This is a genomic window from Streptomyces sp. NPDC058457, assembly GCF_042720695.1.
In the GTDB taxonomy this organism is placed as follows: Bacteria; Actinomycetota; Actinomycetes; order Streptomycetales; family Streptomycetaceae; genus Streptomyces.
Genome location: NZ_JBHXLU010000050.1, coordinates 1 through 56,920 on the forward strand (window position 1 = coordinate 1; position 56,920 = coordinate 56,920).

Here is a 56,920-nt window from a genome sequence, read left to right on the forward strand (position 1 = left end):
GCGTTGACTTTTGGCACGCTGTTGAGTTCTCAAGGAACGGTCGCTTCCTTTGTACTCACCCTCTCGGGCTTTCCTCCGGGCTTCCCTTCGGTGTTTCCAACCTTACCAGATCCGTTTTCCGTTCCGTTTCCGGTCGGAATTCATTTCCGGTGGCCGTTGGAGGGCCTTTGCCTTTTCGATTGCCTTTCGGCTCTCTTTCGGCGATTCCGACTTTATCAGAAGTTCTTGGCCGGTCTGACCGGCCACTCATTTCTGAGTAAATCGGAGGGTGGCTTCGATGTTCGGAGAGAACTCTCCGTTATGAAGCAGATCGATTCTAACGATCAGCCCTGAACCTGTCCAGTTCTAGGCAACTGTTTGAATCTACCTCCCCATCCAACCCGTGTCAACGGGTCTTCCGGGACGAGGAGGACACTAGCAGCTCACGGGAGGTCTCCGCACATCAGGCGGCCGTTGGGACGAACGCGCTGCGCTCGGTCTCCTCGAGGTCACCCGTCTCGCCGGCGCGAGCGGCACGGCCCCCCACGACAAAGACGTAGGCCAGGAAGGCCAGCTCAGCCACTACTCCGATGCCTATGCGCGCCCAGGTCGGCAGGCCGGACGGGGTGACGAAGCCTTCGATGGCGCCGGAGACGAACAGGACCAGGGCCAGGCCTATCGCCATGCCCACGGCGGCGCGGCCCTCTTCGGCCAGGGCCGTACGGCGACTGCGCGGGCCGGGGTCTATGAGAGTCCAGCCGAGGCGGAGTCCGGTTCCCGCGGCCACGAAGACCGCGGTGAGTTCCAGCAGCCCGTGCGGGAGGACCAGACCCAGGAAGGTGTCGAGGCGGCCGGCCGAGGACATCAGGCCGAAGCCGACGCCCAGGTTGAGCATGTTCTCGAAGAGGATCCAGAGGACCGGAAGACCGAGAAAGACACCCAGGACCAGGCACATCGCGGCGGCCCTGGCGTTGTTCGTCCACACCTGGGCCGCGAAGGAAGCCGCGGGATGGCTGGAGTAGTACGTCTCGTACTCGCCGCCGGGGCGGGTCAGCTCGCGGAGCTGGCTGGGGGCCGCGATGGTCGACTGTACGTCCGGGTGCGTGCCGATCCACCAGCCCAGAAGGATCGCGACGGCAGTGGAGACGAGCGCGGTCGGGACCCACCAGTGGCGGGAGCGGTAGACGGCGGCCGGGAATGCCTGTCCGAGGAAGCGGGCGACGTCGCGCCAGGAAGCGCGGCGGGTGCCTGTCACCGCGCTGCGCGCGCGTGCCACGAGTTGGCTGAGGCGTCCGGTCAGCTGTGGATCGGGAGCGCTGGACTGGATCAGGGAGAGATGGGTCGCGGTGCGCTGGTAGAGCGTGACGAGTTCGTCGGCCTCGGCTCCGTTGAGGCGCCGCTGGCGGCGGAGGAGCGCGTCGAGACGGTCCCACTCGGCTCGGTGTGCGGAGACGAAGACGTCGAGGTCCATCGGGTCTGCCTGCTCCTCGGCTGGTCGTCGACTGCCTGTCGTAGCAATGTCGCAGCCGTCAGCTTGTCGTACTGCGGCGCGATGCGTCCTCAGCTTGGCAGACTTGTGCTGTACAGGGCAGACCAGGGGAAGGCGGCGGGCGTGAGTGAGCTGGTGACGGGCGAGGCGGTGGCGCTCGAACTGCGTCCTGCGAGGCTGCCCAGCAGGGCGCTGGCCGTCCTGCTCGACCTGATCGTGGCCTTCACCGTGTACATCGCCATTTCGATAGGGCTGGCGGCGGCCACGGCCTCGCTCGACGACGCCGCGCAGATCGCCCTGGCGATCGCGGCGTTCCTGCTGGTGCTGGTCGGTGCGCCGATCGCGGTGGAGACGCTGAGCCACGGTCGGTCGCTCGGGAAGATGGCGTGCGGACTGCGGGTCGTACGGGATGACGGCGGGCCCATCAGGTTCCGGCATGCGCTGGTGCGGGGCGCTCTCGGCGTGGTCGAGATTCTGGTGACGTTCGGGGTCGTCGCCTGTATCGCCTCTCTGGTCTCGGCACGTGGGCGGCGGCTGGGGGATGTGTTCGCGGGGACCCTGGTCGTGCGGGAGCGGGTGCCCGTCGGGCAGGCCCGTTTCGTTCCGCCGCCTCCGCCCTGGCTGGCGGGACGGTTCGCCGGGCTGGACCTGTCGGCCGTTCCGGACGGGCTGTGGCTCGCGGTCCGGCAGTACCTGACGCGGATGCAGCAGCTCGATCCGCAGGTCTCGTGGGCGATGGCCGTTCAGCTTGCGGGCGATCTCGCGACCCGGACGGGGACTCCGGCGCCCCCGGACATTCCACCGGCCGCCTATCTGGCGGCGGTGGTGCAGGAGCGGCAGGCCCGCGAAGCCCGGCGGGCCTTCGCCGACCATGCTCCTCCGTCTTCCGCTGCCTCCGACGCGTACGCGCCTTCGGTACCCAGTACGCCTCCTGGCCCCGGCTCTGTGCCTACCCCCGGCCCGGTGCCTACCCCTGTCCCCCCACCGCCGGCGGCCCCCGTTGCTCTTCCTGCGGCGGCGGCCGAGCGGCCCGCCACCGGGTTCGTGCCGCCGGCGTAGGCGTGGTTCGGCCCGTCGGCCCGTTGTTCAGTCGTCGGGGTCCTTGAAGACCGACGGCGGTGACTGCAGGTCCTCCAGCTCGATTCCGGGGGCTGCCAGGACTACGTCGCCGGCGAGGTGCACGGAGTGCTGTTCGCCCGTGTCCAGGGCTGTGACCTGGTATTCGTCCACGGTCAGAGGGCCGTTGTCAGTGGCGTGTGTTTCTCTTTTCAGCAGGGCCCAGGACTGGTCCACAGTGCGGGGGGCGAGGACCGGGTCCGTGAAGGCCACCAGGCGTACGCGGGTCGCGGCGGCGGAGGGGGTGAGGCGCAGCAGACGGGCGGTGGCGACCAGGAACGCGGGGGACGTGCCGGTGAAGGCGTGGGCGCGCACATTGCCTTCGGTGGCATGGGTGCCGGTGGGGTCCGTGCGGACCCAGGTGACGCCGTCCAGGGCGGCGCCTCGTACCTGCCAGCCCCCGGCGTGGAGTTCGAGGCGGATGGGGCGGCCGAGGTCGTCGAGGGTGAGATCGACCGAGCCGCCGTGGTCACCGGAGGGGGTGGTCACTTGGGAGACATAACGCCAGCCGGAGGGGCCGGGGGCGCACTGGAAGTGTTCTTCGCCGAGGGGGGTGTGATCGTGCGGATCGTGGAGCGAATAGCGGCCGCGGGGCATGGGGGTCCTGGGGCTTGACGGGGGTGTGGGTCCGGCGCTCGGACCCGCGGTACGGCCGCGCGGGCGGTCGAAGGGCCAAAGGGGCAGGCCCCCGGCACGGGGGTGCGGGGGCCTGCCTCGGCGGACCGGAGGACCTGCCCACCGGGAGAGCGCGTCAGTGCACGGGTGCGCTTCCCGGTGGGCAGGACCCGGGCTCAGTAGCGGTAGTGGTCCGACTTGTACGGACCCTCGACCTCCACGCCGATGTACGCGGCCTGCTCGGGGCGCAGCGTCGTCAGCTTCACGCCGAGCGCGTCCAGGTGCAGGCGGGCGACCTTCTCGTCGAGGTGCTTGGGCAGCGTGTAGACGCCGACCGGGTACTCGTCGGGCTTGGTGAACAGCTCGATCTGGGCCAGGGTCTGGTCCGCGAAGGAGTTGGACATCACGAACGAGGGGTGGCCGGTGGCGTTGCCCAGGTTCAGCAGGCGGCCCTCGGAGAGGACGATGAGCACCTTGCCGTCGGGGAAGGTCCAGGTGTGGACCTGCGGCTTGACCTCGTCCTTGACGATGCCGGGGACCTTGGCGAGGCCGGCCATGTCGATCTCGTTGTCGAAGTGGCCGATGTTGCCGACGATGGCCTGGTGCTTCATCTTGGCCATGTCCGAGGCCATGATGATGTCCTTGTTGCCCGTCGTGGTGACGAAAATGTCGGCCTTGTCGATGACCTCGTCGAGGGTCGTGACCTGGTAGCCGTCCATCGCGGCCTGGAGGGCGCAGATCGGGTCGATCTCGGTGACGATCACGCGGGCGCCCTGTCCGCGCAGGGACTCCGCGCAGCCCTTGCCCACGTCGCCGTAGCCGCAGACGACCGCGGTCTTGCCGCCGATCAGGACGTCGGTGGCGCGGTTGATGCCGTCGATCAGCGAGTGGCGGCAGCCGTACTTGTTGTCGAACTTCGACTTCGTGACGGCGTCGTTGACGTTGATCGCCGGGAACAGGAGGACGCCGTCGCGCTGCATCTCGTACAGGCGGTGGACGCCGGTCGTGGTCTCCTCGGTCACGCCGCGGATCTCGGAGGCCAGCTGGGTCCACTTCTGCGAGCCGTCCGTGATGGTGCGGTGCAGGAGTTCGAGGATGACGCGGTGCTCGTCGGACTCGGCGGTCTCGAGGCCGGGGACCTTGCCGTCCTTCTCGTACTCGACGCCCTTGTGGACGAGGAGGGTGGCGTCACCGCCGTCGTCGAGAATCATGTTGGGGCCGCCGGTGGGGCTGTCCGGCCAGGTCAGCGCCTGCTCCGTGCACCACCAGTACTCCTCCAGGGTCTCGCCCTTCCAGGCGAAGACCGGGACGCCCTGCGGGTTGTCGGGCGTGCCGTTCGGGCCGACGGCGATGGCGGCGGCCGCGTGGTCCTGGGTGGAGAAGATGTTGCAGGACGCCCAGCGGACCTGCGCGCCCAGGGCGACCAGGGTCTCGATCAGGACGGCGGTCTGCACGGTCATGTGCAGGGAGCCGGTCACGCGGGCCCCGGCCAGCGGCTGGGTCTCGGCGTACTCCTTGCGGATCGCCATCAGGCCGGGCATCTCGTGCTCGGCGAGGGTGATCTCCTTGCGGCCGAAATCGGCCAGGGAGAGGTCGGCGACCTTGAAGTCCTGTCGGTTGTCGACAGTCGTCATTGCGAGCTGCTCCTCGGGTTGGGTCGAGGGTGGGTACGGCTGGTCTGCGCGGCGGCGGACACATGGGTGCCCGAGAAGAGGACACAGGCATGCCCACGTACGCGCAGCGCAGTCCGTCGGAGGCCCTCTCTCCCTCGGACGGTCCGTAGGGGACCGCCCGACCGCCATCAGCAGCGACGTCTGGCTCCGTCCCAAGCTACACCGGAGGAGCGGGCCGTCCCCAGTCCGCCTCCGAACAGATCACGCCGTTCGAGGAGGGTGAGCGTGTCGGCGAAGGTGTCGGCGGGGGTGCGGTGGGGTGGTCGCCGGGGGTGCCGGGGCGGGTGGATCGGGGGTTCCGGTCGGTTGCGCGGGGGTGTCCGGGGGCGGCGCCGCTTCGTGTGACGAAGGTGTCGGGAGATCGGCCTGATCGATCCGGTCGGCCCTGCGCGCACAGGGGGCGCAGGGCCGAGCTGCGGATGACGACGGGCCCGCTCCCGGCGAGCCGAGGGAGCGGGCCCGTGCTGTCGGGCGGAGGGGGGATCAGTGGTCGGCGGGGTGGGGGTTCGGACCGCCCGGGGTAGCTTCCGGGTTGGGCCCCTTGGCGGCCTCTGCCTCGCTGTAGATGTCGGGTTCCAGATAGATCACGCGGGCGATGGGGACCGCGGTGCGGATGCGGGCCTCGGCGGCGTTGATGGCCTTGGCGACCTCGGCGGCCGTGTCGTCGTGCTGGACGGCGATCTTGGCGGCGACGAGGAGCTCCTCGGGGCCGAGGTGGAGCGTGCGCATGTGGATGATGCCGGTGACCGTGTCGCCGTCGACGATCGCGGCCTCGATCTTCTTGACCTCCTCGACGCCCGCGGCCTCGCCGAGCAGGAGGGACTTGGTCTCGGCGGCCAGGACGAGGGCGATCAGGACGAGCAGGACGCCGATGCAGACCGTGCCGATGCCGTCCCAGACGCCGTCGCCGGTGAGCAGGGCGAGGCCGACGCCGAGGAGGGCGAGGACGAGGCCGATGAGTGCGCCGAAGTCCTCAAGGAGGACGACCGGCAGCTCGGGGGCCTTGGCCCGGCGGATGAACTGCGACCAGGACAGCTTGCCGCGCAGTTCGTTGGACTCCTTGATGGCCGTCCTGAAGGAGAAGCCCTCGGCGATGATCGCGAAGAGGAGAACGCCCACCGGCCAGTACCAGTGCTCCACTTGGTGGGGGTGGTTGATCTTCTCATAGCCCTCGTAGATGGCGAACATGCCACCGACCGAGAAGAGCACGATGGAGACGAGGAAGGCGTAGATGTACCGCTCGCGGCCGTAGCCGAAGGGGTGTTGCGGGGTCGCCTCGCGCTGGGCCTTCTTGCCGCCGATGAGCAGCAGGAACTGGTTGCCGGAGTCGGCGAGCGAGTGGACGCCCTCGGCGAGCATCGACGAGGAGCCGCTGAAGGCGAACGCCACGAACTTCGATACCGCGATCGCGAGGTTGGCACCGAGTGCCGCCACGATCGCCCTGGTGCCGCCTGACGCGCTCATGTGTTCGCGTTGTCCCTTCTCGTTCTCGTCTTCGCCGGTACTCGTCTTTGCCCGTGCTTTGCCGGTGGGCCATTCTTGCAGCCCTGTCCGGGAGCGGCGCGTCAGGTATCCACACTCCCGGTACGACAATCAGACCCCGCGCGTGGACCTGGTGAGAAGCACGGTCATCTCAGACGATCACCGTGGCACGGAAGACCGTGCCCGCGCCCGACACCTCCGCCTTCTCACTCGCCGGGACGAACACCGACCGGCCGGGGGCCAGGTCGTACTCGCCGACGCGGACCGTGCCGGCCGTGCAGAGCAGGATCTGCGGGGTCGGCAGGGTGAGGTCGTGGGCGGTGGTCCCCTCGGGAAGGACGTACCGGGAGAGGCGGAACTCGTCGATCGGTGTCTCGTAGACCTCCTCGCCGTCCGGGGCGGCTTCGGGGCGCAGCACGCCCGCGTCACCCGCCTCGAAGCGGACGACGCGCAGGAGTTCGGGGACGTCGACGTGCTTGGGGGTCAGACCGCAGCGCAGGACGTTGTCGGAGTTGGCCATGATCTCGACGCCGAGGCCGTTGAGGTAGGCGTGCGGGATGCCGGCGCCGAGGAAGAGGGCTTCGCCGGGCTGCAGGCGCACGTGGTTGAGGAGCATGGCCGCGATCACGCCGGGGTCGCCGGGGTAGTGGTGGGCGATGTCGGCGTAGGGCAGGTAGTCGCCGCCGAGGCGGGTGCAGGCGGCCGTGGCCTCGGCGACCGTGTGGGCCATCTCCTCGCGGTCGGCGCTGAGGATCGCGGTGAGGACCTCGCGCAGGGCGGCGTCCTCGGGGTGTGCGCGCAGCAGGTCGACGTACGGCTTGAGGGAGTTCACGCCGAGGCCGTCGAGGAGTTCGGCCGTCTGCTCCGGGGCACGGAAGCCGCACAGGCCGTCGAACTCGGTGAGAGCGCAGATCAGTTCGGGCTTGTGGTTGGCGTCCTTGTAGTTGCGGTGCGGGGCGTCGATCGGGATGCCGCGCTGCTCCTCGTCCTCGTAACCCTCCCTGGCCTGTTCCAGGTTGGGGTGCACCTGGAGGGAGAGCGGGGCGCCGGCGGCGAGGATCTTGAGCAGGAAGGGCAGGCGGGGGCCGAACCTGGCCACGGCCGCCTCGCCCAGTTCGGCCTTCGGGTCCGCGTCGATGACCTCGACGAGCGTGCCGCGCGCGGTGCGCGAGGGGGCGCCCGGGTGTGCGCCCATCCACATCTCCGCCTGCGGCTCACCGCTCGGCTCGACCCCGAGCAGCTTCGGGATGGCGGTCGGGGAACCCCAGGCGTAGGGGCGGATGGTGTTGTCGAGGAGATCCATGACTTCTCTCTGCCGGTTCTCTGCGGGCTAGGGCGAACAAGGTCGTGCAGGGGCACAGGGCGGCGGGCCCCCACCGGGCGGCGGTGTTCACCTCGTGTTCCCCTACCGGTTCGCCTTCGGTACGGCCCTCAGGTCGTCCTTCGGGCGGCGGGGCCGGTGTCGGTGTCCACCTCAGGCCCCCGAAGCGAGCGCCAGGTAAACGGCGGCGAAATCCGTGACGGCGATCAGTTCCGCCAGGGTCTCCAGCGCGTCGCCGGCCTCGGGCTCCAGCTCGCTGATCGGGGTGTCGTGGCCGAGGGCGAGGTCGCGGGCGGCGGGTGCGGCGGTGAGGCCGCCGATGGGGCGGTCGCGGAGCAGCACCACGCGCGCGTGCAGCGCGGGCGCCTCGTCCACCCGGTCGCGGAAGAAGTCGTCGGGGTCCGCGTTGGCGGCGAGCGGCCCGGCGAGCAGGGCGGTGTGGGCCGCCAGGGCCTCGGGCAGTTCGGCGACCAGGGCGGGGCGGCCGGCCAGTTCGGCGAGGGCGGCGGCGAAGCGGCGGCCGGCCGGGCCTGCCGAGTCGCCCTCCGTCCAGACCACGGGGAGCGCGTCGGCGAGTTCCGAGGCGAGGGTCTTGGCCGGGTTGCTGTAGGTCACGATGGCCGGGCCGCAGCGCTCGGCGATGCGGTCGAGGCGGTCGGCGACCTTCTCCAGGTCATCAGGCGGGGCGATGACCAGACCGATCCGGTCGAGGAGGGCGAGCAGCGGGGTGAGCAGCGCCCACAGGACGCCCGGGGAGGAGCCGGCGAGCGGCTCACCGTGGTCGTACGGGGCCGTCGCCATCGGCATGAACAGGCCGTGGGCGCCGGCCACCGCCTCGGCGAGCGGGGTGCCGGCGGGGGCCACGGCGGCGACCGAGCAGCCGCGCCGGTAGGCCTGGTCGGCGAGGAGGGAGAGGCTGGGTTCGGTGCCGTCCGGGGTGGCGATGAGCAGGAGGTCGACGGAGCCGGCCCAGCCGGGGAGCTCCCAGCGCAGGGCGCCGGCGGCCGGGGCGACGCCGGTGGGGGCCAGGCGGGTGACGGGGCTGCCGGGGCCGGCCAGCGAGCCGAGGAGGTCGGCGGCGTGGGTGGCGGCGACGCCGGGGCCGGCGATCAGTACGGCACGCGGGCGGCCGTCCGGCTTCAGCTCCCGGACGCCGGCCTCGGTGGCGTGCCGGGCGGCCGTACGGACGCGGGCGCCGGCCTCGGCTGCGCCGCGCAGCAGACCTCGGCGGTCGGCCTCGGCGAGGCCCTCCGGGGTGTCGAGCAGCGATTCGTCGAGCATGGAGCGGCCTCCCGGTGCCGGGGTCCTGGTGTTCTGGTGTTCTGCGATTGTCGGGCCTGCTGCTTACGCCGGGCGGCGGGCCTCGTCGACGAGGAGGACGGGGATGTCGTCGCGGACGGGGTACGCCAGGCCGCAGTCCTGACCGGTGCAGATCAGCTCGGCGTCCTGCTCCTTGAGGGTGGCGTGGCAGGCCGGGCAGGCGAGGATCTCCAGGAGGCCGGCTTCGAGCGGCATGGGGTTTCCCTTCGGGGGTGGATGTTCGCGTGCGGTCAGGTTACCGCCGGTGGGGTGGGTTGGGCTGGCCGCCGGTGACAGGTGACCGCCCGCCGGAGTGACCGCCCAGGGGGCTCCGCCCCCTGGACCCCCGAGACCTTCGCCCACCCACCACCCGACTCGGTGGGTCGAAAGGCGAGGGCGGGGCGAGGTGACTCGGCCGGCTGAGAAACGCCCGGGGTACGGGGTGACTCGATCGGTTGAAAAGCGAGGACGGGGGGCGACTCGGTCGGTTGAAAAGCGAGGAGGCGGCGGGCGGCTCGACCGGCCGAGAAGCACCCTGCGTACGGAGCGATTCGGCCGGTTGAAAAGCGAGGACAATGCGGGCGACTCGGTCGGCTGAGAGGTGCCCGGGGTGCGAGGCGACTCGGCCGACCGACAGGTGCCCGGGGTGCGGGGTGACTCGGTCGGCTGAGAGGTGCCGGGCGTGCGGGGCGAGGCGGCTTGTCGGTGGGTGACGCGGTCGGGGAGCTGGGGTCACGCCCTGATGATCGCCAGTACCTCGTCCCGGATCTTCGTCATCGTCGCCTCGTCCCTTGCCTCCGCGTTCAGGCGGAGCAGCGGCTCCGTGTTGGAGGGGCGGACGTTGAACCACCAGTCGGCGGCGGTGACGGTGAGGCCGTCGAGGTCGTCCAGGGTGACGTCGTCGCGGTCGCCGTAGGCCGCGCGGATCTCCGCGAGGCTGGCCTGCTGGTCGGCGACCGTGGAGTTGATCTCACCGGAGCCGGTGTAGCGGTCGTACTGGGCGACGAGGGAGGACAGCGGGCCGGACTGGCCGCCGAGGGCGGCGAGGACGTGCAGGGCCGCCAGCATGCCCGTGTCGGCGTTCCAGAAGTCCTTGAAGTAGTAGTGGGCCGAGTGCTCGCCGCCGAAGATCGCGCCTGACCTCGCCATCTCGGCCTTGATGAAGGAGTGGCCGACACGCGTGCGGACGGGGGTGCCGCCGTTCTCCCGGACCACTTCGGGGACGGTCCAGGACGTGATCAGGTTGTGGATGACCGTGCCCTTGCCGCCGTTCTTCGCCAGCTCGCGTGCGGCCACCAGGGCAGTGATCGCCGACGGGGAGACCGGCTCGCCGCGCTCGTCCACGACGAAACAGCGGTCCGCGTCGCCGTCGAAGGCCAGGCCGAGGTCGGCGGACTCGGCGCGCACGCGCTCCTGGAGGTCCACGATGTTGGCGGGATCGAGGGGGTTGGCCTCGTGGTTCGGGAAGGTGCCGTCCAGCTCGAAGTACATCGGGACCAGGGTCAGCGGCAGGCCCTCGAAGACCGTCGGGACCGTGTGCCCGCCCATCCCGTTGCCCGCGTCGACCACGACCTTCAGCGGACGGATGGAGGTCAGGTCCACGAGCGAGCACAGGTAGGCCGCGTAATCCGACAACGTCTCCCGGGTGGTGATCGTTCCCGGCGAGGCGGCCGGCTCGGGGGCGCCCTCCTGCAACCAGCGTTCGGCCAGCTCCCGGATCTCCGTCAGGCCCGTGTCCTGCCCCACCGGCGCGGCTCCCGCGCGGCACATCTTGATGCCGTTGTACTGCGCCGGGTTGTGCGAGGCCGTGAACATCGCGCCGGGCAGGCCGAGGGCGCCCGAGGCGTAGTACAGCTGGTCGGTCGAGCACAGGCCGATCTCGGTGACATCGACGCCCCGGGCCGCCGCACCGCGCGCGAAGGCGCGGGACAGACCGGGCGAGGAGGGCCGCATGTCGTGGCCGACGACGATCGCGGCGGCACCGGTCACCTGGACGAACGCGGCGCCGAACAGCTCGGCGAGCGCCTCGTCCCACTGGTCCGGAACCACCCCGCGCACGTCGTACGCCTTCACGATCTGCGACAGATCAGCAACAGCCACTGGCCAACCCTCCTGAAATCCTCTCGGTCGCCCCAAACTACCTGTTCCGGGTGAGAGGCCGACGCGGGATCCCCCAGCGGATACCCGGCGGACGCCTGGCTGTGATCTGCGGCGATCCGGTCGCGCTCGGTCGGAGTGGGTCGGAGTGGATCGGAGTGGATCGGAGTCGGTCACGGTTGGCTGTAGGCGACCATTGGTCGCCGCGCCACGGGCGAGCGCCGCCGTCAAGCACCGGGGCGGGTCCTGAAGGCGAGCGCCGCGGTGGGTCCTCAGGGCGAGCACAGTTCTGCGGGGAGACCGTCTTGACGAGCGCGCCGCCGGAGCTGTTGGCGGTCGCCGGGAGTTGCGGGGAGAGGCCCGGCTCGTGGGCGACGCTCACCTGGAGGGCTCCGAAGCGCGGGCCGGCCGAGGTGTCGGAGCCGGAGACGGCGACCCCGAACCAGCCGGGGGCCGGCGGCGGGAAGGCGCGCCCCGTTCTGGACTCCGACGCGAAGTGGCCGATCGTCGCGGGCTGTCCGGAGATGTTCATGACGCGGGCGAGGGCGAGGACGGACGTCACGGCGAGGATCGCGAACCGCAACTCCCGTACGGCGGTCGCCCATTCAGCGAGCGCCACGCGCGCGTGCACGCGCAGGACGGCCACCGTGGCGATGCCGGCCAACGGGACCAGCGTGCCGCCCCTGGAGACGATCGGCCAGGTGAAGAGACTTACGCCGACCGGCGCCAGCGGCGCCACCAGGGCGAGGAGCAAGGGCTGGCGGCCGATGGCGGAGGCGGCCGAGTCCGGCGGCAGGCCGGTGATCTGAGCGAGCGTCACCACCGGGGTGCCCATCGCGCCGAAGCAGAAGGCGATCACGACGGCCTGGATGCGCCGATCGTCGGAAAGTCGCCCGAACGAGCGACACAGGACGGCGTGCACCACGGAATGCGCTCGTATGGAAAACAGTGGAATGCAACGACGCGCGGGGGAAGGCCCGGGGAGACGTCAGTTGTCCGGTGATCGCAGCACCCGCAGATGGCCGCGTCGCGCGACCTCCATCGGGTCCGCGCCGCGGCCGCCGCCGCCCGCTCCGGCCGCCCGCTCCTGGGGACGGGCCGCCTCGCGCACCGCGTTCGCAAGGGCTTCCAGGTCGTCCCCGCTCGGACGCGCGGGAGCGGAGCCGTCGAGGAGCCGGACGACCTCCCAGCCGCGCGGGGCGGTGAGGCGCTCGGAATGCTCGGCGCACAGGTCGTAACAGTGGGGTTCGGCGTAGGTGGCGAGCGGGCCGAGGACCGCGGTCGAGTCGGCGTAGACGTACGTCAGCGTCGCGACGGCGGGTCGGCCGCAGGCGGTTCGCGAACAGCGACGTACAGGGCTCACGACGTTGGACGGTACCGCACTCTTGAGCGGGCCGCGACGACTCTCCCCCAGGTCACTCCACCGTGTCGTACTGTGAAACGCCCCACACACCCCTCCGGACACGCCCCGCTGACCTGCACGGAAGGGGTCGTCCGGGGTCATGGCCGCCACCGCATCCGGTCACGAGTCGGTACAAACACCGTCAACTGCCTTGAGCTCGCCGGTCTGGTGGAGATACGGAAACGAGCCCAACCTTGGCCGGAATGGTCATCCTGCGACATGCCGTCCCGGACGGTGTCGGTACGTGGAGCGGCACGGCCGGAGCCCGCGAGGACTACGCTTCACCAGTGATGGACAACCGTGTACCGCCCCGTGCCGCCGACCCCGGGCCTCGTCGTCGCGATCGCCACGGCCGGGGCATGCGCGGGCCGATCGCGCCACCTCAGGTGCCGCTGGCCGCGAGCCGCGCCGACGTGTTCGCGGACCTGGTGCAGGACTCCGTGGAGCGCCTGGAGCGGCGCTGGCCGCAGCTCGCCGACATCGATTTCCTGGTCCTCGAGGTGCCCCGGCTCCAGGACCGGCACGGTGACAGCTGGGACGACGAGGCGGTGCCGCTGGGCGGCGTCATTCCCGCGCGCGAGGGACGCCGGGCGCGAGTGGTCGTCTACCGGCGGCCGGTCGAGATCCGCACCAAGGGGCGCGACGAGCGGGCCGCGCTGGTGCACGAGGTCGTCGTGGAGCAGGTCGCCGAGCTGCTCGGCCTCACCCCGGAGACGGTCGATCCCCGGTACGGCGAGGACTGAGCCCCCGGCGACCCCGCGCCTCTCGTCGCGCGGCTACTTCTGCAGCACCGACACGTCCTGGTCCGCCTCCGGTACGGCCACCGTGCCGCGGTCGTCCGGGAGGGTCTGGATCGTGAAGCCCGGGACGCCCTCCTCGGTGGCCGCCAGGGTGCGGGCGCCGTAGACCGGGCCGCCGGAGACCGTCTCCACGGTCAGGGCGTAGGTGCCCTTCAGACCGGACGGGACCGGGGCGTCGACGTTCTGGGTGGTGCCGGACTTGATGGTGAACGTCTTGGACACCGCCGTGCCGCCGCCGCTGCCCGCCGACGCCGTGACCTTGACCTGGGCGGTCGCGGTGGGCGCGGTCAGGGAGAGGGTGGTGCCCTTGCCGCTGTTGTCGGCGGACGTCGCGCGCGTGCCGACCGGCGCGGTCGCCGGGATGTAAGCGGTCTCCTGGTTGCCGCCCTTGCCGCGGGTGACGCGCAGGGCGGCCACGACCGGGACGGACTGGTCGGCGGGCGTGAGGATCAGCGAGCCCGCCTCGCCGCGCGTGACGTCGCCGAGGTCGGTCGCGGTGGTCATGCCCGACTTCACGTGCAGCGTCTCGTTGCCGGCCGGGGTGATCGTGCCGTCCGGGGAGGCGAGGCGCACCTTCAGGTCCGCGTCGCTGTCGCCGGTGGTGAAGGCGATCAGCCGGACGTCGGTGGCGTCCTTGGGGATGCCGGGCAGCACCAGGCTGCCGGACGGGTCGGTGGAGGCGGCCAGCCAGTCGCCGCCCGACTTGTCGTCCAGTGCCTGCACACTCGCGCCGACCCGGCCGCTGCGCACGTTCACGTGCACGGTCAGGTCGGTCTGCCGCTCGTCGGTGAGCGTGGACAGCAGGACCGGCTCACTGGCGTGCGGCTGGACCGTGATGCCCTCCCCCACCGAGGACTTGAGCTGGCCGTCCTTGCCGTACAGCTCGATGTCGACCACGGCGGCGCCGTCGTCGGGGTTGGTGAGGTGCACGTAGTCGGTGCGGCTCGCGGCGGTGCTGGCGCCGGGGAACCAGAAGTCGGTGTCGGCCGCCGTGCAGTTGACCCCCTGGAGGCCGCGCCCGGTGCCGGCGGCGACCTCGGTGGTCTCCTGGACCGCCCAGCCGGGGGCGTACTTGCCCTCGGCGGTGCCGACGTAGGCGGGCCCGTCGGCGCCGGAGGTGTCCCCGGTGGCCGGGGTGCCGGGTGTCTTGGGGGTGAGGACGGGCTTGCCGGCCTTCTTCTTGCCGCCGCCCGTGCCGTCCGCCGACTGCTCGGAAGCGGCCTGGAGTTCGGCCTTGCCGTCGCTCGTGGTGCCCTTGGTGACGGGCGTGAACGACGTGTACGAGGTGTCGGCGATGTCGGACAGGCTGGGCGCCGGGCACAGCAGTGTGGTGCGCTCCACGGGCAGCTGGGCGGCCGCCTCGGCGGTGTGCGCGGGCGTGGTGGCCGGCGGGTCGAGCGCGGCGAACCCGGTGACCGCCGCGAGGGCGGCCGTGCCGGCGAGCAGGGACAGGGTGGTGCGGTTCACTGCTGGCTCCCGTCGTGGTGCTCGCCGCCGGTGCCGTGGGGGTGCTGGGCGGCCGGGTCATAGGCGGGGTCGTAGCCCTGCTGGTATGTCGGGTCGTACGCCCCCTGCCCCTGCTGCCCGCCGTAGGCGTACGGGTCGTACTGGCCGGTCTGGTAGGGGTCGTACGTCCGCTGGTCGTAGCCGCCGGTCTGGTACTGGCCGGTGTCGGCGCCCTGGTACTGGTCGCCGTAGCCGGCGTCGTAGCCGTCGGCCGCCGGGTAGGAGGCGGGGTCCCATTCGTCGTACGACTGCTGGTGCGGGACCGCGGCCGGGGTCTCCTCCTCCGGAGCCGCCGACGGGAAGTCGGTGTCCTCCGGGGTCTCCGGGGACCCCTGGGACTCCTCCTCGGCCTCCGCCTGGGCGCGCAGGCGGCGGGCGCGGCGGCCCTCGCCCTCGGCGGCCTGGGCGGGGATCGGCTGCTCCTCGGGGAGGTCGTCGTCGACGTCGCGGCGGCGGCCGGGCAGGGCGAGGACGACCAGGACGACGGCGAGCGCGCCCTGCGCCCACAGCCAGGCGGTGTGGGTGAACGGCGTGTCGTAGGTGATGTCCAGCTTTCCGCCGGAGGAGGGGAGCTGGAAGCCCTGGGCCCAGCCGTCGACGGTGGTGCGGGTGAGCGGCTTGCCGTCCAGGGTGGCCGTCCAGCCCGGGGAGGCCGAGTCGGCCAGGCGCAGGATGCGGCCGTCGGCGCCGGTCGGGACGGTGGTGTGGATCTCGACGGGTCCGGCGGGCACCGAGTCGGACGTGCCGGAGCCGTTCGCCGACACGATGGCCGCCCGGGAGACCTGCTGGTCGACGCGCCACAGGGCGCCGCCGTTCTGCTGGCTGAGCCGGGACAGGCCGGGCGTGGCGTCGAGCACGCGTGTGATGTCGCGCGGCGTGCCCTTGTGGACGAGGACGTAGCGCACGGCGAACCCGCCGAGCTGGTCGGCCTGGTCGGCGCCGGAGCCGGCGACCAGGTTGGCGACGACCTTGTCGAGCGTGGCGTTCTCGCCGTCGGCGGCGGCCACCTCGGCGTCTCCCATGCGGGCGCCGGAGCCGCGCACCAGCATGTAGGACACGCGCGCGGTGCTGTCGCCGTCGAGGACGAGGGTGCGGACCTGGTCGGTGGTGGTGCTGTCCTCGGCGACGAAGGCGGGCACCTGGGCGGGGTCGCGCCGCTCGACCGGGCCGTCGGCGCCCGCGATCATCCAGCCGGCGGCGAGCAGCAGCGGGCCGGCGGCGGAGGCGAAGGCGATCAGGGCGGCCACCGGCTGGCGCCAGCCGAAGCTCTGCTCGGCGACACGCGAGCGTGCGCCGTCGGCGCCGAGCGCGGCGGCGGACAGGATCGCGATGCCGTAGACGAGGGTCGCGGGGCCGGCCCAGGTGGACTTGTTGGACAGGACCGCGAAGACCAGGCCGACCAGGGCGACCGCCCAGGCGCTGCGGATCGCCGACTGGCGCTCGGAGCGCAGCAGGGCGGCGAGCGCGGCCAGGACGACGCCGACGAGCATCAGCCCGTCGACCGTGCCGGGGCCGCCCGGGCTGGCGCCGAGCAGGTCGAGGGCGGAGGCGGCCGAGGAGCCGTACTCCAGCCCGGCCTCCTTGAAGAAGCCGAACGGCAGCAGGGTCAGCGACCAGGGCGCGAGGACCAGCAGCGGGGTGCCGAGCTGGACCAGCAGGCGCAGGCCGGAGGCGACCAGGTCGGCTCGGCGCACGGCCAGGACGGCGATGCCGAGGACCAGGGCGACCGGCCACACGATCGGCGTGAACGCGGTGGTGACGGTCAGCAGCAGTGCGTACGCCCAGGTGGCGCGCCAGCTTCCGCGCGCTCCCGAGGAGTTCGCGAGGCCGCTGGCCGCGATGCCCGCGCGGGCGATCAGCGGCAGCAGGATCGCGAGGACGGCGGTGCCGATGCGGCCGCCCGCGAGGGCGCCGGTGGCGGCGGGCAGGAAGGCGTAGGCGATGGCCGCCCAGGCGCGCAGCAGACGCGAGGTGACCAGCGGGCGGGAGGCGAAGTAGGCGGTGAACCCGGCCAGCGGCACCGAGGCGACCAGCAGCACGGTGACCGCGAGCCCGGTCGAGCCGAACAGCAGGGAGGCCAGCGCGGCGATGATCGCGAGGTACGGCGGTGCGGCCGGGGTGCCGCCGGCGCCGACCGCGTGCCAGGCGTCCAGGTAGCGCGACCACAGCTCGCTCGCGGTGCCCGGGGCGGGCAGCAGGGCGCCGCCCGCGAGCGCGCCGGAGCCGAGCAGGGCGCGGCAGGCGGCAAGCGAGATCAGCAGCAGCACCAGGAAGAGCACCGGGCCCGGCTTGCGGGCGATGCGCTTGAGGCGGGCGAACTGCTCGATCTCCAGGAAGTCGGCGTCGTCGCCGCCGGGCCCGGACTCGACCGCGCCGCCGTGCCGGCCGGCCGCGGAGATCTCGTCGTCGCCGCCGAAGAGGTTGCCCGCGACCTGCTCGAAGGTGGCCCGGACGGTGGCGCCGGGCGGCGGGAACAGGGGGCGCAGCTCGCCCTTGTCGAGCTGGGAGCGGCCGCGCCTGCGCCGCCCGGCGATGATCCGCTCGGGCCGCAGCAGGGTGCCCAGCAGACCGCGGATCTCGTCGAGTGCCTGTCCCGGCACCTTGCCGACGAGGTAGGCGACCGTGCGCAGCAGGGTGCCGAGGATCAGGCGGAACAGGATCCAGGGCAGCGCGGCCGTGCGGGCGTTGACCAGCAGGGTGTAGATCGCGCCGGCCTTGTCGACCTTGTGCGGGGAGGCGGTGGTGCGGCCGGCGCAGTCGACGGCGCGGCGCTCGCGGGAGGCGGCCTCGGCATGCCGTACGACGGCCTCGGGGGCGACCAGGACACGGTGTCCCGCGTTGTGCGCGCGCCAGCACAGGTCGACGTCGTCGCGCATCAGGGGCAGCCGGCGGTCGAAGCCGCCGAGCTCCTCGAAGACGTCGCGGCGGATCAGCATGCCGGCGGTGGAGACGGAGAGCACGGGCCGCACGTGGTCGTGCTGGCCCTGGTCCTGCTCACGGCGGTCCAGGCCGGTCCAGCGGCGCCCGGAGTCGGCGATGGTGACGCCGACCTCCAGGAGCTGCCTGCGGTCGTACCAGCCGCGCAGCTTGGGGCCGACGACCGCCACGTCGTCGCGGCCCAGCTCCATCTCGTTGTCGACGACCCGCAGCAGCTGGGCCAGGGCGTCGGGTTCCGGGGCGCAGTCGTCGTGCAGCAGCCACAGCCACTGGACCGGTTCGCCGTACGGCAGCTCGGGCATGTCGTAGGCGTCGTCGCGCCACTGGCGGGTGACCGGGTCCCAGCCGCTGGGCCGCTTCAGGTACGGCAGGTCGTCCGGGGTGAGGACGGGCGCGGTGCGGCCCGCCTCCTCGACGGCCTGGCCGAAGCCGGTGCGGCGGGCGAGGTGCAGGACGTTTGCGTCGCCGAGGGACTCGGTGAGCAGCTGGGCGGAGTCGTCCGCGCTGCCGGTGTCGGCCGCCACCGCGTACTGGACGGGGCGCTCCTGGCCGAGCAGCCCGGCGAGCGCGGCGGGCAGCCAGCGGGCACCGTCATGGGAGACGAGGACCGCGGTCACCACATGACGCGGGAACTCGGGCGGGCGGGTCGGGTCAAACCCCGCTGTGGCAGCCGCCTCTTGGGCTGCCATGTGGCTGTGCACGGACATCGAGGTACGGGCCCCGGTTCGATGGACTGCGGTGGACTCCTGCGCCCGCTGGTGGCGGCGAGGCGTCTCGGACGAGCGACCACACTATCGGCTGGGCATGTCGACGGCCCGCCGCCTGTGGATAACCCACCGGCGACGGGCCGTTTGCGCAGCTCAGATGTGTGCGTTGGGTGGACGTCCGCCTCAGGCACCCGCCTCGGTGTCCGCTCCGGCGTCCGCTCCGGCGTCCGTTTCAGACTGCGGCCTTCTTGAGGCGGCGGCGCTCCCGCTCGGAGAGTCCGCCCCAGATGCCGAACCGCTCGTCGTTGGCGAGGGCGTACTCGAGGCACTCGGAGCGCACCTCGCAGGCGAGGCAGACCTTCTTGGCCTCTCTGGTGGAGCCGCCCTTCTCGGGGAAGAAGGACTCGGGGTCGGTCTGGGCGCACAGCGCGCGCTCCTGCCAGCCGAGTTCCTCGTCCGCGTCGTCGACCAGCAGTTGCTGCACCAGCTCGGTCATGTGCGCCCCTCGTCTGTCTTTCACGTCCCCGTGCGTGGCCGTTACCGATTTCGGCTGAACGACACGAGTGAAATTACAAGTGTGCTGCTCCGGGCGAGTCAAGCCGAGATCTGCTATTGGGCCCGTTATTCACTCTGCGGAACCAAGGCCGTGCGGAAAGTGTTCAAATCGGCATAAACCTTGACATGCAGACGAGGCCCCGCGCGGGCCTCCGACCCCATACAGAGCTTGTACGGAGAAGGACGCCCAGATGTTCGATCGCGTTCCGAAGTGGCTCGCGCGCCCGGTTGTGCGCCATGTGTCCCGGGCGCTTACTGAACAAACCTTTCGGCAACGAGATGAACCGGATGAGGTGAACCGTGTCCCACATACCGGGCGTCGAGTTGACACGGGAGGTGTGAACCGATGTCCTTGTGGGCATGCTCGCGAACTTGGCGCTCACCTCGACCCGCACCGCCGGGTCCCACGGTGCTGCCCGCGCTCGCTGTAGCTGTTGCTGTTCCAGCTGTTGAGCCGTAGCCGTATCCGACCGCTCCCGCTCCAGCTGCAGACCGAGTCCCCGGACTCGGTTTTCGCTTTTCGTTCCCCGCTGACCTTCTTCACTGAGGAACCACCGCACCCCCATGAACAGCGACAACGACCTCCAGATCGCCGGCGACATCCTCGAAGTCCAGCACCTGCTGCAGCCCCCGCGCGAGCACCCGGTCACCGTGGCCGAGTTCGTCGGCCTGGCCCGCGCGATCGCCGCCGACCGCGCGCAGTGGGAGCACCTCGTCCAGTACGACGCGACCAGCCGCTGGTACCACCGGCTGCGCACCGGCCCCGGCTACGAGGTGTGGCTGCTGTCCTGGGTGCCCGGGCAGGGCAGCGGACTGCACGACCACGGCCGCTCCTCCGGCGTGCTGACCGTCCTGGAGGGCGCGCTCACCGAACGCACCGAGCGCGGCACGCGCGCGTTGGGCGCCGGTGCACAACGGGTGTTCGCTCCGGGGTACGTGCACGAGGTCGTGAACGACGCGCTGGAACCGGCGGTGAGCCTGCACGTCTACTACCCGGGCCTGACCGAGATGCCCATGCACACCACGCAGAGCTGCGCGGCGCACCCCGTGACCGCGTGACGCATCACGCAGGGAGGACGCGTGCCGCGTTGTCGGACCCGCCTGCAAGACTTGGCGCATGCGCATTGTGGTTCTGGCAGGCGGTATCGGCGGTGCCCGGTTCCTGCGCGGTCTGAAGCAGGCCGTGCCGGACGCCGACGTGACCGTCATCGGCAACACCGGGGACGACATCCACCTCTTCGGGCTGAAGGTCTGCCCGGACCTCGACACGGTGATGTACACGCTCGGTGGCGGCATCAACGAGGAACAGGGCTGGGGGCGGACCGACGAGACCTTCCGTCTCAAGGAGGAGCTCGCCGCCTACGGGGTGGGGCCGGACTGGTTCGGGCTCGGTGACCGGGACTTCGCGACGCACATCGTGCGCACCCAGATGCTGGGTGCCGGCTATCCGCTGAGCGCGGTGACCGAGGCGCTGTGCGACCGCTGGAAGCCGGGCGTGAAGCTGATCCCGATGACCGACGACCGGGTCGAGACCCATGTGGCCGTCGAGGTCGACGGTGAGCGCAGGGCGGTGCACTTCCAGGAGTACTGGGTACGGCTGCGGGCCGGCGTCCCCGCCGAGGCGGTCGTCCCCGTCGGCGCCGAGCAGTCCAAGCCGGCGCCCGGCGTCCTGGAGGCCATCGCCGAGGCGGACGTGATCCTCTTCCCGCCGTCCAACCCGGTGGTCTCCGTAGGCACGATCCTCGCGGTGCCCGGCATCCGGGAGGCGATCGCCGACGCCGGAGTGCCCGTGGTGGGCCTCTCCCCCATCGTCGGGGACGCGCCGGTGCGCGGGATGGCCGACAAGGTGCTCGCGGCGGTGGGCGTGGAGTCGACGGCGGCGGCGGTCGCCGAGCACTACGGCTCCGGGCTCCTGGACGGCTGGCTCGTCGACTCCGTGGACGAGGGCAGCGTCGCGCGCGTGGCGGCGGCCGGCATCCGCTGCCGGGCCGTACCGCTGATGATGACCGACCTGGACGCGGCCGCGCAGATGGCCCGGGAGGCGCTGGCGCTGGCCGAGGAGGTGCGCGGGGCATGACCGAGGCGACCGACATGGTCGGCACGGCCGACGCGGCGCCCGCGTACCGGGTGTGGGCGCTGCCCGGGATCCCCGAGGTCCAGCAGGGCGACGACCTGGCGAAGCTGATCGCCGCGGCGGAGCCGGGGCTGGCCGACGGGGACGTGGTGATCGTCACCTCCAAGATCGTCTCCAAGGCCGAGGGAAGGATCGTCGAGGCGGCCGACCGGGAGGCGGCGATCGACGCCGAGACGGTACGGGTGGTGGCCCGGCGCGGGACCCTGCGGATCGTGGAGAACCGGCAGGGTCTGGTCATGGCCGCGGCAGGCGTGGACGCGTCCAACACACCGGCCGGGACCGTGCTGTTGCTGCCCGAGGATCCCGACGCCTCGGCTCGTGCCGTCCGCGCGGGCCTTCGGGACGCGCTGGGCGTCAACGTCGGCGTGATCGTCACGGACACCTTCGGGCGACCCTGGCGCTCGGGGCTCACGGACGTCACCATCGGCGCCGCCGGCGTGGAGGTGCTGGACGACCTGCGCGGGGGCGTGGACGCGTACGGCAATCCGCTGGTCGCGACGGTCGTCGCCACGGCCGACGAACTGGCCGCCGCCGGTGACCTGGTGAAGGGCAAGGCGACGGGGATGCCGGTCGCCGTGGTGCGGGGCCTGGCGCATGTCGTGGCGGACGCCGACGACGACGGGGACGGCGCGCGGGCGCTGGTCCGGGATGCGGGCAGTGACATGTTCCGGCTGGGGACGTCCGAGGCGGTCCGGGAGGCGGTGACGCTGCGGCGGACGGTGCGGGCCTTCACCGACGACCCGGTCGACCCCGGGGCGGTACGGCGGGCGGTCGCCGCGGCCGTGACCGCGCCGGCGCCGCATCACACGACGCCGTGGCGGTTCGTGCTGCTGGAGTCCGCGCAGGCCCGCGTCGGGCTGCTGGACGCGATGCGGGACGCGTGGATCGCCGACCTGCGGAGGGACGGCAAGTCGGAGGAGTCCATCGCGAAGCGGGTGCGGCGCGGCGATGTGCTGCGGAACGCGCCGTACCTGGTCGTGCCCTGTCTGGTGCTGGACGGGTCGCACGCGTACGGGGATCCGCGGCGCGACGCCGCCGAGCGGGAGATGTTCGTGGTCGCGGTGGGGGCCGCGGTGCAGAACTTCCTGGTCGCGCTGGCCGGGGAGCGGCTGGGGTCGGCGTGGGTCTCGTCGACGATGTTCTGCCGGGACGTGGTGCGGGATGTGCTGGCGCTGCCGGCGGGGTGGGAGCCGATGGGGGCGGTTGCCGTGGGGAAGGCTGCGGAGGAGCCGCGGGAGAGGGCGCCGAGGGAGGTCGGGGACTTTGTCGAGGTGCGGTGATTTTGTGCGCCTATGGTCCGAGAGGGACGGGTTCGCGGGCGACTGCGGGTTGAGTGTGGCTGGTCGCGCCCACGCGGCGGTAGCCGCCTATCAGATACAGCCCCGCGCCCCCAAAAGGGCGGGCGCCTGAAGCCTAGGATTCTTTGGATGGCTGGTCGGTTTGCTCCGAAGTCCACGCGTGCGGCTGTGCGGGGTGGGCAGGTTGTCGTGCCTGCCGGAGTGCCTCGGCAGGCTGCCGCGTCCGGGCGGGTTCGGCTGTGGAAGCCCGACGGAGTTCTTGATCTGGGGCTCGTGCTCGGGCCGCTGCGGCGCGGGCCCGGGGATCCCACGTTCCGGGCCACCCGGGACGGGTCCGTGTGGCGGGCCAGTCTGACGCCTGCCGGGCCCGGGACGCTGCGGGTCGCCGTGTACGGCGGTGAGGTGCGCGGGGAGGCCTGGGGGCCGGGGGCCGAGTGGCTGCTGGAGCGGCTGCCGGAGATGCTCGGGGCCGCCGACGACCCGTCGGCGTTCGTGCCCCGGCACCGGGTGGTGGCGGCGGCCCGGCATCGGCGGCCGGGGTTGCGGCTGACGCGGACCGGGCTGGTGCTGGAGTCGTTGATTCCGTCGGTCCTGGAGCAGAAGGTCACGACCGACGAGGCCTACCGGGCCTGGCGGCTGCTGGTGCGGAGGTTCGGGGAGCGGGCGCCGGGCCCCGCCGGGGTGGGTGAGCGGCCGATGTGGGTGATGCCGGCGCCTCGCACCTGGGCGCTGATTCCTTCCTGGGAGTGGCACAAGGCCGGGGTCGACGACAAGCGGGCCTCGACGATTCTGCGCGCGGTACGGGTCGCTGCGCGGCTTGAGCAGGCCGTGGGGATGGCGGCGGAGGCGGCGCAGGCGCGGCTGGAGGTGGTGCCGGGGGTGGGGCCGTGGACGTCGGCGGAGACCGTGCAGCGCAGTCATGGGGCGGCGGACGCGGTGACGGTCGGGGACCTGCACCTGCCGGGGATCGTGGGGTGGGCGCTGGCCGGGGACCGGCATGCCGACGACGAGGTGATGCTGCGGCTGCTTGAGCCCTATGCGGGGCAGCGGCATCGGGCGGCTCGGCTGATCCTGCTGAGTGGGCATACGCCGGCGAGGCGGGCGCCGCGGATGCCGCGAGGGGATATCGGCCAGTTGTGAGCGGGTGCGGGTCGGTGGGGCCAGGGGCGGGGTGGGGACGCTTACCAGCGCTCGCAGGGTGCCTCCCCCAGCCTTCGGCCGGGGCCCCCAGCGCCCACCCGTGCCGCCCTGCGGCACGTCTGCCCGCAGCTATGACGTGCCCCGTAAGGGGCGCTGGGGGTACCCCCAGCCGAAGGCTGGGGGAGGAACTGCGCGATCAGCCCCCACGCACCCGCAGTCAGCCCATCACCGCCACCACCCCTACTGGTCCGAAGAGAACCGCACCGCCCCCGCCGGGATCCTCGCGTCGCACCACACCCTGGCGCCGTCCCGCAGTTCGTTGTCGGCGCCGATGACCGCGCCGTCGCCGATCACCGTGCCCGTGAGGACCGAGCGTTCGCCGACGCGGGCGCGGTTGCCGATGAGGGAGTCGGTGATGACGGCGCCGGGTTCGATCACGGCGCCCGGAAGGATCGTCGAGCCGAAGACCCGCGCGCCCTCCGCCACGAACGCGCCCTCGCCCACCACCGTGCCGCCCGTCAGCTTCGCGTCCGCCGCGACCCGGGCCGTGGGAAGGACGAGGCGGTCGCCGCAGCGGCCGGGGACCGCGGGGGACGGGGCGCGGCCCAGGACGAGGTCCGCCGAGCCGCGTACGAAGGCCGCGGGCGTGCCGAGGTCCAGCCAGTACGTGGAGTCGACCATGCCCTGGAGGTGGGCGCCGGCCGCGAGCAGTTCGGGGAAGGTCTCGCGCTCCACGGACACCGGGCGGCCCGCCGGGATCGTGTCGATGACCGAGCGGCGGAAGACGTACGCCCCGGCGTTGATCTGGTCGGTGACGATCTCCTCGGGGGTCTGGGGCTTCTCCAGGAAGGCGAGGACACGCCCCTTCTCGTCGGTGGGGACGAGGCCGTACGCGCGGGGGTCCGTCACCTGTGTGAGGTGGAGGGAGATGTCCGCCGAGGTCGACTCGTGCGTGGCCACCAGGGCGCCGATGTCCAGGCCCGTCAGGATGTCGCCGTTGAAGATCAGGACCGGGTCGTCGGGGCCGGAGTGCAGCCGGGCGGCCACGTTGCGGATCGCGCCGCCGGTGCCGAGGGGTTCCTCCTCGGTGACGTACTCGATGTGCAGGCCGAGTGCCGCGCCGTCGCCGAAGTACGGTTCGAAGACGTCCGCCAGGTAGCTCGTCGCGAGGACGATGTGCTCCACGCCCGCCGCTCTGGCTCTGGCCAGCTGGTGCGTCAGGAACGGCACGCCGGCCGCCGGGACCATCGGCTTGGGCGTGTGGACCGTGAGCGGGCGCAGCCGGGTGCCTTTGCCGCCGACCAGGAGGATCGCTTCTGTCACCTGTCGTCTCTGCTTCCTGCCGGGACCGGCCGAACTCTCTGTCGGCCGGCCAGTGTATGCAGACCGTGCGACGGCGCCCTCGACGACCGCGTGGTGCCACGCGGCATGGGTGTGCGGTTTCCCCCGACTGCCCCCGACGGCGATGAACGCGGGCCCCGTTCTCAGCGTCCCTGCAGGTGCGCGGAGCTGGTCCGGGCCGAGCCGAGCTTGGCGTAGAGCTTGGCGCCTGGGCATTCGGTGGCGTACCCGTCCCTGTGGCCGGAGATCACGTTCAGTCGTACGTTCTTCCCCTTTGGGTAGAGATTGCCACCCCCGGACTTCAGATATGTCTTTCCCTTCGGATTGGCCCCGAAGAGCCCGAGCTTCCACGCGGTGAGCCTGGCGACGGCGGTCACGGCGGCCGCGGACGGCTTGTGCGAGCCGTATGTGCCGATCACCGCGATCCCCATGCTGTGGTTGTTGAACCCGAGGGTGTGGGCGCCTCTGACGGCCTTCGCCACTCCCCCGGCGCGGCCCTCGTAGATGGTTCCGCACTTGTCGACGAGGAAGTTGTAGCCGATGTCCCGCCAGCCCATGCTCACGACGTGGTAGCGGTAGATACTGCGGATGACGGACGGGGCCTCGGAGCAGCGGTAGCCGTTTCCGGTGGCGGTGTGGTGGACGAACGCCGCCTTGATCTTCCCCGTGTAGACGAACCCCTTCTCGCGCAGCGACTCGTCGGCACCCCAGCCGTGGCGGGTGACGATCCTCGGGCGCGGTCCGATGTACGGCTTCGCGAGCGAGGCGTCGGCGCCGCTCAGCTGCCTGAGTTCGCGTTCGGTGTCCTCCCGGCTCAGCGCGGGGATCTCGGTGGCGGCGAAGGACACGAGGTCGGCGTTGACCGTGGCCGCCGCGTCGGCCGCGGTGTCGGTACGGGGGCTGTCGGCCGGCGGGCCCTGGGGCGGGGCCTCCTCGCCGGGGTCGACAAGTTCGAGGCGCAGGCCCGCCGGGAGCAGGTCGCGTCCGGCGCCGGTCCCGGGGACGCTGCCGCGCGCGGCGGAGTCGTCGCCGACGTCAGTGTCGACGTCGGCGCCGACGTCAGTGTCGGCCTCGGCGCCAGTGTCGGCGTCGGCGTCGGCGTCGGCGTCGGCGTCGGCGTCGGCGTCGGCGTCGGCGCGCACACGTACGTCGACTCCGTCCGAGTCGCCCACCCACAGGGGCGCGGTGGCGCCGTGCACCCGGCCGGAGGCGGCCTCCGCCGTGTCCGGGTCGGCGCCGTGGTCGGCGTTGTGCGTGTCGACGTCCTGCCAGCCCGACCAGTCGCCGGTTGCGGCGGACCGGGTGCGGACCTGGACCCGGCCGTGCAGTTGGGTTCCGGGGTTGTCCCAGACGACGCCGACGAGCGAGAAGTGCCGGACGTCGGCGCGGTACGCGCCCTGTTCGGGGGCCTGGCCGAGGGTGCGTTCCCGGGTGCGGGGGGCGAGGGGCAGCGACTGGGTGCTGCCGGAGAGGGCCGCCGTCGTGACCGGGTCCGCCGGTGCGGCGGCCGCGGACGGCGCGCTGAGCACGGCTGGCGGGAGGGTGAGGGCCGCCGCGCAGGTGACGCCGATCGAGCAAGTCAGGAATCCACGCATGCCCCCGATATTGAACACAGTCAGACAAACCTGCCCATCGGGGAATTGACGGTCCGTCGGGGCCGGTTACGCCGAACCGGTGGCCCCGCCAGCCGGTGCGGGCAGCGGGCGCGGCGTACCCTTGCGCGGGTGAACGCCACCGATCGCACCCCTGCCGACCTGCTGCGTTCCGCGCTCGCCGCGGATCCCGGACGCCCTCTGGTGACCTTCTACGACGACGCGACGGGCGAGCGCGTCGAATTGTCCGTGGCCACCTTCGCCAATTGGGTGGCCAAGACGGCGAATCTGCTGCAGGGCGACCTCGGTGCGGGGCCGGGCGACCGGGTGGCCCTGCTGCTGCCCGCGCACTGGCAGACCGCGGTGTGGTTGCTGGCCTGTTCGTCGGTGGGCGTGATCGCCGACGTGGCCGGGGACCCGGCGGTGGCCGACGTCGTCGTCAGCGGGCCGGACTCACTGGAGGCGGCCCGGGCGTGCCGGGGCGAGCGGGTCGCTCTCGCGCTACGGCCGCTGGGTGGGCGGTTCCCGCAGACGCCGGAGGGGTTCGTCGACTACGCCGTCGAGGTGCCGAGTCAGGGGGACCGGTTCGTGCCGTTCACGCCCGTGGATCCGGAGGAGCCCGCGCTGATCGTGGCGGGGGCGGAGTTGAGCGGGGCCGAGGTCGTGGAGCGGGCGCTCGGGGATGCGGCGGGGCTGGATCTGACCGGGCCCGGGTCGCGGCTGCTGTCGGGGCTGGGGTACGACACGTGGGAGGGGCTGAGCGCGGGGTTGTACGCGCCGCTCGCGGTCGGGGGGTCGGTGGTGCTCTGCCGGAATCTGGGGGAACTGGGGGAGGAAGGGATCGCGAAGCGGATCGAGAGCGAGCGGGTGACTGCGTCGGCGCGGTGAGGTCGTTCGTCGGCTGCAGGTAGGTGGGGGCCGGTCGCGCCCACGCGGCGGAGCCGCAGATCGACACAGCCCCGCGCCCCCAAGAAGGTGGGACCAGTCGCCCTGCGTGAGCAGCCTCGCCCCAAAAAAGGTGGGACCAGTCACCCGCGTGAGCAGCCTCGCCTCCCAGGAAGGCGGGACCGGTCGCCCCGCGTGAGCAGCCGCGGTCCCTTGGCGGGGTCGCTCACCCGCGTGGCGTAGTTAGCCCGCCCTCGCCCGTCACCCCGAGGCACTGTTGAGGAGTGACCGACGTCGTAGGGGCATCCGCCACCGGGCACGGGCTTGCCCGGCGGTGTCGGCGGCGTTGGATACGGGGGGTGGCCCTCGGTGTCGGCGTGCTGATGGTCGGGGCCGTGGGCGGCGGCTGGGCCCTCTACGCCAAGCTCAGTCACAACATCACCGCCGACGACGCGGCCGCCGCCGAGCTCGCCCGGTACGAGCGGGAGCGGCCCACCGAGCTGGTGCGGGGCGCGCAGAACATCCTGCTGATCGGGTCGGACACCCGCGCCGGGGACGGGAACCGCCGCTACGGCAAGGATTCGGGCACCCAGCGGTCCGACACCACGATCCTGCTGCATCTCGCCCGCGACCGGCGCAGCGCCACCGCCGTCTCGCTGCCCCGGGACCTGATGGTGCACGTGCCCGGCTGCCTGCGCGGGGACGGACGGCGCAGCGAGCCCTCCTTCACGCTGTTCAACTCGGCGTTCGAGGTGGGGGGTTCGGCCTGCACCGTGCGAACCGTCGAGAAATTCACGGACATCCGCGTCGACCATTACGCCGTCGTCGACTTCAGCGGGTTCAAGGACATGGTCGACGCGATCGACGGGGTGCAGGTGTGCCTGAAGAAGCCGATCAACGACAAGGCCGCCAAGCTGCGGTTGCCCGCCGGACGGGTGACGCTCGACGGGGAGCAGGCGCTGGGGTACGTACGGGCCCGCAAGTCGCTCGGGGACGGCAGTGACACCGGGCGGATGGACCGGCAGCAGCAGTTCCTGGGAGCGCTCGTCAACAAGGTGCAGAGCAGTGACGTACTGCTGAACCCGGCGAAGCTCTATCCGCTGCTGGACGCGGCGACCTCCGCCCTCACCACCGATCCCGAACTGGCCAGTCTGCGCGGCTTGTACCAGCTTGTACGCGGGCTCCGGAGCATCCCCACGGAGCATGTGCAGTTCCTCACCGTCCCGCGGGAGCCGTATGTGTACGACTCCAACCGCGACCAGCTCAAGGCGGCCAAGGCGGACGCGCTGTTCGCGCTGTTGCGGGCCGACGCGCCCGTGAAGGTCGCCGACTACGCCACGGGCGAGAAGGACGACCCCTCTTCCGGAAACTCCGAGGCGCCCACGTTTCGCGGTAACACCGCCGCCGAGGACAGGTGCACGTAAAGCACACGCCAAGGCGGCGAACTTCCGCGCCGTTCATTGTCAGTTATATGAGATGGATTGCCCGGTTGTAGGGAGGACGAATTTGTCACTGGCGTCACTCGACGCTGAACTGGGCGGATAGTGTGAGCGCTCCGGTGCACCCGGCCGCGAGGTCCGTCCTGGGGTCGTGCACCGCGAAACGTGACCGAGCGCCTTGGTGGGGGGAAGGCGCCGCGTGGCCCCGACGGAGGATTCGGACAACCGTGGACGCGCAAGGCCGTGGGCGGGCGGACAACATCGATCCCGCAGACCAGTGGGTACTCAATCCGAACACCGGCGAATACGAACTGCGACTGGCGCCTTCCGCACCGCAGTCGTCGGTACCCGGACCGCGCAGACCCGCCTCGCCGGACACCGCCGCGGGCGGTGCGCGGGAGACCGCGAGCCCGGAGGTGCCGGGGCAGCGCAGACGGCGCAGTGAGCCCGAGCCGCCGGCGGGGCGCCGCTCACGGCGGCAGCCGGTGAAGAAGAAGTCGAAGGCCAAGAAGGTCCTGCTGTGGACCGGCGGGACGATGGCCTTCGTGCTGGTCGCCGCCTCGGCCGCCGGCTACCTGTACATCAAGCACCTCAACGACAACATCACGTCCGTCTCCGACGACGGCGCGAGCACCGGTGGTTTCAGCAAGGACAAGGCGATCAACCTGCTGATCATCGGCACCGACAAGCGGACGGGTTCGGGCAACGAGGGCTACGGCGACGCCGGCAGCGTCGGGCACGCCGACACCACGATCCTGCTGCACATCTCCAAGGACCGCTCGAACGCCACCGCGCTGAGCATTCCGCGTGACCTCATCGTCGACGTGCCCGACTGCCAGACGAAGCAGTCGGACGGGAGCGAGAAGGTCATCGCGGGCACCGAGAACGTCCGGTTCAACACCAGCCTCGGCCAGGACGGCCGTACCGCCAGCTGCACCGTGCGCACGGTGACCGAGCTGACCGGGATCCAGGCGGACAACTTCATGGTGGCCGACTTCAACGCGGTCAAGACGCTGACCGACGCGGTCGGCGGGGTCGAGGTGTGCCTGGCCAAGGACATCGACGACTCGGACTCGCATCTGAAGCTGTCCAAGGGCACCCACAACATCTCCGGCGAGACCGCGCTGGCGTTCGTGCGCACCCGGCACTCGGTCGGCTTCGGCGGTGACCTGAGCCGCATCCAGCTCCAACAGCAGTTCCTCAGCGCCCTGATGCGCAAGCTCAGCTCCAACTCGACGCTCACCAGCCCGACCAAGCTGCTGAAGCTGGCCGAGGTCGGCACCAAGGCGCTCACCGTCGACTCCAAGCTGGACAGCATCTACAAGCTGAAGGACCTGGGGCTGGAGCTCGGCAAGCTCAACCCGAAGAACCTGACCTTCACCACCATCCCGGTGCTGGACAACCCGGCGGAGAAGGTGAAGGTGACCGTCGTGCTCAACGAGACGAAGGCCCCCGCCGTCTTCCAGGCGATCAAGGACGACGTCTCCTTCACGGCCGTCAAGAAGAAGCAGGCCCAGGCCAGCAAGGACGCGGCGGCCGCCCGCCTGGAGGGCACCAAGTCGGCGGCCTCCGCGGTGCGGGTGCGGATCCTCAACGGCGGGGCCCCGGCCGGCAGCGCCCAGGAGACCCTCAGCTGGCTGCAGAACCAGGAGGGCGTCCTCAAGTCGGAGAACGCCGGCAACGCGGACGCCGCACTCAGCAAGACCACCCTGGAGTACGCGCCCAACCAGGCCGATCAGGCGCGCGAACTGGCCAGTCTCATGGGGCTGTCCGGCTCCGCGATGAAGCCCGGCAAGAGCGTGATCAACTCCCAGGGCCTACCCGCGATCACACTGACACTGGGCAAGGACTTCCAGGGGGCGGGAGTCTCCCTCACCACTCCGACAAAGGCGCCGGACGTGGACAGCAAGACGACGGCGGACAAGGTGACCTGCGCCAAGTAGGGCGGCGCGACGAAGAGTTACACCCGGCGACCGCCAAGTAACAGCGAATAAGCAGGTAACCCTATGGGTCCGTCGCGCGTCTAACCGGGCGCGGGGCGGACCCGTGTGGTCCGTGTGGCGTCCGACGGGGGGCGTGGCGGCGGGCCCGTGTGCGCAGGGCGCAGGGTGGGGAGGGCAGGGAGTTGACGCAGAACGATGTGCGGGGGGAGGAGGTGCCTGCGGTCGAGGACACGATGTCCCTCGCACCGAAGGCACCCCGGACACCGGACAGACCCGGCGGCGGACCTCGCAAGGACGGCCCGAAGGACGGCCCGCAGGGCGGCGCGAAGGGCGGCTCCGGCGGTGACTCGCCCGGCGGCCCGAACGGCGGCCGGGGTGAGCGCGGCGGGCGCGGCCGGCGGGCGCTGCGCTGGTCGGCGACCGTGCTGTCGGTGGTGGTCCTCGGTACGGCCGGTGCCGGTTACCTCTACTACCAGCACCTGAACGGCAACATCCACAAGGGCGAGCGCGACATCGGCGACGCCAAGGCGCGGAAGACCGCGGCCAACGCGGCCGGTCAGACGCCGGTGAACATCCTGCTGATCGGCTCCGACAGCCGTAACTCCGACGAGAACGTGAAGCTCGGCGGCGCCAAGTACGACCGGGGCAGCCCGCCGCTCGGTGACGTACAGATGCTGATCCACCTGTCGGCGGACCGGAAGAGCGCGGCGATGGTGAGCATCCCTCGCGACACCCGCGTCGACATACCCAAGTGCACGGACCCGGCCACCGGCAAGGTGTACCCGGCGACCAACACCATCATCAACGAGTCGCTGGCCCGGGGCGGTGCCGGCTGCACGCTGGCCACCTGGGAGAACCTCACCGGGGTCTACATCGACCACTGGCTCACGATCGACTTCGCGGGCGTGGTGAACATGGCGGACGCCATCGGTGGCGTCGACGTCTGTGTGAACCAGAACGTGTGGGACCGGCCGACGGCCGCGGTGTCCGGCGGCTCCGGGCTGAAGATGACGGCCGGCACGCACAAGGTGAAGGGTGAGAAGGCCCTGCAGTGGCTGCGCACCCGGCACGCCTGGGGCAGCGACCTGATGCGGGCCCGGGCCCAGCACATGTACCTGAACTCGATGATCCGCACGTTGAAGGGGCAGAACGTCTTCACCGACACCGGCAGGCTGATGGACCTGGCCGAGGCGGCCACCAAGTCCCTGACGGTCTCCGAGGAGATCGGCACCCCGAAGAAACTCTACGACCTGGGCATGCAGCTCAAGTCGGTGCCGACCAACCGCATCACCAGCCTGACGATGCCGAACGTCGAGGATCCGCAGAACAAGGACCACGTGGTGCCGGACACCGCCAACGCCGACAAGGTGTGGCAGATGCTCCGCGACGACGTGGCGTTCGACAAGAACGGCAGCGCCGAGGAGAGCAAGAAGAAGACCACGGCGAGCGCCACGCCCGCCAAGGAGCCGTCCGTCTCCGCCGGCAGCCTCGGCGTGCTGGTGCAGAACGCCACCGGTACCGCCACCGAGGCCGCGGTCGGCGGCCGGGCGCGGGCGCTCGCCCAGGAGCTGGCCGCCAAGGGCTACAGCAGGGCGGCGGCGGACACCTCGGCGGCCGCGCAGTCGGTGGAGAAGACGGTCGTCCAGTACCCGAGCGCGGACCTGCAGGGCGACGCCCAGGCGGTCGCCAAGGCACTGGGGATCCCCACGAGCCAGGTGCAGCAGACCACGAATGTGTCGGGTGTCACGCTCGTCGTCGGCGCCGACTGGCGGGACGGGACGGCGTACCCGAAGCAGTCCGCGCCGAAGGCCGGTGACCTGCCGGACAACTCCGACGCGATCAACGGTTCGGACACCAAGCAGTGCATGGACGTGTACGCGCCCTACCGCTGGTAGCGGCCGTGCCGCCGGTCTTCCACAGGGGCCGTACAAGGTTCCCGTACAGGGTCATTACAGGCGGCACGGTCTCTTCACACACAGGTCCGCACAGGTAAGCACAGGTAACTCCTAAACGGCTGCACGACACTGCCGCCGTGCTTCAGGTGCCCGGGAGTTCCGGGTGTGGCGGCAGGTGTGAGCGGGAGGGCGGGCAAGGTGGTGCACAGCAGTGTGCGGGGGGAGGTGTCCGACGTGGTGTCCGCGGTCGAGGACACCATGTCCCTCACGCCCCAGGACGGTGGCGGCCGGCAGGGCAGACGTGGCACGGACGGCGACCGCGGGCGCCGCAGACGCCGGATCGTACGCTGGTCGGCCTCGATCCTGGTGCTGGCCATGGCCGGCACCGCCACCGCCGGATACCTGTACTACGAGCACCTCAACAGCAACATCAAGAAAGAGAACCTCAACAACGCCGATACGAAGGACCGCGCGGCCGTGTCCAAGGCGAACGCGGCCGGGCAGACCCCGCTGAACATCCTGCTGATCGGCTCCGACGCCCGGGACACCGCCGAGAACGTGAAGCTGGGCGGTGCCAAGGACATCGGCACCGCCGCCCGCGCCGACGTCCAGATGCTGCTGCACGTGTCCGCCGACCGCACCAACATGTCGGTGGTGTCCATGCCCCGCGACACCCTGGTCTCCATCCCCAAGTGCACCGACTCGAAGACCGGCAAGGTGTACGCGGCCACCGACGACACGATGACCAACGCCTCCCTGGAACGCGGCGGGCCCGGCTGCACGGTGGCCACCTGGGAGAAGCTCACCGGCATCCACATCGACCACTTCATGATGGTCGACTTCTCGGGCGTGGTGTCCATGGCGGACGCGATCGGCGGGGTACCGGTGTGCGTGGACGCCAACATCTACTCGCACACCTCCACCGGTCACGGCTCCGGCCTGAAGCTCAAGAAGGGCACCACCTCCGTCAAGGGCAAGCAGGCACTGCAGTGGCTGCGCACCCGCTACGGCTTCGAGGACGGCAGCGACATAGCCCGGACCAAGGCCCAGCACATGTACATGAACTCGATGGTCCGCCAGCTGCGCTCCAACGCCACCCTCAGCAACCCCGACAAGCTCCTGGGGCTCGCCGAGACGGCCACCAAGGCGCTCACGGTCGACACCGGCCTCGGCTCGGTCACCAAGCTCTACGACCTGAGCAAGGACCTGAAGAAGGTCCCCACCGACCGCATCACCATGACGACGATGCCGTTCGTGTACTCCTCCGACGGCAACCGGGTGCTGCCCAAGCCCACCGACGCGGCCAAGCTGTGGCGGCTGGTCCGCGAGGACATCGCGCTGGACGGCAAGGACAAGAAGAAGACGACCACGACCACGACGAAGGTCACCGACAAGGCCGCGGCCGACGACAAGATCGCCGTACAGGTCCAGAACGGCACGAAGAGCAGCGCGGAGTCCGCCGTCACCGGCCGGGCCGCCGCGGTCACCCAGCTGCTGGTCGGCAAGGGCTTCACGAAGGCGGCCGCCGACACCTCGGCGCTGCTGAGCGAGGACGAGACGCTGGTGCGCTACCCGAGCGCGGACCTGGCGGGCGACGCCCAGCGGATCGCCAAGGTCCTGGGCATCCCGTCCGGCCAGGTGAAGAAGTCCACGGCCGTCGACGGGGTCACGGTGGTCGTGGGCGCCGACTGGCGGTCGGGCACCAAGTACACCGCCGACGACGATGACACCACCCCGGCGTCGGCGAGCGCCCTCAACGCCTCGGACACCACGGCGTGCATGCACGTCGACCCGGACTACACCTGGTAGCCCGGGCCGGTCTCGCGGGGGTGCTCAGCTTCCGGTGGAGCTGAGCACCGCCGGGCGGCGGGACGCGATGACCCGCTTCGCCAGGGCCTTGGGGCTGGTCAGGAAGCCGTACCCCCACGACATGTGCATGGTGGCGAGGGCGACCGGGATCTGCAGCCGGGCCCTGAGCGGCAGGCCCTTGCCGGCCGGGAGGGATCCGGCGGCGATCGCCGCGAGGTAGCCGCCGGGGACCACGAACCCGAACGGGGTGACCAGCGCGCCCACGACGATCCCCACGGCTATCGCGCACACCGCCGTCGGCGGGGCGAGGTAGCGCAGGTTGATGGAGCCCTCGTGGTAGCGGGCGACGACGTGCCGCCAACGGCCGTAGTCCTTGTACTGCTTGGCGAGCGCCCGCACGCTGGGCCGCGGCCGGTACGACACCTTCAGCTCCGGCGAGAACCAGATCAGCCCGCCGGCCTCACGGATCCGGAAGTTCAGCTCCCAGTCCTGGGCGCGGATGAACTCCTCGTTGTAGCCGCCCTGTTGCTCCAGTGCCTCGCGCCGGAAGACACCGAGGTAGACCGTGTCGGCGGGCCCGGCCTCGCCGCCCGTGTGGAAGGCCGCGTTCCCGACGCCGATCTTCGAGGTCATGGCCGCCGCGACCGCGTCCTCCCAGGCGTTCTCGCCCTCGGCGTGCATGATGCCGCCGACGTTCATCGCGCCGGTCTCCTCCAGGAGCCGTACCGCGGTGGCGATGTAGTTCGGCGAGAGCATGCCGTGGCCGTCGACGCGGACCACGATCGGGTGCCGGGAGGCCTTGATCGCGGCGTTCAGCGCGGCCGGGGTGCGCCCGGTCGGGTTCGGGACGGTGTGCACACGCTTGCTTTTGAATGATGCGGTTTCCGCGACGAGCTCGGCGGCGATCTCGTCCGTGCGGTCCGTGGACGGACCGAGGGCGATGACGACCTCCAGCTCGCCGGCGTACTCCTGCGCGAGGATCGCTTGGACGGCCCCGCGCAGGTGCCGCTCCTCGTCGAGGACGGGCATGATCACAGAAACTGCGGGGTGCCGCACGTCGGGCTTGGCGTTCATAGGGGGCTCACGTTACCGCGAACGGGGGACACCGGTGCGCGCCGCATGGGCGGTGGGGCGGGCTGAAGGTCGTATCGGCCTACCGTGCTCACGGATCCCACGTACGGCCTCGTCCGGAGGTGTCCTTTGTCCGCCAGCCCGCCCCGGTCCCCCGCCCGGCCCGCCCGGCCGCAGCGCCGACCGCAGCCCACCCGTCAGGCCCCGCGGCCGCCGGTACGACCCAGGAGGCCCCGGCGGCCGCGCTGGGCCATGCGGGCGGTGACCACGCTCTCGGTGGTGGTGCTGGCATCGGCCGGGATCGGGCACTCGGTCATGGCCGGCCTGGACGCGGACATCGCCCGGGTCGACCCCTTCAAGGACATGAAGAACCGCCCCGCCCCGGGCCACGGCATGAACGTGCTGCTGGTCGGCACCGACGGCCGCGACCAGATCACCGAGCACGAGCGGCGGAAGTACCGGCTGGGCGGGGCGCCCTGCCACTGCACCGACACGATCATGATCGTGCACATCTCGGCGGACCGGGAGCGGGCGACCGTGGTCAGCCTGCCGCGCGACTCGTACGTCGAGGTGCCCTCGCACGTCGACGAGGCGACGGGCCGGCCGCACCCCGCGCACCCCATCAAGCTGAACGCGGCCTACGCGGAGGGCGGCCCGCAGCAGACCGTCCGCACCGTCGAGGACATGACCCACCTGAAGATCGACCACTACCTGGAGGTCGACTTCATCACGTTCATGCGGACCGTGGACGTGCTCGGCGGGGTCCCGATCTGCACCGCCCAGCCCCTGAAGGACTCCTACACCGGCCTGAACCTCTCCCCCGGCACGCACATGCTGAACGGCGGCCAGGCCCTGCAGTACGTCCGCGCCCGGCACGTCGACGCGGCGAGCGATCTGAGCCGGATGAAGCGACAGCAACAGTTCCTCGCGGCGCTGATCGAGCGGGCGACGTCGAACGGGGTGCTGCTCAACCCGATCAGGTTCCGGGACGTGACGCGGGCGGTGCTGGGGTCGGTGCGGGCCGACACGGGCTTCGGCACGGACGAGCTGCTGGACCTCGGCCGGGCGATGCGCAACTTCTCGCCCTCCTCGTCCGAGTTCACGACCGTCCCCATCGGGCAGCTCGGGTACGTGGTGAAGGGCATCGGCTCGACGCTGAAGTGGGACCGGGCCGGGGCGGACCAGCTGTTCCGGTCCCTGCGCGACGACAAGCCGATCGCGGCGCCGGCGCACGCGCCCACGCCGCCCCCGTCGCCCTCGCCCTCTCTCCCGCCGAAGCCGCAGGGGCCGGGGCCGGTGACGGTGGAGGTGGCGCCCGCGGCCATCCGGGTCCAGGTGGAGAACGGCACGGGTACGGCGGGGCTGGCGCGGCGGATGGACGCGGCGCTGGCGGCGACGGGCTTCGCGACGAACCACCAGCCGGTGACCGCCGCCCACCGTGACCTGAGGCGGACGGTGATCTCCTTCGACCCGCGGTGGGACCGCTCGGCCCGCTCGCTGGCGGCGGCCCTGCCGGGCAGCGTGCTGCGGGCCGTGCCGGGGCTGGGGCCGGTGCTGCGGGTGACGGTGGGGGCGGACTTCAAGGGGGCGGTGCGGACGGTGCGGGCGGCTGCGCCGGCGCCGCCGAAGGTGGAATCCTCCGTTATCCGGGGGGATGAGAGGGCTTGCTGAGGTTCGGGTTTCGGCCGCGGGCCGGTGGGGGCTTGTCGCGCAGTTCCCCGCGCCCCTGAAAGCAGAGGCGCTGCACGGCGCCCCTTTAGGGGCGCGGGGAACTGCGCGAGCAACCCCCACGCACCCGCAGCCGAAACCCGACCCGGCGTGGCACCGCCCTAGTCCACGTACCCTTCGGCCACCCTGCGCTCGCGCAGCTCACGAATCTCCCGCCGCCTCGCCAGGCGATGCGTGCGCCTGATCTGGGCCTCCTGGTAGCGCCGGCGGTCCCGGTCGGTCTCCGGCCGGATCGGCGGCACCCGGCGCGGCTTGCCGTCGGCGTCCACCGCCGCGAAGACGAGGTAGGCCGAGCCGACCTGGGTGGCGGGGGTCGACTCGTTCCAGCGCTCGGCGAGGACGCGCACCCCCACCTCCATCGACGTCCGGCCGGTCCAGTTGACCTGGGCCTTGACGTGGACCAGGTCGCCGACGCGGACCGGCTCCAGGAACGCCATCTCGTCCATGGACGCGGTGACGGCGGGCCCGCCCGAGTGCCGGCCGGCGACCGCGCCCGCCGCGTCGTCCACGAGCTTCATGATCACACCGCCGTGCACCGTCCCGAGAAGGTTGGTGTCGCTGTGGGTCATGATGTGGCTCAGCGTGGTCCGGGACGCGGACGTCGGCTTGCCGGGTATATCGGATTCCGCCTCGGGGGCCTGGTCTGTCATGGCCCCCACCTTATGCGGAAGCGACAATCGCGGAATTTGTGTCGGCTTCGCAACAGCGGTGCCCTGATTTTCCGACGACCCTTGTAAGAGGCATGGCCGCTGCCTGCACACTGGGGCCCATGAACGAATGGCCCGAGGGGCGGTCGAACGACAACCGCGGCAACCAGTACGGACGCGGTAGCGCAAGCGCGCAGCCTGAGGGCGCCCGCGTGATGCGCCAGGTACGGCGCGGAGATCCGTCGGCACCGCCGTACGGCGCCCCGCAGCAGGGCGGCGGCGGATACGCCGGGGTCCCGCAGCAGCCGTCGTACGGCGGCGGGTACGGAGACGACCGCGGTGGCGGGTACGACGGCTACGACAGCGGCTACAACACCGGCCAGGTCTACGGCGGCGGCCCCGGGGGCGGCGGCCCGGCCGGTACGCCCGAGCGCGGGCCGCGGCCGGCTCCCAACTGGCGCAAGCGGATCAAGTGGACCGCGATCGTCGTCCTGAGCGTGCTGATCGTCACATCCGTCTCGACCTACTTCTGGGCCGACTCCAAGCTGCACCGGGACGTCGACCTGTCCAAGGTGATCGACCGGCCCGCGGCGGGCAAGGGCACCAACTACCTGATCGTCGGCTCCGACAGCCGCAAGGGCATGTCGGCCGAGGAGAAGAAGAAGCTGCACACGGGGTCGGCCGAGGGCCAGCGCACGGACTCGATGATGATCCTGCACGTCGGCGACAACGGCGACACGCTGATCTCGCTGCCCCGTGACTCGGACGTGGAGATCCCCTCCTACCAGGGGTCCACGTCCGGCAAGGTCTACCAGGGCACCGGCCGCCACACGAAGCTGAACGCGGCCTACGCCGAGGACGGCCCGACCCTCCTCGTCCGCACGGTCGAGTACAACACCGGTCTGCACATCGACCACTACGTGGAGATCGGCTTCGCCGGCTTCGCGGACATCGTGGACGCGGTCGGCGGGGTCACGATCACCATCGACAAGGGCTTCAAGGACAGCTACTCGGGCGCGAACTTCAAGGCGGGCAAGCAGACCCTGAACGGCGAGGAGGCCCTGGCCTTCGTCCGTACCCGGCACGCCTTCGCCACGTCCGACCTCCAGCGCACCAAGAACCAGCAGAAGTTCCTGGCCGCCCTGGCCCACCAGGTGGCCACCCCGTCGACGGTCCTGAACCCCTTCAAGCTCTACCCCACCCTCGGCGCGGGCCTCGACTCCCTCACCGTCGACAAGGACATGAGCCTGTGGGACCTGGCGTCGATGTTCTTCGCGATGAAGGACGTCAACGGCGGCGACGGCGTCTCCATGAACATGCCGATCTCCGGCTCCACGGGCGGCAACCTCGTCTGGGACAAGGCGAAGGTGAAGACCCTGGTCGACGAGCTGAAGAACGACGAGAAGGTCACCGTCTCCGGCAACTAGGCCGTCCCGGCGGCGAGCACGGCCACAGGGGGAAGGGCGGGGCGCCCTTCCCCCTCGGCATACCCGGCTACAGCGCGTCGAACGGCGGCACGATGCGGACAACGATGATCAACGGCTCCCGTGGCGCCACCAGAAGGTAGAACCAGCCGCCGGCGGAGGTCCGCGGCCCTCTCGGGCCGGCGCTGGATGTGCGCGCAGACGGCCCGCTGGGCCACGAACCGCTGGAGAAGGGCGAGATCGGAGCCCTGCCGGGACTGGTCGGCCGCCTGGTCCAGCTCCTGGGTGAAGGCAGGCAGTGCGGCGGACGCGATCTGCCTGACGGCCTGCCGCAGCGCGTATCAGGGACCCCCGGCTGGAGGCCCCTGACCGCGCCCCGCGCTCGCGAGGAGCGTCACATGGGCATGGCCGCCATCGAGCGGCACATCTCGGCGCAGCGGCGACACGCCTCCGCGCAGCGCTTCATCTGCGGGTCGTCCGGCATGGACATACACGCCTCGGCGCACATGTCACAGGCCTTGGCGCACATCGCGCACATCTCGGGCGAGAGCGGCGAACGCCGCATCATCATGTCGGCGCACATGCGGGTCGCCTCGGAGCAGTCCATCAGCGCGCGCATGATGCGCATCTGGGCCTGGCCGCCCTCCATCGACATGCAGGAGCTCATGGTCTCCTCGCACATCGTGTGGGTGGCCATGCACATGTTGACGCACTCCTGCATCTGCTTGGACATGGCCGTCATGGGTCCGGTCTGGGTCATGGCTCCTCCAGGGTGTGGTGCGGGGTCCGGGGCGTTCCCCGTTCGGTTCCCGTCCTAAGCCCGACCGTCCGGTAGTGCCACCCGGGCCGCGGCCTCCCGCCCACTGCTCCGAAGCGGGCAGCCGGCCTCCTGGGACACCGGGCTCCGCCGTGCCGCTCCGCATCCCCCTCTCCACCGACGACGCCTCGGAGAACCCATGCAGCGACGTTTCCAGCGCCCGGCCCCGTTCCGGATGGCCATCGGCCTACTGACAGCACTCCTCGCCGGCGCCACGGTCGCCGTCGGCGCGGCTCCCGTCTCGGCCGCGGCCGACCCCGTCGTCTATTCCGTGGCGCCGAACGGCACGGGATCCGCCTGCTCGGCCGCGGCGCCGTGCGGGCTGCTGACGGCGCAGAGCAAGGTCCGGGCGGCGACGAGCACGATGACCACTGACATCGATGTCGTACTGGCCGACGGGAAACACCAGCTCGACGCCCCGCTCTTCTTCGACTCGGCGGTGGGGGACTCCGCGACCGGCGGTCACACCGTCAGCTACCAGGCGGCACCCGGCGCCCACCCGGTGCTCAGCGGCGGGCAGCAGGTGACCGGCTGGGCCCAGGGGGCGGGCGGGGTGTGGAGCGCGTCGGTTCCGGCGGGTACCGACACCCGGCAGCTCTATGTCGACGGGGTCCGCGCCAACCGCGCGTCCGGGTCGGCGGCGACCACCTTCACCCGTACCGCCACCGGCTACACCACCTCCGACACAACGCTGGCCGGCTGGGGGAACATCTCCGACGTCGAGTTCGTGTACGGCGTCGAGTGGACGCAGATGCGCTGCGGCGTCGCGTCGGTGTCGGGGACCACGGTGACGATGCAGCAGCCCTGCTTCGACAACTCCACGAAGAAGCAGTACGGCGTGAACGCCGACCTGCCGACGTCCGTCGAGAACGCGAAGGAACTGCTCGACAGACCGGGTGAGTTCTACCTCGACGCACCGCCACCAGGACCTCGGGCAACAAGATCACCAGCAACCTCGTCCACGACTACATGCAGCAGCGCAGCGACGGCGGCGGCATCTACGTCCTGGGCCAGGAGGGCACCTCGCTCGCCGACGGCCTGGTCATCAGCGGCAACGTCGTGCGCGGCGCCGGGGGCGGCGGGTTCGCCATCTACACCGACGGCGGCAGCCAGTACGTGACCATGACCGGCAATGCCGCCTACAACGCCAACAACGCCTCCATGGGCGGCTGCAAGGAGGGAACCACCACCCCCTACGGCGACTTCTCCTTCGCCGGCAACTACTTCGAGAACACCACGCCCAACTGGGTCTGCGGCAACCCCGCCAACGCCAACGTCAGCGGCAACACCCAGGTCACCGCGGACGGCGTGGGCGTACCGGCCTCCCTGCTGGCGGGCGCGGGCCTCGAAGCGGCGTATGCGGGCATCGCGGCGCCGCCGGCCGGGACGGCCCCGACCAACCTCGCGGCGCACAAGCCGGCCGTGGCCCAGTTCGTCGACGGCAGCACCGCGCAGCTCCAGCCGGAGTCACAGCCGACCTACGCCACGGACGGTGACCCCACCACGTACGTGCAGGCCAGCGGGCAGTTCCGCTGGCAGCTGGTGGTCGATCTCCAGCAGTCGCAGAGCCTGGGCTACGTCACGGTCGGCATGCCCCAGCCGCACTTCGCGACCGACTTCCACGTGGACGCCTCGACCGACGGCACCAGCTGGACCACCGTCGGCACCGTCAGCAACAGCGGCTGGGGGGCCGTCCCCGTCGCCTTCTCCTCGCCGGTGACCGCCCGTTACCTGCGGGTCGTCGCCGACAGGCCGAACGACTCCGGCCAGCGCGGGGACCAGATGGCGATCAGCGAACTCGCAGTGTACGGCGGCAGGTAGGACCGGAGAGTGCGGCGAGCACCCGGACGCGCGGCCGGTGCGGCCGCGCATCCGGGTGGCCGGTCAGCCGGCCTGCGCAGACCCCACTACGGCAGGTTCCTCGCCATCACGATCCGCTGGACCTGGTTCGTGCCCTCGTAGATCTGGGTGATCTTCGCGTCGCGCATCATGCGCTCGACGGGGTAGTCGCGGGTGTAGCCGTAGCCGCCGAGGAGCTGGACGGCGTCCGTGGTGACCTCCATGGCGACGTCGGAGGCGAAGCACTTCGCCGCCGCGCCCTGGAAGGTGAGGTCGGCGTCGCCGCGCTCGGAGGCGGCCGCGGCCTGGTAGGTGAGGGCGCGGGCGGCGGCGATCTTCATGGCCATGTCGGCGAGCATGAACTGGATGCCCTGGAAGTCACCGATCGGCTTGCCGAACTGCTTGCGCTCCTGGACATAGCCCTTGGCGTAGTCGAGGGCGCCCTGGGCGACGCCGAGGGCCTGGGCGGCGATGGTGATCCGGGTGTGGTCCAGGGTCTTCATCGCGGTGGCGAAGCCGGTGCCCTCCGCGCCGATCATGCGGTCGGCGGGGATGCGCACGTTGTCGAAGTAGACCTCGCGGGTCGGCGAGCCCTTGATGCCGAGCTTCTTCTCCGGGGCGCCGAAGGAGACGCCCTCGTCGGACTTCTCGACGACGAAGGCGGAGATGCCCTTGGTGCGCTTCTCCGGGTCGGTCACGGCCATCACCGTGTAGTAGTCGGAGACGCCCGCGTTGGTGATCCAGCGCTTCACGCCGTTGAGGACGTAGTGGTCGCCGTCGCGGACCGCCTTCGTCTTCATGCCGCCGGCGTCGGAGCCGGCCTCCGGCTCGGAGAGGGCGTACGAGAACATCGCGTCGCCCTTGGCGAGCGGGGTCAGGTACTTCTTCTTCAGGTCCTCGCCGCCGGAGAGGATCACCGGGAGCGAGCCCAGCTTGTTCACGGCCGGGATGAGGGAGGAGGAGACGCAGGCGCGGGCGACCTCCTCGATCACGATGACCGTGGCGAGCGCGTCGGCGCCGGCCCCGCCGTACTCCTCGGGTACGTGCACGGCGTGCAGGTCGTTGGCGACCAGGGCGTCGAGCGCCTCCTGCGGGAAGCGGGCCTCCTCGTCGACCGCGGCGGCGTACGGGGCGATCTTCGCCTCGACCAGCGCGCGGACGACGTCGCGGAGCATGTCGTGCTCCTCGGACGGGCGGTACAGGTCGAAGTCAGCCGATCCGGCCAAGGTCCCTCACTCCAGACGCAGTGGTGCTGACGCTAATTACTGTTAAGTAACTCAAAGTTTAGAACGCGGCCCACGGATAGGTCACGTGAGCTTGGCGACAGCGGGAAAGTTGCCCCGAACACGGCCCGGTTATGCTCGGGCCGCAGCCCGCACCCACGTCCCCGAGCTGGAGCATTCATGAGCCTCAAGATCACTGTGATCGGCACCGGCTATCTCGGCGCCACCCATGCCGCGGCCATGGCCGAGCTGGGCTTCGAGGTGCTCGGGCTGGACGTCGTGCCCGAGAAGATCGCGATGCTGGAACGCGGCGAGACCCCGATGTACGAGCCGGGGCTCGACGAGCTGCTGCGCCGGCACGTGGCCGGCTTCGAGGGCTCCTCCGGGCGGCTGCGCTTCACCACCGACTGGGCCGAGGTCGGCGCCTTCGGTGACGTCCACTTCGTCTGCGTGAACACCCCGCAGAAGCACGGCGAGTACGCCTGCGACATGTCGTACGTCGACTCGGCGATCGCCTCGCTGGCCCCGCATCTCACCGGGCCCGCCCTCGTCGTCGGCAAGTCGACGGTGCCGGTCGGCTCGGCCGAGCGGCTCGCCGCCTACCTCGCCGAGAACGCGCCCGCCGGGGCCGATGCCGAGCTCGCCTGGAACCCGGAGTTCCTGCGCGAGGGCTTCGCCGTCCAGGACACACTGCACCCCGACCGGCTCGTGGTCGGCGTGCGCAGCGAGCGGGCCGAGAAGCTGCTGCGCGAGGTGTACGCGACGCCGGTCGGCGAGGGTACGCCGTTCGTGGTGACCGACTTCCCGACCGCCGAACTGGTGAAGACGTCCGCGAACTCCTTCCTCGCGACCAAGATCTCCTTCATCAACGCCATGGCCGAGGTGTGCGAGGCCGCGGGCGGCGACGTCGCGAAGCTCGCCGAGGCGATCGGGTACGACGACCGGATCGGGAAGAAGTTCCTGCGCGCCGGGATCGGGTTCGGCGGCGGCTGCCTGCCCAAGGACATCCGTGCCTTCATGGCCCGCGCGGGCGAGCTGGGCGCCGACCAGGCGCTGACCTTCCTGCGCGAGATCGACTCCATCAACATGCGGCGCCGGGGACAGATGGTCGAGATGGCCCGGGAGGCGCTGGGCGGCGGGTCCTTCCTCGGCAAGCGGGTCGCGGTCCTCGGTGCGACGTTCAAGCCGGACTCCGACGACGTCCGTGACTCGCCGGCGCTGAACGTCGCCGGGCAGATCCAGCTGCAGGGCGGCCAGGTGACCGTGTACGACCCGAAGGGGATCGACAACGCGCGGCGGCTGTTCCCGACACTGGGCTACGCAGAGGCTGCGCTGGAGGCCGTGCGGGGGGCGCATGTCGTGCTGCATCTGACGGAGTGGCGGGAGTTCCGGGAGCTGGATGCGGCGGCGCTGGGAGAGGTGGTCGCGGAGAAGGTGATCCTCGACGGGCGTAATGCGCTGGAGCCGGAGGTCTGGCGGCGGGCGGGGTGGACGTACCGTGCGATGGGGCGTCCGGCCGCTTAGATCCGCGGGTGCATGGGGGCTGAGCGCGCAGTTCCCCGCGCCCCTGAAGGGGCGCTCCGGCACAGGGGGCTGCGTCGCACCGCATGTGCCCGAGATCAACAGGCGACACCGGTTCGGCCGAGGCTCAGTCGGCCGAACCGGTGTCTTGTTGCATTCTGCACCACGCGGCACATGCGTGACCGGTGAACCGGCTGTGCCTTACCGGTCCTTGGCCCGGTAGCGGCGCATCTTCTCGCGCGCCCCGCACACCTGCATCGAGCACCAGCGGCCGCGGCCGGCCGGGCTGCGGTCGTAGTACGCCCAGTGGCAGGTGTCGGCCTCGCAGGCCTTGAGGCGGGTCCAGGTGCCCTCGATCGCGGCGGTGGCGACGGCCGCCGCCAGGCGGGAGAGCAGCCCGTCCTCGTCGCCCGGCAGGAGGCGCGCCGAGCCGTCGGCGGGGTCCACGGCGACGTACAGCCGGGCCTGCGCGAGCAGCTCGCCCAGGGGGGTGACCTCGCGGTGCGGGGGGTACCCGGCGTGGGCGAGAAGGGTGGCGCGCAGGGACTCGCGCAGGACGCGGGCCGGTGGGAGTTCGGCCTCCGTGATGCCGAGGCGTGCCCTGCCGTCCGCCGTGTCGAGCGCGTCGGCGCCCGACTCCAGGTCCAGCGTGTTCACCAGGGCCTCGACCAGGGCCAGGCCGCCCGGCGCGGGCGATCTCTCACTCATCTCTGCAAGTTACCTCCCGAATCCGGTTGCGACGTTACCTCCATTGCGGGAGCATCCGGTAACTACAGTTACCGTTTGACCGGCTTTACAGGTAACTCCGCCTTCGAGGAGGAAGTCATGGCTCTCGCCAAGCTCGGTGTCGTCGTCCTGGACTGTCCCGATCCGTCCGCGCTCGCCGGTTTCTACGCCGGGGTGCTGGGCGGCAGCGTCGAGGGGGACGGGGACTGGGTGGACCTGACGGCGCCCGGCGGGCAGGCGCTGGCGTTCCAGAAGGCGCCGGGATTCGTGGCGCCGAAGTGGCCCGCGCCCGAGGACTCGCAGCAGTTCCACCTGGACCTGGTGGTGGACGACCTGGACGTGGCCGAGAAGGGGGTGCTGGAGCTGGGCGCGAAGCCGCTGGACGCGGCGGACCGGGAGCGCACCTTCCGTGTGTACGCCGACCCGGCCGGGCACCCTTTCTGTCTCTGTGCCTGCTGAGAGAGGGAGGACCCATGGCGTCCGTCGCCCGCTTGCGCAACGTGGTGATCGACTGTCCGGACCCGCGTGCGCTGGCCGCCTTCTACGCCGCCGTCGTCGGCGGCACCCTGGTGGCCGAGGAGGACGACTGGGTCGTGCTGAGGCTGCCGGACGGGCTGCGGCTGGGGTTCCAGCTGGCGGAGGAGTACACGCCGCCCGAGTGGCCGCGGGCCGACCACAACTCCCAGCAGTTCCATCTCGACTTCGACGCGGGTCCGACGTGGGAGGACGTCGACGCGGCGGAGAAGAAGGTGCTGGCGCTGGGGGCACGGCTGCTGCGGCGGGAGGAGGACCCCGTGGCGGAGGACTTCCGGGTCTTCGCCGACCCGGCCGGGCATCCCTTCTGCCTCTGCCGGATCGACTGATGGCCGGATCGGCTGATGGCCGGATGGCCTGATGGCCGGATCGGCTGATGGCCGGATGGCCTGATCGAGTCTCGGCCGAGCAGGTCCCGCCGGTCGGGCCCCGCCGGTCAGGGCTCGGTGTCGGCCGGCCGGGGTGGGTTCGGTTCCCTGCGGCGCTGGGTCGCTCGGGCGGTGAAGTCGGCACTGCGCAGGGCCCGCTGGACGTTGCCCCAGGTCAGCAGGGACAGCTCGGTCTCCGACCAGCCGCGTCGGAGCAGCTCGGCGATCAGGTGGGGGTAGCGGGAGGTGTCGGCGAGGTCGCGGGGGTGGGCGACGCCGGAGTCGTAGGTGCCGGAGAGGGCGACGCACTCGGGGCCCGCGACCAGGCGGACATGGTCGAGGTGGTCGGCGACGTCCGGGACGGTCGGCCCGGTCTGCTCGGCGGTCAGCGGCACCATGCACACGCCCTTCTGCTCCCCCAGCCGCGCGAGCAGCTCGTCGGAGAGGTTGGCGGGGTGCGGACGTACGGCCGCGGCGGCGGAGCGGGTGCACAGGACCGGTGTCTTGGAGAGGGCGAGCACCCGGGCGAGCGTGGCCTCCGGGGCGCCGGACAGGTCGGCGAGCACCCCGAGCCGGTTCATCTCCCGGACCACCTCCTCGCCGAACCGGGTCAGCCCCTTCTCCCCCGCCCAGGCGGCACCGGCCAGGGAGAGCACACGCAGGCCCACGGACTGCATGACCCGCAGGATGCCGAGGGAGTCGTCGAGGGCCGCGGCGGAGGCCGGACCGAGCACCACGGCGACCCGGCCGCAGTTGCGGGCGTCGATGACCTGCCCGGCGGTGCGCACCAGCCGCAGCCCCTCCGGGTGCGCCTCGACCACCCGGCGTACCAGGTCCAGCTGCTCCAGGGTGGCCCCGACGGCCCGCTCGCCCCGCTCCCGTTCCGGCACCTGCAAGGACCAGAACAGCGCGCCCACGTGCCCCTCGCGCAGCCGGGGCACGTCCGTGTCCACGGCCGCCTCGCCCAGCTCCAGGTCGTACCAGGGCAGCGGTGCGAGCGCCCGGGGCAGCCCGTTGTAGCCGTCCGCGACCGGATGCGCCTCCAGCAGCGCATGAGCCCGCTCCAGGAACGCGGCGCCGGACTCCACCGGGAACGGGTCGTCCGGGAGACAGTCCTCCCTGCCGACCTCGGTCGTGGTGTGGATGTCGTGCTGGAGGTCGGCCATGAAGGGCTCCGTACGTCGTGGTGACCTACGTCGTGAAGGGGCTGTAGCCCACCGTCGCACGCCTGCCCGGGAGGGTTCCTGGTGGATGGGGCGTTCGGGGGTACGCCGCGCTCTCCGCGGGGCCGCGGTACCCGGTCGTGCCGCTCCACGCACGAGGGCGGTGCGGCCGGCCGCACCGGCTGCCCCGCCCTCACGATCAGCCGATCAGCCGTCCAGCTCGGAGATGGTCGCGTTGGACGGCCCCCGCGTCTCCTGGAGGCCGCGGGCCACGTCCTCCGCCGCACCCAGCACCCGGACCGCGTTCTGCCAGGTCAGCTTGGCCAGGTCGGACCTGGACCAGCCGCGGTCCAGCAGCTCGGCGACGAGGTTGGGGTAGCCGGAGACGTCGTTCAGGCCGTCGGGGGTAAAGGCGGTGCCGTCGTAGTCGCCGCCGATGCCGAGGTGGTCGACGCCGGCGACCTCGCGCATGTGGTCGAGGTGGTCGGCGACCGTGGCGGTGGTGGCGATCGGGCGGGGGTGGCTCTCCTCGAAGGCCCGGTGGATCTTCATCGCGTCCTCGGTGGTGTCGAGGTGGTGGAAGCCGTGGGCGCGCATGTTGTCGTCGGCCGCCGCCGTCCAGTCGACCGCCGCCTGGAGCACGAACTTCGGCACGAACGTCACCATCGCCATGCCGCCGTTGCCGGGGAGGCGTTCGAGGACGTCGTCCGGGATGTTGCGGGGGTGGTCGCAGACGGCCCGGGAGGAGGAGTGGGAGAAGATCACCGGGGCGGTGGTCGTGTCGAGGGCGGCGCGCATGGTCGTGGCCGCCACGTGGGAGAGGTCGACCAGCATGCCCAGGCGGTTCATCTCCCTCACCACCTCGCGGCCGAAGGCCGACAGACCGCCCACGTTCGGCTCGTCGGTCGCCGAGTCCGCCCAGTCGTTGTTGTCGTTGTGGGTGAGCGTCATGTAGCGCACGCCCAGCTCGTACAGACCGCGCAGGGTGCCCAGCGAGTTGTCGATGGAGTGGCCGCCCTCCGCCCCCATGAGTGAGGCGATACGGCCTTCCGCGCGCGCCGCCTCCATGTCCGCGGCGGTCAGCGCGGCCCGCAGGTCGGCCGGGTAACGGGCGATCAGCTGCCGTACGCAGTCGATCTGTTCGAGGGTCGCCGGCACCGCGCCGGGCAGGTCCGAGCGGACGTACACCGACCAGTACTGCGCGCCCACCCCGCCCTCGCGCAGGCGCGGGATGTCGGTGTGCAGATGTGCGTTCTGGTGGGTGGCGATGTCACGGGCGTCGAGGTCGTAGCGGACCTGCTCGCGCAGTGCGTACGGCAGGTCGTTGTGGCCGTCGACGACCGGGAACTCGCGCAGCAGGGACCGGGCTTCGTCGAGAGAGGTCATTGCGTATTGCTTCCCGGAGTCCTACTTGCCGAAGCCGAAGCCGTTCGACCCCTCGACCTTGGCACGCAGCCGCTTGCCCTTGTCGGTGGCCTGGTCGTTGAGGTCCTGCTGGAAGTCGCGCATCTTCTGCAGCAGGTCCTCGTCGTGCGCGGCGAGGATCCGGGCGGCCAGCAGGCCCGCGTTGCGGGCACCGGCGACCGAGACCGTGGCGACCGGGACGCCGGCCGGCATCTGCACGATGGAGAGCAGGGAGTCCATGCCGTCCAGGTACTTCAGCGGGACGGGCACGCCGATGACCGGGAGGGGGGTCACGGAGGCGAGCATGCCCGGGAGATGGGCCGCTCCCCCGGCACCCGCGATGATCACCTTCAGACCGCGCTCGGCGGCCTGCTCGCCGTACGTCACCATCTCGCGCGGCATGCGGTGCGCGGAGACGACGTCGACCTCGTACGCGATCTCGAACTCGTCCAGGGCCTGGGCGGCGGCCTCCATGACGGGCCAGTCGGAGTCCGAACCCATGACGATGCCAACAACGGGGCTCATTCTGTGATCGTGCCTCTCAGGTAGCCGGCAGCGTGACGTGCGCGCTCGAGAACGTCGTCCAGGTCGTCGCCGTAGGTGTTGACGTGGCCGACCTTACGGCCGGGCTTCACGTCCTTGCCGTACATGTGGATCTTCAGTTTGGGGTCGCGGGCCATGCAGTGCAGGTACGCGGAGTACATGTCCGGGTAGTCGCCGCCCAGGACGTTGACCATGACCGTCCACTTGGCGCGGGGCCGCGGGTCGCCCAGGGGCAGGTCGAGGACCGCCCGCACATGGTTGGCGAACTGGCTGGTGATCGCGCCGTCCTGGCTCCAGTGGCCGGAGTTGTGCGGGCGCATCGCCAGCTCGTTGACGAGGATGCGGCCGTCGCGGGTCTGGAACAGCTCGACGGCCAGGTGGCCGACCACGCCCAGCTCCTTGGCGATCCGCAGGGCCATCTCCTCGGCGCGCAGGGCGAGGGCCTCGTCGAGATCGGGGGCGGGGGCGATGACCGTGTCGCAGACGCCGTTCACCTGCTGGGACTCGACCACCGGGTAGGCGACGGCCTGGCCGTGCGGGGAGCGTACGACGTTGGCGGCGAGCTCGCGGACGTAGTCGACCTTCTCCTCGGCGAGGACGGGCACGCCGGCCCGGAAGGGGTCGGTGGCCTCCTCGGCGGTCTCCACGACCCACACGCCCTTGCCGTCGTAGCCGCCGCGCACGGTCTTCAGGACGACGGGGAAGCCGTCGCCCTCGGCCGCGAAGCGGACCACGTCCTCCGCGTCGGTCACGATGCGGTGCCGCGGGCACGGCACGCCGATCGCGTCGAGCTTCGCCCGCATCACGCCCTTGTCCTGGGCGTGCACCAGCGCGTCGGGACCGGGGCGCACGGGGATACCGTCCGCCTCCAGGGCCCGCAGGTGCTCGGTGGGCACGTGCTCGTGATCGAAGGTGATCACATCGCAGCCCTGCGCGAAGGCACGCAGCGTGTCCAGGTCGCGGTAGTCGCCGATGACGACATCGCTCACCACCTGGGCCGCCGAGTCCTGAGGGGTGTCACTGAGGAGCTTGAACCTGATGCCCAACGGGATGCCCGCCTCGTGTGTCATACGAGCGAGCTGACCCCCGCCGACCATGCCGACTACCGGGAACGTCACGCCCCTAGGGTATCGGCCGCGCCAGGGTGGCCGGTTTCCGCGCCCTCGACCAGGGCTCTTACCTGCCGCTTCGCCGCCTCTTGCCCCGCTTTTCCGGTGCTCTTTCCAAGCCGTTCCCGACCTGTGTCGCCATCCACAGGCGTGGGACATACTGGGTCGTTAGAGTGGCTGGGTCGCAATACCTACGGACGGGAGCCCTCACAACCATGGAACGTGGTTCCTCGGGGCTGCAACGGCTCGTACGCGAGGTCGCCAAATTCGGCGCGGTCGGCGGGGCCGGCATTCTCGTCAATCTCGGCGTCTTCAACGTGGTCCGGCACGTCACCGACCTGCCGGTGGTGCGGGCGAGCGTCATAGCGACCGTCGTCGCCATCATCTTCAATTACCTCGGCTTCCGCTACTGGACGTACCGGGACCGCGAGAAGAGCGGCCGTACCAAGGAACTCACCCTGTTCCTGCTGTTCAGCGCCGTCGGCCTGGTGATCGAGAACGGCCTGCTGTATCTCGCCACCTACGGCTTCGGCTGGGACAGCCCGCTGCAGAGCAACGTCTTCAAGTTCGTCGGCATCGGCGTGGCGACGCTGTTCCGTTTCTGGTCGTATCGCACCTGGGTGTTCAAGGCGCTGCCGGCCCGCGAGACGGTCGCGGACGCGGAAGCCATCCTGGAGCGGGCCGCCGACACCGAGAAGCCCTGGCAGCGGGTTCGTTAGCAGGCCTCAGCGGACCATGGGCAGGTCGTCGTCCGGCGGCTTGTGCGCCGGCGGGGTGCGGGACAGGAACAGGCCGAACACCGGCGGCTGGGCCTGGAGCAGCTCCAGGCGGCCCCCGTCGGCCTCCGCGAGGTCACGCGCGACGGCCAGCCCGATCCCGGTGGAGTTACGGCCGCTGATGGTCCGCTCGAAGATGCGGTTGCCCAGGTCGGCCGGGACCCCGGCCCCCTCGTCCGTCACCTCCACCACGGCCTGGTTGCCGGTCACCCTGGTGCGCAGGGCGACCGTGCCACCACCGTGCATCAGCGAGTTCTCGATCAGCGCGGCCAGCACCTGCGCCACCGCGCCCGGTGTGCCCACCGCCCGCAGGTGCCGTTTGCCGGAGCTGACGATCGCCCGGCCGAAGCCGCGGTAGGCGGGCCGCCACTCGGCGAGCTGCTGCTGGATGACCTCGTCCAGGTCGAAGGAGACGGCGGAGCCGGTACGCGGGTCGCGAGAGTTCGTCAGCAGCCGCTCGACGACGTCCGTGAGCCGCTCCACCTGCGTCAACGCGACGTTCGCCTCCTCCTTCACGGTGTCCGGGTCGTCGGTGAGGGTGATCTCCTCAAGCCGCATGGACAGCGCGGTCAGGGGCGTGCGCAGCTGGTGGGAGGCGTCGGCTGCCAGCCGCCGCTCCGCGGTGAGCATCCGCCCGATCCGCTCTGCGGAGGAGTCCAGCACATCGGCGACCCGGTCCAGCTCCGGGACGCCGTACCGCTTGTGCCGGGGCCGCGGGTCGCCCGAACCGAGCCGCTCGGCGGTCTCGGCGAGGTCGGTGAGCGGGGACGCGAGCCGGTTGGCCTGCCGGATGGCGAGCAGTACGGCGGCGATCACGGCGAGCAGCGCGACGGCCCCGATGATCAGCAGCGTGCGGCCGACCTCCCGGGTCACGGTCGACCGCGGCTCCTGGACGGTGACCGTCTCGCCTTCCTCACCGTCGGCCGTGTAGTGGATGACATCGCCCTCGGGCTTGACCCCGAGCTCGATCGGCGCCTTGCCCGGGATCCGGATGACGGCGTACTGCTCCTTGCCGACCTGGCTCCGCAGTATCTCGGCGGTGACGTCCTCGTCCCCGAGAATCCGGCTGTCGACGATGCTGGCGAGACGCAGCGCCTCGGAGTCGACGCGTTCCTGGGCGCTGTTGCTGATGGTCCGGCTCTCGACGATCACCAAGGAGACGCCGAACACGGCAATGACGACGAGTACGACGGCGAGGGTGGACTGAATCAGACGACGGCGCACGGCATTCTCCGGGAAACGGCGACTCAGCGCCCCTTCAGGGGCGCGGGACGCATACATGTGCGGCTCCGCCGCGTGGGCGCGACCAGCCCACCACGACGGCCAGCCGCGCAAATCGCATCAGCCACCCACGGCGCGACGCGCGTAGCCGACCTAGCTCTTTTCGAAACGGAACCCGACACCACGCACGGTAGCGATGTACCGAGGGTTGGCCGCATCGTCGCCGAGCTTCTTGCGCAGCCACGAGATGTGCATGTCGAGCGTCTTGGTCGACGACCACCACGTGGTGTCCCAGACCTCCCGCATCAGCTGGTCCCGCGTGACGACCCGCCCCGCGTCCCGCACCAGCACCCGCAGCAGGTCGAACTCCTTCGCGGTGAGCTGGAGTTCCTCGTCGCCCATCCACGCCCGGTGCGACTCCACGTCGATCCGCACCCCGTGCGTGGCCGGCGGCTGCGCCGGCTCCGCGGCACCGCGCCGCAGCAGCGCCCGCACCCGGGCGAGCAGTTCGGCGAGCCGGAAGGGCTTGGTGACGTAGTCGTCGGCACCCGCGTCGAGACCGACGACGGTGTCCACCTCGTCGGCCCGCGCGGTCAGGATGAGGATCGGCACGGCGTGGCCCTCGGCACGCAGCCGCCGCGCCACCTCGAGGCCGTCCATGCCGGGCAGCCCGAGGTCCAGCACGACCAGATCGACGCCGCCCTGCATTCCGGCGTCGAGCGCGGTGGGTCCGTCCTCGCGCACCTCGACCTCGTAACCTTCCCGGCGCAGTGCGCGGGCCAGCGGCTCCGAGATGGACGCGTCGTCCTCGGCGAGCAGTACACGGGTCATGGGGTGATGGTAGTCCGATTACGCGCAGTACTGGAGTGTGATCGGCACCAGGGATTCTTACCTTGGGGCACAGTGGTACGAACCTATGGGCGAAAGGTGCGATCGTAGGAGGGACCTTCGAAACCGGGTGCGAGGTTCCGCCGACACCTGTGATCCGTGTCTCAAGTCCTTCCATATCCGGCAGTGTCCTGACGTACAGTGACGTGAACGCCTGTAGTACACCCGGTGACCTTTGGTGGGCATGTCGCACTGAAGGTCTCTTTTGTGTGCGGGCTGGCCTGCCAGCCTTGAAAGGAATGACCTCTGGCCGGGCTCCGGACGCGACACAGCGTCACGGCGCGTGGATCCCGGTGGTCGCCGTCCGCCGCTCCGCGACCCGGAGCGGACTCCCCTGGGCGTGGGATGGACGGTCCGACCCGCCGGTGCCGGCCGCTCCCCCCACGGGCGCGCAGAGCCCCACCGCGCGCTCCGACCAGCAAGGAACGACCATGGCGTCCAGCCTGACGAAGGACTCGGCCCGACCGGGCACCCCCGGTTCCGAGAAGACCTTCTTCGGCCACCCCCGCGGACTGGCCACTCTCTTCATGACCGAGATGTGGGAGCGATTCTCCTACTACGGCATGAAGGCCCTGCTCCCGCTGTACCTGGTCGCTCCCGGCGGCCTGCACATGAGCGCGGCCACGGCGACGGCGATCTACTCCGTCTACCTGTCGCTCGTGTACCTGCTCGCCCTGCCGGGCGGCTGGTTCGCCGACCGTGTCCTCGGCCCCCGCAAGACGGTCGCCGTCGCGGGCACGATCATCATGCTCGGCCACCTGACGCTGGCGCTGCCCAGCTCCGGCACCTTCTTCGCGGGTCTCGGCCTGGTCGCCATAGGCTCAGGCCTGCTGAAGGCCAACATCTCCACGATGGTCGGCCACCTGTACGACGGTCCGGACGACCCGCGCCGTGACGGTGGCTTCACGCTCTTCTACATCGGCATCAACCTGGGCGCGTTCGCCGCGCCGCTGGTCATCGGCACGGTCGGCGAGAACTACAACTGGCACATCGGCTTCGCGCTCGCCGCGGTCGGCATGGCGCTGGGTCTCGCCCAGTTCCTGCTCGGCACGCGCCACCTGAGCTCGCGCTCGGACATCGTCCCGACGCCGCTGTCGGACGCCGAGAAGAAGGCCACGCTGACGAAGGCCGCGGTGTGGGCGGGCGTCGCCGCCGTCTTCTACCTCGTCGTGGGTGTCTCCGGCGTCTACACGCTGAACTGGCTGTTGGTCCCGATCACGATCGCCGGTCTGGTGATCCCGGTCGTCGTCATCGCCCGCATCAAGCGGGACAAGGACCTGGACCGCGCCGAGCAGGGCAAGATGAGCGCGTACATCTGGTTCTTCGTGGCCGCCGCGGTCTTCTGGATGATCTACGACCAGGGTGGCTCGACCGTCTCCCTGTTCGCCGACGCGTCCGCCAAGAACACCGTCTTCGGCTGGAACTTCCCGGTCTCCTGGTACCAGTCCGTCAACCCGGTCATGATCATGGCGTTCGCGCCGGTGTTCGCCTGGGCGTGGCTGGCGATGGCGCGGCGCGGCAAGGAGCCGAGCACGGCCGTGAAGTTCGCCGGTGGTCTGGTGCTGATCGGTGCGTCGTTCTTCCTGTTCCTCGCGCCGCTGTCGATCGCCGACGGTGGTCACAAGGCCGCGGCGATGTGGCTGGTCGGCATCTACTTCGTGCAGACCGTGGGTGAGCTGCTGCTGTCCCCGGTGGGTCTGTCGGTGACGACCAAGATGGCTCCGGCGAAGTACGCGTCCCAGATGATGGGTGTGTGGTTCCTCGCGGTCACCGCGGGTGACGCGACGACCGGTCTGCTGTCCATCGCGGGTGTCGACCTGAACAAGACGGGGATCGTGGCGTTCCAGGCGGTGCTCGCCGTGGTCGCCGGTCTGGCTGTGTGGCTGTACCGGAAGAAGGTACGGGAGCTCATGGGAGACGTGCACTGACGTCTTCGACGGAGGGCCACCGGGATCGTGGATTCCGGTGGCCCTCGTGCGTTTTCGGCTAACGGTTCGTGGGGGCTGAGCGCGCCCACGCGGCGGAGCCGCAAATCAAATACAGCCCCGCGCCCCTGAAAGCAGGTTGATCACCTCGTCCTCTTTCGAGGCATGAAGGTGAAGACCGCGCCGCCCAGCAGGATCGCCGTTCCTGCCACCAGGCCCAGCGCCTTGAGCGCCCCGTTGCTGCTGTCGCCGGTCTCTGCGAGTCCGCCGCTGCTGCTACTGCTGCTGCTCGACGAACCCGACGCTCCGCTCGCCTGCTCCGTCGTGTCCAGGGTCAGGGAGACCGCCGTCTTCGTCGGCGTGCACGTCGTCGTCGTACCGAGTGCCTCGACCGTCAGGACGCCCGGCGACAGGGTCGACTCGCCGCTCGCCCCCGGCTTGTACGTGCCCGTCAGGTCCGGGATCTCGATCGGGTCGCCGGACTTGATCGCGGAGGAGTTGGTGGGGCCCTCCACATGGACCGTGCCCGTGTCGGCGCCGCCCAGGACCACCTCCATCGACGGCTTCACCGAGTCCGCCGGGATGTCGGCGGGGCTGTCCATCACCGACCCGTTGAACTGCACGGTGAGGTCGAAGCTGCCGCCGTCCTTCTTGGCGTTGATCTGCACCGGCGAGGTCGCGCTCTTGTCGCCGATGGGCGTCTTGCAGGCGTAGGGGATCTCGACCTCCTTGCCCGTGAAGTCGGTCTGGTCGCCGCCCGTGCCGTCGGAGGCCGAGGCGGAGGCCGATGTGGAGGCGGAGGACGATGCGGACGCCGACGCCGAGTCGGACGGGCTCGCCGAGTCCGACGGGGAGGCCGATCCGGAGTCCGTGGGTGACGCCGACGCGCTCGACGAGCCGTCCCCGGCCGTCACCTCGATCGTCGCCGCCTTCGGCACCGTCTCCGTCGGGGTGCACACGGTGTCCGTCCCGTACGCGTTGACCGTGTACGCGTCCGGCGTGAGCGTCACCTCGCCGGGCGACGTCAGTTTCAGCGTGCCCGTCATGTCGGACAGCACCATGTCGCCGCCCTTGGGGATCGCCGGGTTCTCGCGCGGCCCCTGCATGGCGATGTCGGCGGTCTGGGCGCCGGCCGCCTTGACCGTGCCGGACGGCTGGACCGTGTTCGCGGGCAGGTCGATGATGTCCGGGTTCTTGGACGCGGCCTGCACGAACTTCCAGGTGATGTCGACGGTGTCGCCGACCTTCGCCGTGGCGGGCGCGGTGATCCCGACCTTCGTGGTCCCGTCGATCGGGTCGGCGACCCCGGCGGGCGGTACACAGTGCGTCGCGTACGACACCTCGGCCGCCTGGGCCGGGCCCGCGGCCGCGCCCAGCAGCGCGCCGGCCCCGGCGAGGACCAGCGCGGCCGCCGCCGCACCCGCTCTGACCGGTGTCACTCTCCTTCGCATGATCACGTTGGTCCTTTCGTGGTCGGAGTCGTGGGACTCGTGGAGCTGTCGTCGTGCGGTGCGGAGAGCCGGCCGGCCGTCGCGCCCG

48 protein-coding genes and 2 pseudogenes (1 of these 50 cut by a window edge) are annotated in these 56,920 nt (G+C 71.1%); 21 read left to right on the top strand and 29 right to left on the bottom strand.

Translation table 11 applies throughout. From position 1 onward, the window contains the following. Positions 1–333, top strand: a 333-nt coding sequence (locus ACFWPS_RS31915) for a hypothetical protein (RefSeq protein ID WP_383711245.1), incomplete at its 5' end; no start/stop codon positions are given. A 109-nt stretch (positions 334–442) separates the two neighbouring features. Here the strand turns inward: ACFWPS_RS31915 and ACFWPS_RS31920 are convergent. Then, positions 443–1,450: a stage II sporulation protein M gene (locus tag ACFWPS_RS31920; protein ID WP_383711247.1), complete on the bottom strand. Its 1,008-nt coding sequence runs from the start codon at positions 1,448–1,450 to the stop codon at positions 443–445. Between the two features lie 141 nt (positions 1,451–1,591). Between ACFWPS_RS31920 and ACFWPS_RS31925 the strand changes: the two genes are divergently transcribed. Continuing rightward, positions 1,592–2,527, top strand: a complete 936-nt coding sequence (locus ACFWPS_RS31925) for an RDD family protein (RefSeq protein WP_383711250.1) — start codon at positions 1,592–1,594, stop codon at positions 2,525–2,527. Between the two features lie 27 nt (positions 2,528–2,554). Here the strand turns inward: ACFWPS_RS31925 and ACFWPS_RS31930 are convergent, their stop codons facing one another. From ACFWPS_RS31930 to ACFWPS_RS31970, 9 genes and pseudogenes are all read right to left on the bottom strand, one after another. Then, positions 2,555–3,181 (bottom strand): hypothetical protein, encoded by a 627-nt coding sequence (locus tag ACFWPS_RS31930; protein ID WP_383711253.1) that lies wholly within the window; start codon positions 3,179–3,181, stop codon positions 2,555–2,557. Positions 3,182–3,375: 194 nt separating this feature from the next. Beyond that, the gene (gene ahcY, locus ACFWPS_RS31935; protein ID WP_383711255.1) at positions 3,376–4,833 is read right to left on the bottom strand and encodes an adenosylhomocysteinase; all 1,458 of its coding nucleotides are present in this window, start codon (positions 4,831–4,833) and stop codon (positions 3,376–3,378) included. 522 nt (positions 4,834–5,355) lie between these two features. Further along, on the bottom strand, positions 5,356–6,336 hold the full coding sequence (locus ACFWPS_RS31940) for a cation diffusion facilitator family transporter (protein ID WP_383711257.1): 981 nt from the start codon (positions 6,334–6,336) through the stop codon (positions 5,356–5,358). Positions 6,337–6,505: 169 nt separating this feature from the next. Beyond that, positions 6,506–7,657, bottom strand: a complete 1,152-nt coding sequence (gene manA / locus ACFWPS_RS31945) for a mannose-6-phosphate isomerase, class I (RefSeq protein ID WP_383711260.1) — start codon at positions 7,655–7,657, stop codon at positions 6,506–6,508. A gap of 171 nt (positions 7,658–7,828) precedes the next feature. Then, positions 7,829–8,956 (bottom strand): SIS domain-containing protein, encoded by a 1,128-nt coding sequence (locus tag ACFWPS_RS31950; protein WP_383711262.1) that lies wholly within the window; start codon positions 8,954–8,956, stop codon positions 7,829–7,831. 63 nt (positions 8,957–9,019) lie between these two features. Next, positions 9,020–9,190, bottom strand: a complete 171-nt coding sequence (locus ACFWPS_RS31955) for a Trm112 family protein (RefSeq protein ID WP_089102354.1) — start codon at positions 9,188–9,190, stop codon at positions 9,020–9,022. A 516-nt stretch (positions 9,191–9,706) separates the two neighbouring features. Further along, the gene (locus ACFWPS_RS31960; RefSeq protein WP_383711265.1) at positions 9,707–11,074 is read right to left on the bottom strand and encodes a phosphomannomutase/phosphoglucomutase; all 1,368 of its coding nucleotides are present in this window, start codon (positions 11,072–11,074) and stop codon (positions 9,707–9,709) included. Positions 11,075–11,357: 283 nt separating this feature from the next. Further along, a pseudogene (locus ACFWPS_RS31965) lies at positions 11,358–11,984 on the bottom strand (L-lactate permease); the annotation flags it as partial. A 75-nt stretch (positions 11,985–12,059) separates the two neighbouring features. Then, the gene (locus ACFWPS_RS31970; RefSeq protein WP_093748783.1) at positions 12,060–12,485 is read right to left on the bottom strand and encodes a DUF3499 domain-containing protein; all 426 of its coding nucleotides are present in this window, start codon (positions 12,483–12,485) and stop codon (positions 12,060–12,062) included. A gap of 278 nt (positions 12,486–12,763) precedes the next feature. On the opposite strand from ACFWPS_RS31970, the gene ACFWPS_RS31975 reads away from it, so the two are divergent. Then, positions 12,764–13,216 (top strand): metallopeptidase family protein, encoded by a 453-nt coding sequence (locus tag ACFWPS_RS31975; RefSeq protein ID WP_383711393.1) that lies wholly within the window; start codon positions 12,764–12,766, stop codon positions 13,214–13,216. Positions 13,217–13,249: 33 nt separating this feature from the next. Here ACFWPS_RS31975 and ACFWPS_RS31980 read toward each other — a convergent pair whose 3' ends face one another. The 3 genes from ACFWPS_RS31980 to ACFWPS_RS31990 all read right to left on the bottom strand — a co-directional run bounded on the left by ACFWPS_RS31980 (position 13,250) and on the right by ACFWPS_RS31990 (position 18,919). Next, complete coding sequence (locus ACFWPS_RS31980; protein WP_383711268.1) at positions 13,250–14,740, bottom strand: DUF5719 family protein; 1,491 nt, start codon at positions 14,738–14,740, stop codon at positions 13,250–13,252. Further along, a complete protein-coding gene (locus tag ACFWPS_RS31985) occupies positions 14,737–18,423 on the bottom strand; it encodes a glycosyltransferase (RefSeq protein WP_383711271.1) in 3,687 nt (1,228 codons plus the stop codon). Before ACFWPS_RS31985 ends, ACFWPS_RS31980 begins: the two co-directional genes overlap by 4 nt. Positions 18,424–18,655: 232 nt before the next feature. Continuing rightward, the gene (locus tag ACFWPS_RS31990) at positions 18,656–18,919 is read right to left on the bottom strand and encodes a WhiB family transcriptional regulator (protein ID WP_003975777.1); all 264 of its coding nucleotides are present in this window, start codon (positions 18,917–18,919) and stop codon (positions 18,656–18,658) included. Positions 18,920–19,542: 623 nt separating this feature from the next. On the opposite strand from ACFWPS_RS31990, the gene ACFWPS_RS31995 reads away from it, so the two are divergent. The 4 genes from ACFWPS_RS31995 to ACFWPS_RS32010 all read left to right on the top strand — a co-directional run bounded on the left by ACFWPS_RS31995 (position 19,543) and on the right by ACFWPS_RS32010 (position 23,550). Then, positions 19,543–20,037: a cysteine dioxygenase gene (locus tag ACFWPS_RS31995; protein WP_383711273.1), complete on the top strand. Its 495-nt coding sequence runs from the start codon at positions 19,543–19,545 to the stop codon at positions 20,035–20,037. A 58-nt stretch (positions 20,038–20,095) separates the two neighbouring features. Next, a complete protein-coding gene (gene cofD, locus ACFWPS_RS32000) occupies positions 20,096–21,055 on the top strand; it encodes a 2-phospho-L-lactate transferase (RefSeq protein WP_383711276.1) in 960 nt (319 codons plus the stop codon). Continuing rightward, the gene (locus ACFWPS_RS32005; RefSeq protein WP_383711279.1) at positions 21,052–22,392 is read left to right on the top strand and encodes a coenzyme F420-0:L-glutamate ligase; all 1,341 of its coding nucleotides are present in this window, start codon (positions 21,052–21,054) and stop codon (positions 22,390–22,392) included. The genes cofD and ACFWPS_RS32005 overlap by 4 nt, the downstream gene beginning before the upstream one ends. A 147-nt stretch (positions 22,393–22,539) precedes the next feature. Next, complete coding sequence (locus ACFWPS_RS32010; protein ID WP_383711281.1) at positions 22,540–23,550, top strand: DNA-3-methyladenine glycosylase family protein; 1,011 nt, start codon at positions 22,540–22,542, stop codon at positions 23,548–23,550. Positions 23,551–23,790: 240 nt separating this feature from the next. On the opposite strand, the gene ACFWPS_RS32015 is transcribed toward ACFWPS_RS32010, so the two are convergent. Both ACFWPS_RS32015 and ACFWPS_RS32020 read right to left on the bottom strand, forming a co-directional pair. Beyond that, positions 23,791–24,873 (bottom strand): sugar phosphate nucleotidyltransferase, encoded by a 1,083-nt coding sequence (locus ACFWPS_RS32015; RefSeq protein ID WP_383711284.1) that lies wholly within the window; start codon positions 24,871–24,873, stop codon positions 23,791–23,793. 161 nt (positions 24,874–25,034) lie between these two features. After that, a complete protein-coding gene (locus tag ACFWPS_RS32020; RefSeq protein WP_383711287.1) occupies positions 25,035–26,486 on the bottom strand; it encodes a peptidoglycan recognition protein in 1,452 nt (483 codons plus the stop codon). Between the two features lie 129 nt (positions 26,487–26,615). On the opposite strand from ACFWPS_RS32020, the gene ACFWPS_RS32025 reads away from it, so the two are divergent. The 5 genes from ACFWPS_RS32025 (at position 26,616) to ACFWPS_RS32045 (ending at position 34,454) form a co-directional block, all read left to right on the top strand. Further along, a complete protein-coding gene (locus ACFWPS_RS32025) occupies positions 26,616–27,371 on the top strand; it encodes a TIGR03089 family protein (RefSeq protein ID WP_383711289.1) in 756 nt (251 codons plus the stop codon). Positions 27,372–27,727: 356 nt separating this feature from the next. Continuing rightward, on the top strand, positions 27,728–28,792 hold the full coding sequence (locus ACFWPS_RS32030) for an LCP family protein (protein WP_383711291.1): 1,065 nt from the start codon (positions 27,728–27,730) through the stop codon (positions 28,790–28,792). A gap of 242 nt (positions 28,793–29,034) precedes the next feature. Further along, positions 29,035–30,750: an LCP family protein gene (locus tag ACFWPS_RS32035; protein ID WP_383711292.1), complete on the top strand. Its 1,716-nt coding sequence runs from the start codon at positions 29,035–29,037 to the stop codon at positions 30,748–30,750. A gap of 182 nt (positions 30,751–30,932) precedes the next feature. Next, positions 30,933–32,645 (top strand): LCP family protein, encoded by a 1,713-nt coding sequence (locus ACFWPS_RS32040; RefSeq protein WP_383711295.1) that lies wholly within the window; start codon positions 30,933–30,935, stop codon positions 32,643–32,645. A gap of 198 nt (positions 32,646–32,843) precedes the next feature. Next, positions 32,844–34,454, top strand: coding sequence for an LCP family protein (locus ACFWPS_RS32045; protein WP_383711297.1), 1,611 nt, complete (start codon positions 32,844–32,846; stop codon positions 34,452–34,454). Positions 34,455–34,478: 24 nt separating this feature from the next. Here ACFWPS_RS32045 and ACFWPS_RS32050 read toward each other — a convergent pair whose 3' ends face one another. Continuing rightward, positions 34,479–35,528, bottom strand: coding sequence for a glycosyltransferase family 2 protein (locus tag ACFWPS_RS32050; protein WP_383711300.1), 1,050 nt, complete (start codon positions 35,526–35,528; stop codon positions 34,479–34,481). 249 nt (positions 35,529–35,777) lie between these two features. On the opposite strand from ACFWPS_RS32050, the gene ACFWPS_RS32055 reads away from it, so the two are divergent. Continuing rightward, positions 35,778–37,196, top strand: coding sequence for an LCP family protein (locus ACFWPS_RS32055; protein ID WP_383711302.1), 1,419 nt, complete (start codon positions 35,778–35,780; stop codon positions 37,194–37,196). A 158-nt stretch (positions 37,197–37,354) separates the two neighbouring features. Here ACFWPS_RS32055 and ACFWPS_RS32060 read toward each other — a convergent pair whose 3' ends face one another. Continuing rightward, on the bottom strand, positions 37,355–37,903 hold the full coding sequence (locus ACFWPS_RS32060; protein WP_383711305.1) for an acyl-CoA thioesterase: 549 nt from the start codon (positions 37,901–37,903) through the stop codon (positions 37,355–37,357). Between the two features lie 119 nt (positions 37,904–38,022). On the opposite strand from ACFWPS_RS32060, the gene ACFWPS_RS32065 reads away from it, so the two are divergent. After that, positions 38,023–39,327 carry an LCP family protein gene (locus ACFWPS_RS32065; RefSeq protein WP_383711307.1) on the top strand — a complete coding sequence of 435 codons (1,305 nt, stop codon included), beginning with the start codon at positions 38,023–38,025 and terminating at the stop codon, positions 39,325–39,327. Between the two features lie 149 nt (positions 39,328–39,476). Here the strand turns inward: ACFWPS_RS32065 and ACFWPS_RS32070 are convergent. Next, positions 39,477–39,659 (bottom strand): annotated as a pseudogene (locus ACFWPS_RS32070) (hypothetical protein); the annotation flags it as partial. Between the two features lie 59 nt (positions 39,660–39,718). Next, positions 39,719–40,084 (bottom strand): four-helix bundle copper-binding protein, encoded by a 366-nt coding sequence (locus ACFWPS_RS32075; RefSeq protein ID WP_383711309.1) that lies wholly within the window; start codon positions 40,082–40,084, stop codon positions 39,719–39,721. A gap of 196 nt (positions 40,085–40,280) precedes the next feature. Between ACFWPS_RS32075 and ACFWPS_RS32080 the strand changes: the two genes are divergently transcribed. After that, positions 40,281–41,261 carry a hypothetical protein gene (locus ACFWPS_RS32080; RefSeq protein ID WP_383711311.1) on the top strand — a complete coding sequence of 327 codons (981 nt, stop codon included), beginning with the start codon at positions 40,281–40,283 and terminating at the stop codon, positions 41,259–41,261. A 41-nt stretch (positions 41,262–41,302) separates the two neighbouring features. Next, positions 41,303–41,962 (top strand): discoidin domain-containing protein, encoded by a 660-nt coding sequence (locus ACFWPS_RS32085; RefSeq protein WP_383711395.1) that lies wholly within the window; start codon positions 41,303–41,305, stop codon positions 41,960–41,962. An 86-nt stretch (positions 41,963–42,048) separates the two neighbouring features. Here ACFWPS_RS32085 and ACFWPS_RS32090 read toward each other — a convergent pair whose 3' ends face one another. Beyond that, on the bottom strand, positions 42,049–43,206 hold the full coding sequence (locus ACFWPS_RS32090; RefSeq protein WP_383711312.1) for an acyl-CoA dehydrogenase: 1,158 nt from the start codon (positions 43,204–43,206) through the stop codon (positions 42,049–42,051). A gap of 177 nt (positions 43,207–43,383) precedes the next feature. Here ACFWPS_RS32090 and ACFWPS_RS32095 point away from each other — a divergent pair, with 177 nt between their 5' ends. After that, complete coding sequence (locus tag ACFWPS_RS32095) at positions 43,384–44,727, top strand: UDP-glucose dehydrogenase family protein (protein ID WP_383711314.1); 1,344 nt, start codon at positions 43,384–43,386, stop codon at positions 44,725–44,727. Between the two features lie 198 nt (positions 44,728–44,925). Here ACFWPS_RS32095 and ACFWPS_RS32100 read toward each other — a convergent pair whose 3' ends face one another. After that, positions 44,926–45,432, bottom strand: a complete 507-nt coding sequence (locus tag ACFWPS_RS32100; RefSeq protein ID WP_383711315.1) for a CGNR zinc finger domain-containing protein — start codon at positions 45,430–45,432, stop codon at positions 44,926–44,928. Between the two features lie 117 nt (positions 45,433–45,549). On the opposite strand from ACFWPS_RS32100, the gene ACFWPS_RS32105 reads away from it, so the two are divergent. Both ACFWPS_RS32105 and ACFWPS_RS32110 read left to right on the top strand, forming a co-directional pair. After that, a complete protein-coding gene (locus tag ACFWPS_RS32105) occupies positions 45,550–45,909 on the top strand; it encodes a VOC family protein (RefSeq protein ID WP_383711318.1) in 360 nt (119 codons plus the stop codon). Positions 45,910–45,923: 14 nt separating this feature from the next. Next, the gene (locus tag ACFWPS_RS32110; RefSeq protein WP_383711320.1) at positions 45,924–46,313 is read left to right on the top strand and encodes a VOC family protein; all 390 of its coding nucleotides are present in this window, start codon (positions 45,924–45,926) and stop codon (positions 46,311–46,313) included. Positions 46,314–46,420: 107 nt separating this feature from the next. Here the strand turns inward: ACFWPS_RS32110 and ACFWPS_RS32115 are convergent, their stop codons facing one another. The 4 genes from ACFWPS_RS32115 to ACFWPS_RS32130 form a co-directional block, all read right to left on the bottom strand. Beyond that, positions 46,421–47,518: a dipeptidase gene (locus ACFWPS_RS32115; protein WP_383711323.1), complete on the bottom strand. Its 1,098-nt coding sequence runs from the start codon at positions 47,516–47,518 to the stop codon at positions 46,421–46,423. Between the two features lie 204 nt (positions 47,519–47,722). Then, complete coding sequence (locus ACFWPS_RS32120; protein ID WP_383711325.1) at positions 47,723–48,901, bottom strand: dipeptidase; 1,179 nt, start codon at positions 48,899–48,901, stop codon at positions 47,723–47,725. Between the two features lie 21 nt (positions 48,902–48,922). Beyond that, positions 48,923–49,444, bottom strand: coding sequence for a 5-(carboxyamino)imidazole ribonucleotide mutase (gene purE, locus ACFWPS_RS32125; protein ID WP_383711327.1), 522 nt, complete (start codon positions 49,442–49,444; stop codon positions 48,923–48,925). Beyond that, entirely contained in the window at positions 49,441–50,580 is a 1,140-nt protein-coding gene (locus ACFWPS_RS32130; protein WP_383711330.1) for a 5-(carboxyamino)imidazole ribonucleotide synthase, read from the bottom strand. The genes purE and ACFWPS_RS32130 overlap by 4 nt, the downstream gene beginning before the upstream one ends. Positions 50,581–50,786: 206 nt before the next feature. On the opposite strand from ACFWPS_RS32130, the gene ACFWPS_RS32135 reads away from it, so the two are divergent. Further along, a complete protein-coding gene (locus ACFWPS_RS32135; RefSeq protein WP_383711331.1) occupies positions 50,787–51,290 on the top strand; it encodes a GtrA family protein in 504 nt (167 codons plus the stop codon). 6 nt (positions 51,291–51,296) lie between these two features. Here ACFWPS_RS32135 and ACFWPS_RS32140 read toward each other — a convergent pair whose 3' ends face one another. Together ACFWPS_RS32140 and ACFWPS_RS32145 are read right to left on the bottom strand one after the other, a co-directional pair. After that, entirely contained in the window at positions 51,297–52,571 is a 1,275-nt protein-coding gene (locus tag ACFWPS_RS32140) for an ATP-binding protein (protein ID WP_383711333.1), read from the bottom strand. Between the two features lie 150 nt (positions 52,572–52,721). Continuing rightward, complete coding sequence (locus tag ACFWPS_RS32145; RefSeq protein ID WP_016436346.1) at positions 52,722–53,399, bottom strand: response regulator transcription factor; 678 nt, start codon at positions 53,397–53,399, stop codon at positions 52,722–52,724. A 488-nt stretch (positions 53,400–53,887) separates the two neighbouring features. On the opposite strand from ACFWPS_RS32145, the gene ACFWPS_RS32150 reads away from it, so the two are divergent. After that, on the top strand, positions 53,888–55,384 hold the full coding sequence (locus tag ACFWPS_RS32150; RefSeq protein WP_383711335.1) for an oligopeptide:H+ symporter: 1,497 nt from the start codon (positions 53,888–53,890) through the stop codon (positions 55,382–55,384). Between the two features lie 140 nt (positions 55,385–55,524). Here the strand turns inward: ACFWPS_RS32150 and ACFWPS_RS32155 are convergent, their stop codons facing one another. Together ACFWPS_RS32155 and ACFWPS_RS32160 are read right to left on the bottom strand one after the other, a co-directional pair. Beyond that, a complete protein-coding gene (locus ACFWPS_RS32155; RefSeq protein WP_383711338.1) occupies positions 55,525–56,832 on the bottom strand; it encodes a hypothetical protein in 1,308 nt (435 codons plus the stop codon). A 2-nt stretch (positions 56,833–56,834) separates the two neighbouring features. Next, on the bottom strand, positions 56,835–56,920 hold the final stretch of the coding sequence (locus ACFWPS_RS32160; protein ID WP_383711397.1) for a hypothetical protein. 928 nt of this gene lie beyond the right edge of the window; 86 of the gene's 1,014 nt are visible here — the last part of the coding sequence; its start codon lies beyond the right edge, outside the window; the stop codon is at positions 56,835–56,837.

Excerpts from the sequence above, each read along its gene's own strand:
- ACFWPS_RS31955 (WP_089102354.1), bottom strand. The coding sequence starts at position 9,190 with ATGCCGCTCGAAGCCGGCCTCCTGGAGATCCTCGCCTGCCCGGCCTGC.
- ACFWPS_RS32010 (WP_383711281.1), top strand. The coding sequence starts at position 22,540 with ATGGCTGGTCGGTTTGCTCCGAAGTCCACGCGTGCGGCTGTGCGGGGT.
- manA (WP_383711260.1), bottom strand. The coding sequence starts at position 7,657 with ATGGATCTCCTCGACAACACCATCCGCCCCTACGCCTGGGGTTCCCCG.
- ACFWPS_RS32060 (WP_383711305.1), bottom strand. The coding sequence starts at position 37,903 with ATGACAGACCAGGCCCCCGAGGCGGAATCCGATATACCCGGCAAGCCG.
- ACFWPS_RS32065 (WP_383711307.1), top strand. The coding sequence starts at position 38,023 with ATGAACGAATGGCCCGAGGGGCGGTCGAACGACAACCGCGGCAACCAG.
- ACFWPS_RS31985 (WP_383711271.1), bottom strand. The coding sequence starts at position 18,423 with ATGTCCGTGCACAGCCACATGGCAGCCCAAGAGGCGGCTGCCACAGCG.
- ACFWPS_RS32050 (WP_383711300.1), bottom strand. The coding sequence starts at position 35,528 with ATGAACGCCAAGCCCGACGTGCGGCACCCCGCAGTTTCTGTGATCATG.
- ACFWPS_RS32115 (WP_383711323.1), bottom strand. The coding sequence starts at position 47,518 with ATGGCCGACCTCCAGCACGACATCCACACCACGACCGAGGTCGGCAGG.
- ACFWPS_RS31975 (WP_383711393.1), top strand. The coding sequence starts at position 12,764 with ATGGACAACCGTGTACCGCCCCGTGCCGCCGACCCCGGGCCTCGTCGT.
- ACFWPS_RS32095 (WP_383711314.1), top strand. The coding sequence starts at position 43,384 with ATGAGCCTCAAGATCACTGTGATCGGCACCGGCTATCTCGGCGCCACC.
- ACFWPS_RS31930 (WP_383711253.1), bottom strand. The coding sequence starts at position 3,181 with ATGCCCCGCGGCCGCTATTCGCTCCACGATCCGCACGATCACACCCCC.
- ACFWPS_RS32005 (WP_383711279.1), top strand. The coding sequence starts at position 21,052 with ATGACCGAGGCGACCGACATGGTCGGCACGGCCGACGCGGCGCCCGCG.
- ACFWPS_RS32110 (WP_383711320.1), top strand. The coding sequence starts at position 45,924 with ATGGCGTCCGTCGCCCGCTTGCGCAACGTGGTGATCGACTGTCCGGAC.
- ACFWPS_RS32135 (WP_383711331.1), top strand. The coding sequence starts at position 50,787 with ATGGAACGTGGTTCCTCGGGGCTGCAACGGCTCGTACGCGAGGTCGCC.
- ACFWPS_RS32105 (WP_383711318.1), top strand. The coding sequence starts at position 45,550 with ATGGCTCTCGCCAAGCTCGGTGTCGTCGTCCTGGACTGTCCCGATCCG.
- ACFWPS_RS32100 (WP_383711315.1), bottom strand. The coding sequence starts at position 45,432 with ATGAGTGAGAGATCGCCCGCGCCGGGCGGCCTGGCCCTGGTCGAGGCC.
- ACFWPS_RS32150 (WP_383711335.1), top strand. The coding sequence starts at position 53,888 with ATGGCGTCCAGCCTGACGAAGGACTCGGCCCGACCGGGCACCCCCGGT.
- ahcY (WP_383711255.1), bottom strand. The coding sequence starts at position 4,833 with ATGACGACTGTCGACAACCGACAGGACTTCAAGGTCGCCGACCTCTCC.
- ACFWPS_RS32085 (WP_383711395.1), top strand. The coding sequence starts at position 41,303 with ATGGGCGGCTGCAAGGAGGGAACCACCACCCCCTACGGCGACTTCTCC.
- ACFWPS_RS32075 (WP_383711309.1), bottom strand. The coding sequence starts at position 40,084 with ATGACCCAGACCGGACCCATGACGGCCATGTCCAAGCAGATGCAGGAG.
- ACFWPS_RS32155 (WP_383711338.1), bottom strand. The coding sequence starts at position 56,832 with ATGCGAAGGAGAGTGACACCGGTCAGAGCGGGTGCGGCGGCGGCCGCG.
- ACFWPS_RS32055 (WP_383711302.1), top strand. The coding sequence starts at position 35,778 with ATGCGGGCGGTGACCACGCTCTCGGTGGTGGTGCTGGCATCGGCCGGG.
- purE (WP_383711327.1), bottom strand. The coding sequence starts at position 49,444 with ATGAGCCCCGTTGTTGGCATCGTCATGGGTTCGGACTCCGACTGGCCC.
- ACFWPS_RS31950 (WP_383711262.1), bottom strand. The coding sequence starts at position 8,956 with ATGCTCGACGAATCGCTGCTCGACACCCCGGAGGGCCTCGCCGAGGCC.
- ACFWPS_RS32145 (WP_016436346.1), bottom strand. The coding sequence starts at position 53,399 with ATGACCCGTGTACTGCTCGCCGAGGACGACGCGTCCATCTCGGAGCCG.
- ACFWPS_RS32020 (WP_383711287.1), bottom strand. The coding sequence starts at position 26,486 with ATGCGTGGATTCCTGACTTGCTCGATCGGCGTCACCTGCGCGGCGGCC.
- cofD (WP_383711276.1), top strand. The coding sequence starts at position 20,096 with ATGCGCATTGTGGTTCTGGCAGGCGGTATCGGCGGTGCCCGGTTCCTG.
- ACFWPS_RS31940 (WP_383711257.1), bottom strand. The coding sequence starts at position 6,336 with ATGAGCGCGTCAGGCGGCACCAGGGCGATCGTGGCGGCACTCGGTGCC.
- ACFWPS_RS32080 (WP_383711311.1), top strand. The coding sequence starts at position 40,281 with ATGCAGCGACGTTTCCAGCGCCCGGCCCCGTTCCGGATGGCCATCGGC.
- ACFWPS_RS32120 (WP_383711325.1), bottom strand. The coding sequence starts at position 48,901 with ATGACCTCTCTCGACGAAGCCCGGTCCCTGCTGCGCGAGTTCCCGGTC.
- ACFWPS_RS31920 (WP_383711247.1), bottom strand. The coding sequence starts at position 1,450 with ATGGACCTCGACGTCTTCGTCTCCGCACACCGAGCCGAGTGGGACCGT.
- ACFWPS_RS31990 (WP_003975777.1), bottom strand. The coding sequence starts at position 18,919 with ATGACCGAGCTGGTGCAGCAACTGCTGGTCGACGACGCGGACGAGGAA.
- ACFWPS_RS31995 (WP_383711273.1), top strand. The coding sequence starts at position 19,543 with ATGAACAGCGACAACGACCTCCAGATCGCCGGCGACATCCTCGAAGTC.